Below are 57671 nucleotides of genomic sequence, written 5' to 3'. Positions count from 1 at the left end.
AGGTCGGCGCGCTGAGCACCGACTCGATCGTCGCCCTGAGCTCCGCCCAGGTCGCCACGCTGAACAGCAAGCAGGTCGCCGGCCTGACCACCGACCAGATGGCCGCCATCGAGACGGGCGACCTGAAGGCGATGACGACCAACGCCCTGGCCTCGCTGACCTCGACGCAGCTGGACGCGCTGGGCACCGCCCAGATCCAGGCCCTGTCGACCCAGCAGGTCGCCGCCCTGACCACCGGTCAGGTCAGCAACCTGTCCAGCGACGACCTGAACGCGCTGACCAGCGGCCAGATCAAGGCGCTGTCGACCAACCAGGTCGCCGCGCTGACGACCGGCCAGGTCTCGACCCTGCAGTCCGACGACGTGCAGGCGCTGGCCACCAACCAGGTGGCGGCGCTGAGCTCGGCCCAGGTCGGCGCGCTGAGCACCGATTCGATCGTGGCCCTGACCTCGGCCCAGGTGGGCGCGCTGACGACCAAGCAGGTCGCCGGCCTGACCACCGACCAGATGGCCGCCATCGAGACGGGCGACCTGAAGGCCCTGTCGACCACGGCCGTCCGCGCCCTGACCAGCGACCAGCTGCAGGCCCTGGGCTCCGACCAGATCGAAGCCCTGACCTCGCAGCAGCTGCAGGCCCTGTCGACCACGCAGATCAGCCAGTTCGCCACCGACGACTTCGCCGCGCTGACCACCGGCCAGCTGCGCGCGCTGACGACCGGCCAGGTCGCCTCGCTGACCTCCGCCGAGCTGGAAGCCCTGAACAGCGACCAGATCGCCGCGCTGACGACCCAGCAGGTCGCCGCGATGACCACCGCCCAGATCGCCAACCTGACCAGCGACGACCTGAACGCGCTGACCAGCGCGCAGATCAAGGCGCTGACGACCGGCCAGGTCGCCGCGCTGACCACGGCCCAGGTCTCGACGATGGAAACCGCCGACGTGCAGGCGCTGGCCACCAACCAGGTGGCGGCGCTGGGCTCGGCCCAGGTCGGCGCCCTGAGCACCGACGCGATCGTCGCGCTGACCTCCACCCAGGTCGCCGCGCTGACCAGCAAGCAGGTCGCGGGCCTGACCACCGACCAGATGGGCGCCATCGAGTCCGGTGACCTGAAGTCCCTGAACACGGCCGCCCTGCGCGCCCTGACCAGCGACCAGCTCAACGCCCTGCACACCGACCAGATCGGCGCGCTGACGACCCAGCAGGTCGCCAGCCTGACGACCGGCCAGGTGAGCAACCTGACCAGCGACGACCTGAACGCGCTGACCAGCGGCCAGATCAAGGCCCTGACCACGCAGCAGCTGCAATCGCTGACCACCGGCCAGATCGCCTCGATGGAGAGCCTGGACGTCGCCGCGCTGAACACCAACCAGGTGATCGCGCTCGGCTCGGCCCAGATCGGCGCCCTGAGCACCGACTCGATCGTCGCCCTGACCTCGAGCCAGGCGGCGGCGCTGACCTCCACCCAGGTGGCGGGTCTGACGACCGACCAGATGGCGGCGCTGGAAACCGGGGATCTGCGCTCGATGAGCACGGCCGCCCTGCGCGCCCTGACCTCCACGCAACTGGACGCCCTGGGGTCCGACCAGATCGCCGCGCTGACGACCACCCAGGTCGCCAGCCTGACGACCGGCCAGATCGCCAACCTGACCAGCGACGACTTCAACGCCCTGACCAGCGGCCAGATCCGCGCGCTGAGCAACAGCCAGCTGCAGGCCCTGACGACGGCGCAGATCTCGGCGATGGAGACGGCCGACGTGGCCGCGCTGAGCAGCACGCAGATGCTGGCCCTGAGCTCGACGCAGATCGGCGCCCTGAGCACCGACGCGATCGTGGCGCTGTCCACCGTCCAGGCGGCGGCCCTGACCTCGGTCCAGGTCGACGGCCTGACGACGGCCCAGATGGCGGCCTTCGAGACGGCCGACCTGCGCATGCTGGGCACGGCGGCCATCCGCTCGCTGGACAGCGCGCAGCTGGAAGCGCTGGGCTCCGACCAGATCGCGGCGCTGAGCACGCAGCAGGTCTCGGCCCTGAGCACGCTGCAGGTCAGCCAGATGGCGACCGACGACGTGCAGGCGCTGACCTCGCAGCAGATCGTGTCCATGACCTCGGCGCAGTTGCACGCCTTCACCACCGACCAGGTGATGGCGATCGACAGCGGCGACCTGGCGGCGATCAGCAGCACCAACCTGGTGGCCTTCGACTCCGGTGACTTCGCGGCCTTCACGTCGGACCAGATCCACGCGATGACCTCGGCGCAGTGGAGCGCGGTGAGCTCGGCCCAGATCGTGGGCATCGAGACGGCGGACATCGCGTCCATCTCGACCGACGGCATCGATGCGCTGAGCACCGCGGCGATCCACGCCTTCCACACGGATCAGATCGCGGCCCTGTCCAGCGACCAGGTCCATGAGTTCAGCACGGCGCAGATGCATGCGCTGGGCACCGACCAGATCGCGGCCCTGACGACGGACGACATCAACGCCTTCACCAGCCAGCACTTCGCGACGCTGACCTCGGCGCAGATGCACGCCTTCACGACGAGCCAGATCCTGGCGATGGACTCCTCGGACATCCACGCGCTGACCTCGATCCAGGTGCAGGGCCTGACCACGGACCAGATCGTGGCCATGACCTCCGACCAGTTCATCGGCTGGGACACGCAGGACCTGGCCTCCATGAACATGGAGCAGGTGCTGGCGATGACCTCCGAGCAGCGTGCCGGCTGGACCGACGAACAGCGCAACTCGGTGTTCCTGGCCACGCCGATCATGCTGGACCTGGACGGCACGGGCATCCACACCACCTCGGCGGCCAACGGCGTGAACTTCGACCTGAACGCCTCCGGCCACACCGACAAGTGGGGCTGGACCGCCGGCAACACCGGTCTGCTGGTGATGGACCGCAACGGCAACGGCCAGATCGACGACGGTTCCGAGCTCTTCGGCTCGGGCACCTCGGTGAACGGCCGCAAGGGGCTGGACGGCTTCGGCGCCCTGGGCTCGCTGGACGTCAACCATGACGGCCACATCAACGCCAAGGACGCGGACTTCAGCAAGCTGCAGGTCTGGGTGGACGCCAACCACGACGGCAAGGTCGAGGCGGGCGAGATGAAGTCCCTGACCGACCTGGGCATCGTCGACCTCGACCTGAACGCCACGAAGACCACGCACGTCGACAACGGCAACGTCGTGGGTCTGGTGTCGAGCTACACCAAGGCCGACGGCACGACGCACGAGATGTCCGACGTCTGGCTGGCCAAGGACGGCGCGACCCAGCATGCGACGACCGGCACCACGGCCACGACCGGCACGACGCCGCAACTGGGCGACCTGCTGGCGCAGCCCGAGGCCAACCTGCTGACCGGCGGCACGACGCACACCGCGACCGTGACCACGGCGGCGGCGACCGCGGCGGCCAGCACGGCGACGGATGCGACGGTCCACGCCGACGTCATGAGCGCGGCCTACAAGAAGCTGCATGAAGACGACCAGTCCGGTTCGGGCCCGCTGATCTAAGCACCGCACCGGAACCGGGGGCCTCGCGCCCCCGGTTTGCCGTTTGCGGCCGGCGGGCGCCTCGCCCCATGGCCGCAGACGACAGACCTCAGGTTTCCTCCCGGAAGTTCTCTCCGAAGTACTCGTTCCACAGATGGCCACCTTCGACGTCGGATCGCTCACCCCCGATCAGATCGCCGCGCTCACCACCGCCCAGCTCGCGACGCTGACGGGGGCGCAGTGGGCATTGCTGAGCGCCGATCAGGTGGTGGCGCTGACCACGCTGCAGGTGGCCTCGCTGAACGCGCGCCAGCTCAGCTTCATGGCCTCGGGCCATCTGTCGGCGATGGAGACGGCCGACATCCAGGCGCTGAACACCGCGGCGCTGCGCACCCTGACGACCAACGCGCTGGCGGTGCTGACCACCGACCAGATCCACGCGCTGAGCTCCGACCAGATGCCCGCGCTGACGGTGGATCGGCTGCGCCGCATGACCAGCGACCAGTTCAGCGCGCTGGACAGCCAGCAGGTCGCGGCCATGTCCTCGGTGCAGATCCGGGGCCTGGGCAGCCAGCAGATCCAGCTGCTGACCACCGACGAGGTGGGCGTGCTGAGCACCGCCTCGATGCAGGTGCTCAACACGATCCAGATCGGCGCGCTGAGCAGCGACCAGCTCAACGCGCTGAGCACCGACCAGATCGGCGCCCTGCGCGGCAACCAGACCCGCGGCCTGAACGGCGACCAGCTGAGTTCGCTGACCACCACCGCGCTGCAGGCGCTGACCACCGCCGCCGTGCGCGGCCTGAGCACCGAGGCGGTCTCGCACCTGTCCTCGGACGCGGTGCAGTCGCTGTCCAGCCAGCAGGTCGGCGCGATGACCAGCCAGCAGTTCCGCACGCTGGGCACCGACGCCCTGATCGCGCTGACGACGGACCAGTTCGCCGCCGTCGGCACGCTGCAGATCAAGTCGCTGAACACCACGCAGGTGGCCGCGCTGGAGGGCCAGGACCTGGCCGTCATCGGCACCAAGGGCATCCGCACCCTGGACTCGACCCAGCTGTCGGTATTGAGCTCGGACCAGCTGGACGCGCTGACGTCCACCCAGGTCGCCAGCCTGACCTCGACCCAGCTGATCGGCCTGAACTCGGGCCAGCTGCCGTCGTTCAGCACCGACGAGCTGCGCTCGCTGAGCAGCATGGCCCTGGCCGGCCTGAAGCCCGAGGTGCTGGCGGCCATGAGCCCCGACCAGCTCGGCGCGCTCAAGACCATCCAGGTCGCGGCCATCACCACGCGCCAGCTGGCCGCCTTCGGCACCGACGACCTGGCGGCCTTCTCGACCACCCAGATCGCGGCGTTGACCTCGGGCCAGCTCGCCTCGCTGAGCACGGCGCAGTTCCACTCGCTGAGCACCGACGACCTGGCCGCGCTGAGCAGCATCGCGCTCAAGGGCCTGACCGCGGCGCAGCTCGCGTCGCTGGATCCGGACCAGATGGCGGCCCTGTCCAGCACGCAGACCGGCGCCCTGGGCACGCTGCAGCTGAGCCACCTGACCGACGCCCAGCTCGCCGCGCTGACCCCGTCGGCCATCCAGGCGCTGTCCACCCGCGTGATCGCGACGCTGTCGCAGGCGCAGCTGGAGATGCTGACCTCGGACCAGCTCACCGCGCTGACCAGCAACCAGGTGCGCGCGCTGACCACCGGCCAGCTGTCGGCCCTGTCCTTCGACGAGCTGAACACCCTGACCACGGCGCAGTTCGCCGCGATGAGCTCGCAGCAGTTCCGCGGGCTGACCACCGACCAGGTCGCGCACCTGCAGGCCGAGGACTTCGGTGCCCTGTCGGCGACGGTGATCCGCTCGCTGAGCAGCCAGCAGGTGCAGGCGCTGGACGTCTCGCTGGTGGGCGCGATGACCTCGCAGCAGACCAGCGTGCTGAGCACGCTGCAGATCAGCGGCCTGACGGACAGCCAGCTGCAGTCGCTCAGCGCGGCCGCGCTGCAAGGCATCACGACGCTGGCCATCCGCGGCCTGTCGAGCACCCAGCTGGACGCGCTCGGCCCCACCGGCGTGGCGCAGATGCGCGACGCGCAGCTCGCGGCGCTGACCACGGCCCAGGTCCGCAGCCTGGACCACGACACGCTGAACGCGCTGGGCTCGCAGCACTTCGCGGCGTTGACCTCCTACCAGCTGGCGGCGATCTCCACCGACGAGATCGGCGCGCTGACCCCCGACCTGCTGGCCGCCGTCAAGCCGGGCTACCTGATCATGCTGAGCACGGCCCAGGTGCACGCGCTGAGCCGCGAGCAGGTGGGCGCCTTCGGCAGCAGCCAGACCTCGCTGCTGTCGACCGGCCAGGTGGCGGCGCTGACGCCGTCGCAGATCGACGCCATGTCCACCGACGGCGTGCGCGGCCTGACCGTGCAGGCGCTGCAGGCCCTGACCACGGACCAGCTCAACGGCCTGGTGCCGGAGCAGTTCGCGGCGCTGCGCACCAACCAGGTGGCCTCGCTGACCACGGCCCAGATGGCCGGGCTTCAGCAGGCCGACCTGAACGCGCTGGACTCCTCGCAGTTCGCCGTCTTCTCGTCGAAGCAGCTGGCGGCGCTGAGCACCGACCAGCTCGCCAACCTGGAGGTGGCCGACGTCGTCGGCCTGAACACCCGCGCGCTGCTGGGCCTGAGCTCGACCCAGCTGGGCGCCCTCACCGGCGACGCCGTCGCGGCGCTGAGCAACGCGCAGCTCGCGGCGCTGAGCTCCAGGCAGCTGCTGGGCCTGACCGCCGACCAGATCGACCACCTCAGCACCAGCCAGCTGGCCAGCCTGGGGACGGGCGCCATCATCGGCATGAGCAGCGACCAGTTCGGCGCGCTGGACCTGGCGCAGATCGCGGCGCTGTCGCCCAAGCAGATGGCGGCGCTGAACTCGCTGCAGCTGGAGGCGCTGTCCACCGACGCCATCGCGGCGCTGACCACGGCGCAGTTCGCGGCGCTGCGCTCGTCGCAGCTGGCGGCCTTCGACGCGGCCCACCTGAACGCGATCGAGACCCAGGACCTGGCGGTGCTGCACTCCACCGCGCTGCGGGCGTTGAGCTCCGACCAGATCGCGCTGCTGACGGTCGACCAGGTCGCCGCGCTGCGGGCCGATCAGGTCGGCAACCTGACCTACCAGCAGGCCGCGGCCATGACCACGGACCAGATCCAGGCGCTGACCACCGCGCAGATGCTGGGCGTGACCAATGTGCAGGTGCTGGCCTGGAGCACGGACCAGATCGCGGCGATCGAGTCGCAGGACTTCGCCCTGCTGCGCGGCAGCGCGATCCGGATCATGAGCGTGGGCGACTTCGCCGCCCTGACCACCGACCAGGTCCATGCGATGACCAGCACCCAGCTGGTCGAGATGACGACGACGCAGCTCTCGGGCTTCGGTTCCGAGGACTACATGGCGCTGAGCTCCGGCGCCTTCCACGTGCTGACCACGACGACGCTGAACGCGCTGTCCACGGACGTCTTCGCCAGCCTGGGCTCGGACCAGATCCACGGCCTGAGCACGCAGGTGCTGCACGGCCTGAACAACGCCTCGATCGCGGCGCTGAGCAGCGACGCCATCGCCGCGATGGACAGCCAACAGGTGATGGCGCTGACCACGGCGCAGCTGGCGGCGATCTCGTCCGAGGGCTTCTCCACCATGTCCAGCGACGAGCTGGCCGCGCTCAGCCGCGACCAGGCCAAGGCGCTGACGCTGGACCAGATCCACGCGATCACCAGCGACGCGGTGGTGGGCTTCGAGACCCGCGACCTGGCGGCGCTGAACATGGACCAGGTGCTGTCCTTCTCGACGGACGCGCTGCACGCGATGTCGGGCAAGCAGCTGGACGCGCTGTTCTTGGCCACGCCCATCATGCTGAACCTGGACGGCCACGGGCTGGGCACGGTGTCGGCGGAGCACGGGGTCAGCTTCGACATGAACAACACCGGCCAGGCCCAGCAATGGGGCTGGATGGCGGGCGGCAACGGGCTGCTGGCGCGGGACATCAACGGCAACGGCCAGATCGACTCGGGCGCGGAGCTCTTCGGCACCGGCACCGTCCTGGCCAACGGCAAGCACGCGGCCAACGGCTACGAGGCCATGGCCGCGATGGACACCAACGGCGACCACGCGCTCAATGCGCTGGACGCCAACTTCAGCCAGCTGCGGGTCTGGGTCGACGCCAACGGCGACGGCAAGACCGAGACGGGCGAGCTCAAGACCCTGGCCGAGCTGGGCATCGTCGAGCTGGACCTGAACGCCAAGGCCAGCTCGACGATCGACCACGGCAACGTGATCGGCCTGATCTCCGGCTACAAGACGGCCGACGGCGTCACCCACCAGATGGGCGACGTCTGGTTCTCGAAGTCGACCGGCGACGGCGCGACGGCCAGCGGCACCGCCAGCGCGACCGAGGCCAAGGCGCACATCGCCGCCTCCGACGTGCTGGCGGCGCCGACCGCGTCGGTGCTGGCGGACGCGTCCCACGCGTCGACCGCCTCGGGCAGCACCGCCGCGGCCGCGGCCTCGGGCACGGCCGCCTCGGACGACGGCACCCACGTCCACCACGCCGCGCTCGCGGCGATCCACGCGACGATGCGCAAGCTCGGCGAGGACGACGGCGCCGCGGCGCTGATCTGAGCCCCCGGGCGGGCCCTCGCCCCCTGACGGCCCCCCCGCCCGGCCCGGAGTTGGCCGGGCCTGTCCCCCTTATCCGAAGATGGTCGGCCCGCCGGCCGCGACACAATCGGCCGGACATCGATGGGATGGCCGCCCCGGCTCCGGGCGCGCGGCCGGAGCGTCAAAAGGGGATTCCGCGTTGAAAACACTGTGCATCGAGGGCTGGCGGGGGGTGAACCACTCCATCGCGATGGTCAACCAGAACCAGATCCTGGAGATGGCGAAGGACCCGCGCTTCCAGCTGTTCCACCGCGACGCGCCCTTCTTCCTGCCCCACTGGGACAAGAACAAGCTGGATTCCGGCTTCGCCCCCGAGGAGCGCGCCGTCATCGACGCCCTGCCCGATCCCGGCGACCAGGTCGTGGACGTGCGCCTGCGCATCGCCTCCCCGGTCCGACTGGGCGACATGGCCGCGGCGCGGCGCAACGCGACCTTCGTGGTCACCGAGTTCGGCCTGTCCGGCAAGAGCTTCGATCCGCCCGAGATGCCGCCCGCCGCGCTGACCCAGGGCGATGACTTCGTCGTCACGCCGACGCGCTGGTCCAAGGCCCGGCTGGTGGACCACGGCTTCGACGCGGACAAGGTCCACGTGGTCCCGCACGGCTACAAGACCGACACCTTCTTCCCGATGACGGCCGAGCAGCGCCAGGCCGCCCGCGCCGCGCTGGGCCTGCAGCCGCACGAGACCGTCTTCACCAACGTCGGCGTCGCCACCTGGAACAAGGGCATCGACCTGATCCTGCTGGCCTTCGCCGAGCTGCGCCTGCAGGGCCTGCCGGTGCGGCTGATCCTCAAGGACCACCAGGGCCTGTATGGGATCGGCGTGGATCGCGTCTTCGCCGAGATGGCCACCCGCGCGCCGCAGCTCAACACGCCGCAGGTGCGGGACGGGATCTCGGTGCTGTCGACCAGCCTGAACCTGCCGCAGCTGCGCTCGCTCTACGCGCTGTCCGACGCCTACCTCTCCCCCTACCGCGCCGAGGGCTTCAACCTGCCGGTGCTCGAGGCCATGGGCTGCGGCACGCACGTGATCGTCAGCGGCGGCGGCGCCACCGACGATTTCACCCCGCCCGAGCTCTGCCATCGCCTGCACAGCCGCCCCGGCACCGACGCCGACGCGCCGCAGCCGGTAGGCGCCTTCGTCGTGCCGGATCTGGAGGATCTGCGCGAGGCCATGCTGCAGGTGGTCGAGCACCGCCTGCCGCCGGCCGGCCGCCGCGAGGCCGCGCGCCAGCGCCTGGCGCAGCGCTTCTCCTGGGCGACGGTCACGAAGCAGCTGCTGGACCTGATGTGATGGCCGCCAAGCCCAGCCTGGCCGTCGCCATCGTCGACACCGACCTGCATGTGCTGGCGCGCCAGGCGCTGCTGCACAGCATGCGGCTGATGGAGGCGCAGGGGCTGCCCTTCAGCCAAGTGCTGATCTATTCCGACCGGCCCGAGCTCTGGCCCGGCCTGCCGGTGATCCCGGTGCCGACGCTGCGCTCGATCACCGAGTACAACCTGCTGATCACGCGCGAGCTCGCCGGGCACCTGAGCGCCGATCACGTGCTGGTGATCCAGTACGACGGCTTCGTGCTCAACGCCGACCAGTTCTCGCCGCACTTCCTGCACTACGACTACATCGGCGCGCCCTGGCCCAACTACCCCGACAACGAGGTGGGCAACGGCGGCTTCTCGTGGCGCTCCAGGCGCCTGGTCCACGCGGTCGCGCAACTGGACTACCCGGACCCGACCGAGGCCGAGGACCTCTTCATCTGCCGCACGATGCGGCCGGTGCTGGAGCAGGCCGGCTGCCGCTTCGCGCCCAAGGCGATCGCGCAGCACTTCTCGGTCGAGTTCCCCGCCGTGCCCTTCCCCACCTTCGGCTTCCACGGGATCTTCCACCTGCCCAGCGTCTACCGCGAGGCGCCGGACTTCCTGCTGGACCACCTCTCCGACCGCATCGTCAGGAGCCGCAGCGGCTACCTGCTGCCCGGCCTGGACGCCGTCGCCCCGGCCGCCGCGCAGCGCCTGCGCGAGCGCCTGGCCCGGCTGACCGCCGCCGACGGCGCATCCCCCCCGATCTCGCCGGCCGCCGCGCCGGCCTCCTCCCCCGAAAGCCCGCGATGAACGCCAAGAAGCAGATCGTCATCCTGATTCCCCACGGCGTGCAGACCGGCGGCCCGGAGGCGCTGCACCAGCTGTCCGACTCGCTGATCCGCCAGGGCCACGACGCCCGCGTCTGGTACGTGCTGCCGACGGACCTGCCGGCGGTGGACGACCTGTTCCGCCGCAACGGCCTGACCGCGGGCACCGCGCTGAAGCTGCAGCCGCGGCCCAACACGGTGGCCGACTACGCCAAGTACCAGGTCCGGCTGGCCGAGGAGATCGCCATGACGCCGGACACCTGCGTGGTGCTGGCGGAGACCTATGTGCACTGGCTGCGCTACTTCCAGCCCTGCACGCCCCTGGTCTGGTGGCTGAGCATCGACAACGCCTTCGAGTACCTGTCGGTCAACAAGATCAACATGAACCTGCTGCGCAGCGAGCGGGTGCTGCACACCTACCAGTCGAGCTATGCGCACGACGTGATCCGCGCGCTGGGGTGCCTGCGCACCCTGCCGCTGTCGGACTACACGCCGGGCAAGCCGGTGCCGGTCGAGGGCGAACCGGTCTTCGAGCGCTCGGCCAAGACGGACATCGCGCTCAACGCCAATCACAAGGTGGTCTACGACGTGGGCGCCATCGCGGCGCGGCTGGAGCGCGAGATCGAGGGCTGCAAGGTGCACCTGATCCGCGGCCTGACGCGGGCGCAGGTCTACGAGGCGCTGGGCCGCAGCAAGCTCTTCATCGACCTGGGCAACTTCCCCGGCAAGGACCGCCTGGCGCGCGAGGCGCTGATGCGCGACTGCTGCGTCTTCGCGCTGGACGTGGGTGCGGCGCGCGACTACGCGCTGCCCGAGGAGTGCTACTTCAAGCCCGACCAGGTGGACCAGGTCTTCGCCGGCGCGACCGAGCTCATGCGCCAGTACGAGCTCTATCTGGACCTGTCCCTCCCGGCCCGTCAGGCGGTGCAGCGCGAACGCATGATCTTCGAGCGCGAGGTGGCCGGCGTGGCCCATGCCTTCGGGGCCTGAGGGCCCTCGGGGCGGCTCCCGCGACGCCCGGTGAGGCGGCCGCGCCACGCGCCGCGCCCGCTTCATCCTCAATCTTGTGGACGCCCGGTTTGAACCGGGCATCGCCGATTCCGGCGTCCGTCGTGGCGGGGTCGCGACTGCCAGCCGGGGCTCGCTGAGAGGGAGAACCGTCCACCGTACGGTACGCCGGGGCCGGTTTGTAGGCGAAATCCGCACACCGGGTTCAGCGCACGCGCACGGCGGGCCAAGCCCGTCCGGCATTGAGAACTTCGTCGCGGTCGCCCAATATCTGGTCACCGCGACGGAAGGCCCGTCCGCGGGGCGTGAGAACGGCAAGCAGGGGGAACGACATGAACTTCTCGACCTTCAAGGTGAAGACCAAGCTGTGGCTGGGTTTCGGCGTCATGGCGGTGATCGTGGCGGCCGTCTCCGGCGCCGCGCTGCACTGGCTGGACCAGTCCAACACCCGTTTCGAGAGCTACCTCAACGGCGTCGCCAAGCGCGAGCGCCTGGTGATCGCGCTGGAATCGGCGGCCAAGTCGCGGGCCATCGCGGCGCGCAACCTGGTGCTGGTCACCACCGAGTCCGACCGCAAGATGGAGTACGACGCCGTCATGGCCTCGCACAAGCAGGTCAAGGACTCCCTGTCCAAGCTCAAGACCGACCTGACCGGCGGTCTGGACACCACCGCGCAGGACCGCACGCTCTACGAGAAGCTCGACGGCATCGAGCAGAAGTACGGCGCCGTCGCCGAGGCCATCGTCGGTCTGGCGATGGACAACAAGCGCGAGGAAGCCGTCACGAAGATGAACAACGAGTGCCGCCCGCTGCTGGCGCAGCTGCTGACGGCCACCGGCGAGTTCATCCGCTACGAGGATGACCGCTCCGCCACCGAGACCCGCGAGGCGACCGAGCTGTTCACGACCGACCGGTCGCTGCTGATCGCCGCGGCCCTGGCCGCCGCCGCGATGGCCGGCGTGCTGGGCTGGCTGATCAGCGGCGCCGTGACCCGTCCGCTGAACCGCGCGATCAAGCTGGCCAAGTCGGTCGCCGACGGCGACCTGCGCGAGGACATCGACGTGGCCGGGCGCGACGAGCTGAGCCAGCTGCTGGGCGCGCTCAAGTCCATGAGCGGCAACCTGTCGACCATGGTGACCAGCGTGCGGCAGGCCGCCGACGGCATCGCCACGGCGTCCACCCAGATCGCCAGCGGCAACCACGACCTGTCCAACCGCACCGAGACCCAGGCCAGCGCGCTGCAGGAGACCGCGTCCTCGATGGCGCAGATGACCGCCACGGTGCAGGTCAACACGGAATCGTCCCGCAAGGCCACCGGCCTGGCCAACCAGGCGGCGCAGGTCGCGGGCCAGGGCGGTGACGTGGTGAACCGCGTGATCACGACGATGGAGGAGATCAACGGCTCCAGCAAGCGCATCCACGACATCATCGGCGTCATCGACGGCATCGCCTTCCAGACCAACATCCTCGCGCTGAACGCGGCGGTGGAAGCCGCCCGCGCCGGCGAGCAGGGCCGCGGCTTCGCGGTCGTGGCCGGCGAGGTGCGCGCGCTGGCGCAGCGCTCGGCGCAGGCGGCCAAGGAGATCAAGACCCTGATCTCGGACAGCGTGGAGAAGGTCGACGCCGGCGGCGCGCTGGTGGCCGAGGCCGGCCGCACGATGGGCGAGATCATGAGCCAGGTGCGCAAGGTCACCGATCTGATGGGCGAGATCAGCGCCTCCACCGAGCAGCAGAGCAGCGGCATCGTGCAGGTCAACGAGGCGGTGGCCTCGATCGACCGCGGCACCCAGCAGAACGCCGCGCTGGTCGAGGAAAGCGCCGCGGCGGCCGAGAGCCTGCGTCAGCAGGCCCAGGCGCTGACCGAGGTCATCGCCAAGTTCAAGGTCCGCGACGGCCTGCTGGCCGCCTGAGGCCCGCCTGAACGACGGCACGCCTTCCCCTCGACGCGGGGCCCTTCGGGGCCCCGTCGTCGTTCCGGGCTTGGTCCCGTCCAGGCGCGCCAGCGCGGCCGCGCGTCAGTCCCCGAGCTCGGGATGCAGGCCGGCGCGGCGCAGCAGCTGCTTGCAGCGCGGGGACAGATGCACCACGTGCAGGTGCTTGCCGGCCTTGGCGTAGCGCTCGCGCAGCGTGCGCAGGGCCTCGATGGCGGAGTAGTCGACGAAGCTCAGGTGCTGGCAGTCCAGCGTGACCCGGGTCGGGTCGCCGGCCGCGTCGAAGCGCTGCAGGAAGGGCTTCACCGAGGCGAAGAACAGCGTCCCGCGCACCCGGTAGCGCTTGCCGCCGTCGGCGTCGAGGTCGTGATCGGCCTCGAGCTCGCGCGCGTGCTGCCAGGCGAAGTTCAGGGCGGCGATGACGATGCCGCACATCACCGCGACGGCGAGGTCGGTCAGCACCGTGATCACGGTGACCGCGACGATCACGAGGACGTCGTTCCGGGGCACCTTGCCCACCACCTTGAGCGAGCCCCAGGCGAAGGTCTCGATCGCGACCACGAACATGACGCCCACCAGCGCCGCCAGCGGGATGCGCTCGATCCAGGGCGAGAGGAAGAGCACGAACATCAGGATCAGCACGCCAGCGACGACGCCGGAGAGCCGGCCGCGGCCGCCCGAGTTCAGGTTGATCATGGTCTGGCCGATCATGGCGCAGCCGCCCATGCCGCCGGCCAGGCCCGAGGCCACATTGGCCACGCCCAGCGCGACGCACTCGCGGTTGGTGCGGCCGCGGGTCTGGGTGATCTCGTCGGTCAGGTTGAGCGTGAGCAGCGTCTCGAGCAGGCCCACCATCGCCATCAGCACCGCATAGGGCGCGACGATGCGCAGCGTCTCCAGCGTCCAGGGGATGTCGGGCAGCGCGAGGCTGGGCAGGCCGCCCGCGATGTGGGCCATGTCGCCCAGCGTGCGCGTGGGCAGGCCCAGCGCGTTGCTCAGCACGCCCACGCCCAGGATGGCCACCAGCGCCGGCGGCACCGCGCGGGTCAGCCGGGGCAGCAGGAAGACGACCGCCATGGTCAGCGCGACCAGTCCCGCCATCAGCCACAGCGCCGGACCACCGAGCCAGTGGTGGTCGCGCTTGAAGTGCTCCAGCTGCGCCATCGCGATGACGATGGCCAGCCCGTTGACGAAGCCCAGCATCACCGGATGCGGGACCATGCGCACCAGCTTGCCCAGCCGCAGCAGGCCGAAGAGCACCATGATCAGACCACTCAGCAGCACGGTGGCGAGCAGGTAGCCGACCCCGTGCTGGACGACGAGCGCCACGATGACCACGGCCATCGAACCCGCCGCGCCCGACATCATCCCCGGCCGGCCGCCGAAGAGGGCCGTGATCGTGCAGATGAAGAAGGCGCCGTAGAGCCCCATCAGCGGATTGAGGTGGGCGACCAGAGCGAAGGCGATGCACTCGGGCACGAGCGCGAAGGAGGTCGTCAGTCCGGCCAGGACGTCGGCGCGGAGGCGGGTGGCGTTCATGGAAAGCGGCAGCAGGGTCGGAAGCGGGAACGGCAGCGGGGACGGAAGCCGGGGCCAGGACGGTCATGCCGGGCCTCGGCGCCGAGGTGGCCGTGCCAGGGGGACACGGGCGGGCACTTCGGCGATCGGGAGGCCGTGATTGTTCTACGGATCCGCGACAGGCACGCCGCGCCAGGGCGGCTGGTGGTGCGCGTGCCCCTCAGGGCGTCGCGCCGCTCGCGGCGAGCCCCGCCCGCAGGCGGGCCTGCATCTCGGCGATGCGCCGCCGCTTCTCCTCGCCCTTGGCGAGTTGCTCGGGCGACAGTCCCATGGCGCGGCCGCGCGCGATCTGCTGGTCGAGCTCCGGCAGCGCCTGCTCCGCGGCGGCCACGAAGGCGCGCTGGGCCGCCTGATGCCGGTCCTGCTCGCGCCGCGCATAGGCCTGGTGGTCGTCGAGCTGCCAGGCCGGCGTCGCCGGCTCCGCCTCGGAACGGCGGAGGGGCGGCGTCCTGTCATCGCCCGCGACGCGCGCATCGGCCAGGCTCCACGCGGCCGGCACGTCGCCCCCGGGCGACGACGACGCCGGCATCGATGCGCCCTCCTGCGCCGCTGACGCGACGGCGGTCACGCCCTCGAGCGTCGGAACGCGTTGCTCCGCCGCGTCGACGCCAGGCCCGGCCACGTTCGCGCTCGGCGCGGGGCCATCGACCGGCGAGCCCGATGCGGCGGCAGCCATGACCATGGCCCCCTCCCCTCGGTCATCGCCATCGCCAAGGGCAAGCCATCCGGCCAGCGCGATCGCGAGCCCCCCCGCCGCCACGGCCCCGCCGACACGCGGATCAATGCGCATGGGCATGGCCCTCGTCGCTCTTGATCGGCAGCGCCGGTTCGAACGGGCTCGCCGGCGGCGTGACGCCCGGCGCCCAGACCAGGCCGGCGGACATCAGCAGCTTGCGCTGCCGCTGCTGCCAGGCGCGCTCGAGCTTGTCCAGCGCCAGCGCCTGACGCGCCTCGTGGCGCACGGTCTCGCTGTCCACCGGATGAAGGCCCCGCTTGACCGACAAGGTCTGCACGCGCTCCCAGCCCGCCCCGTCCGGATGCCGGATCGGCGGAGACGCCGGACCGACCGGCCACGCGCGCAGCAGATCGAGCGACCAGGCGTCGAGCTCCGACGCCGGCGCCGGATCGCCCACCCGCCAGGCCACGGATCGGGCATCGGCCTCTCCTCGAAGGTCGCCCGCGGCGCCACCGACCTGCGACCCCTCGCCGCAGGCCGCGCTCGGGCACCGCAGTCGCAGGCCATCGACGGCTTCGATCCGCTCGAAGCGCTCCGGATGCGCGCGGTAGTGGGCAGCGATCTCCTCCGTCGTCACCGAGGCGGCGAGCGCATCGCGTTCGGGCGCGTCGCCGTGCGGATCGGCCGTCAGCCCTTGCCATCGCTCCCACGCGAGCTTGCGTTGCCGGGCCTCGATGGCGCGGCGCACGAAGTCCAGTTCGGCGGTGCTCCAGCCGCTCTCGCGGCGCAGCCAGCGCTCGACGAAGCGCTCATGCAGCAGCTGGCGCGCCTGGGCCTGCGCGAACTCGATCCCGCCCATGCGCAGCAGCCGCCGGCCCTGCACGTTCTGCAGCGGCCAGATGTCAGCCAGCGTGATCGCGCCCGCCGCGGTGTCCTCGTAGGCGCGGTGACGCAGCAGCACCAGGCGCCCGGCCTCGGCCCGCTGCGCCTCGTCGAGGTCCTCGTCCATGCGCAGGCCGGTGGACGTCGGTGTCGACCACCACGCCGCCCAGGCCTTCGCGTCGAGGCTCGTCGGCACTTCGGGCGAGGCCGCCCGCCAGGCGCGGTCGATGCGGTCGGGCCAGACCTGCTGCAAGGTCGCGAGCCATTGGCGGCGCCATTCGACCTCGGGCGCGAACCCGACCCGCCGGCTCGAGAAGAGCTGCTCGTCGCCGACCTCCTGCCGCGCGGCCTCGCCCAGCAGCAGATCCAGCGCGAGCCGCCGTGTCAGCTCGGGCAGCGTGATGTCGGGTTGCTCGCGTCGGGCGAGCATCAGCAAGGCCTCGGCGGGCCGGCGCGGGATGAGGTCCTCGCCCATGCGTGCGACCCAGGCCGATGAGGCCTTCGCGTCGACAGCCGTCTTGGCGGCGGTCGTGGACGCGCCCTTCTCCGTCGCGCCCAGCACGGGCGATGGCAGGACGAGCGCCGCCAGGAGGCTCGCCACGCCCAGCCCGATCCCGAACTGGCCAGCCGCGGCCATGACCCGCGCGCGAGCTCGGGTCGGGATTGCGGCCGAGGTTGAGGCCGGAGCCCGGGCGGACGCCCTGGCCGCCAAGGCGGACAAGGGCGACGACAGCGCCCCGCTTCGCGTCCGCCTCACAGCCGCTCGGCCGCGCGATTGAGCAGGTGCACGACCATCGCGATCGCGTGCGGCACGACGACGCGGCCCACCTCGCGGCGCACGCCGTGGTCGGTCGAGGACAAGACCTGCCCCCCGCGGCTGTACGAGATCTGCCCGCCCTGTCGCAGCAGCGGCCGGATGTCGGTCGCCGTCGGCGCCAGCGGCGTGTAGCTCCCCAGCGCCGCGGTGACGCGAGCGTCGTCGTTCAGCGCCTCGCTGTCGTAGTAATCCTTGACCCAGCTCTCCCACCCCGAGTGGTTCAGCGCCGACGTGGTCCAGGTGTGATGTGGCTGCAGCAGGTCCGTCGTGTGCATCACGAAGCCCAGGCTCTGCACCGTCGGCCGCGCCAGGAACTGCGACCACCAGTACTGGCCGAGGTTGTCGACCGGCTGGAAGGGCATGGTCTCGAAGTCCGCGTACATGGACGGCGTCGAGGTGCTGCCCTGGCGGTAGTTGGCCTCGGTCAGGCCGTAGGTGTTGTACTTGCTGCCGTCGCCGAACCAGCCCTTCATGCCGCCCTTGCCGTCGTCCAGGTGGTCGCCGACCAGCCAGGAGGCGGCCAGGTCGTCGATGTCGCCCTTGACCGTGAGCTTGGCGTAGTTGTAGCCGCCGAAAGGGTTGCCGTGCGCGTCCGGTCCCTGCGTGCGGTTCTGGAAGTGCCAGTACGAGGTGTAGTTGACGATGCCCGACCCGAGCCCCCACACCGGCGCCAGTTGGCAGTCGCCGGTGACCGCGCCGCAGAGGTAGGTGTCGGCGAAGTCGTCGACGTCGTAGGCGCCCTGGCCGAGCTGCTCGGCGAACTGGTCGATGGTGTAGCCCGCGCGCGTGACGCCGGCCAGCAGCTTGGCGTACTGGGTCGTGTCGGCGTGGCGCTGCATGTAGCGCACCGCGTCGATCGCGATGCGCTTGTGCGTTTCCTGGGCGAAGGCATCAGCCTCGCCGTGATGGGCAAGGCCCGCCGCGACGGCGGTCAGAAGCAGGATGGATCGCATCTCGGAGTCTCCCTGGTTGGCCTGAAGGTGCGCGCTGTGCGCGCGTCGTGTTCGGGCCCGGATGTTCCGAGGGACTCGTGACGATTCGGTTAAGCCGCGCCCGTCGCGGGCAGTCGGCTTGCATGTGGACACAGTTCGAGGAAAGCAAGGCGGCACGCCGTCCCCGACGCGCCCCGCCTTCGGTGTGCCGGCGAACGCTCAGCGGGACGCGGCCGCCCTCGCCTGATCCAGCCAGCCGTCGAACTCGGCCTGGTGCGCGCGGATCCAGCCGTCGGCGTGCTGCTCGATGTCGCGTTCCGAGTTCGCGCCCTCGCTCATGCGCAGGTTCTGCGCGTTGATGTCGGCGATGGGCAGCCGCATCAGCGTGAACAGCCTGGCCGCGGCCGGGTTCTTCTCCAGGAAGCCCCTGTTGGCGACGATCTCCTCCTGGTCAGCCTGGAAACCGTAGTTCTTCCCGTTGGCCTGGCGCGTGTCCGCCCCGTCCGTCGAGGCGGAGAACGGCACCTGCAGCCACACCACGTCGCGGCCCGGGCGCAGCACCGCGCTGACCCAGTACGGGGTCCAGGTGTAGTACAGCACCGGCTTGCCTTCCTTGAAGCGGGCGATGGTGTCGGCCATCAGCGCCGCGTAGCTGCCCTGGCGGTGCGTCACGCTGCCGCGCAGGCCGTAGGCCTCGAGGTGGTGCTCGATGGCGAGCTCGCAGCCCCAGCCCGGATTGCAGCCGGTCAGATCGGCCTTGCCGTCCCCGTCGGTGTCGAAGAGCTTGGCGATCGCCGGATCCTTGAGCTGGTCGATGCGGGTGATGCGGTACTGCTCGGCCGTCTTGCGGTCGATCAGGTAGCCCTGGACCGCCCCCTCGGCGTAGGCGCCCATGCGCGCCATCTTCGCGTCGCCGCCGCTGTTGGCGTAGAACTGGCCGTGCAGCAGCCGCCAGTGGCTGGCCATGAAGGTGGCATCGCCGTTGGCGATGGCCAGGTGCTCCGTGGCGGGCTCCAGGTCCTTCATCGGCTTGACCTGGTAGCCGAGCTGCTCCAGCGCCTTGGACACGATCAGCGTCTGGAAGGCCTCCTCGGCCAGCGAGCTCTTGAGCGGCTGCACCGTCACGCCGCGACCGGGCAGCGGGTTCACCGCGGCCTTGGGCGCGGCGGGCGCCTCGACCTCGGTCAGCGGCCGGGACGCGGTCTCCGCCGGCGAGGCGGCCGAGCCCTGTGGTTGCGATTGCGGTTGCGACTGGACCTGCGCCTGCGGCGGCAGGTCCACGTCGGCGGCGCGCGCCTGCGGGGCCAGGCCCAGCGCGACCAGCGCGGCGGTCAGCACGCGCGGGCCGACGCCCGAGAACGGCTTGAGCAGCAGCCCCACCGGACCGCGGCGGTACCAGCGCTCGCCACCGCGACGCGGCTTGGCGATGGCCTGGGTGAGCCGGTCCAGCGTCACCGCCAGCAGCACGATGCCGACGCCGCCGATGGTCGCCAGGCCCATGTCCAGACGGCCGATGCCGCGCAGCACCATCTGACCCAGACCGCCGACCGCGATCATCGAGGCGATCACCACCATCGACAGCGACAGCATCAGCGACTGGTTGATGCCGGCCATGATGGAAGGCATCGCCAGGGGCAGCTTCACCTTGACCAGCATCTGCCAGGGCGAGGCGCCGAAGGAGCGCGCCGCCTCGACCAGATCGCCGCGCACCTGGCGCAGGCCCAGGCTGGTGAGGCGCGCCAGCGGCGCCACCGCGAAGACGATGGTGACGATCACGCCCGGCACGTCGCCGATGCCGAACAGCATCACCACCGGCACCAGGTAGACGAAGGCCGGCGTGGTCTGCATCGCGTCGAGCACGGGCCGCACCAGGCGCTGCGCGCGCTCGCTGCTCGCGAGCAGCACGCCCAGCGGCAAGCCGATCAGCACGCAGAACACCAGCGAGGTCAGCACCAGCGACAGCGTCACCATGGTCTCGGGCCAGATGCCCAGCATCGCCACGATGAACAGCGACAGCGCGGTGCCGATCGCGATGCGCGCGCCGGCGAGCTGCCAGGCCAGCAGCGCCACGACGCCGATGGTCGGCAGTGCCGGCAGACCGGTCAGCAGGCTCTGCGCCCAGGCGAGCGTCGCGTCGATGGGCAGACGCGCCGACTGGAAGGCGGGACGCGCCTGTTCGACCACCCAGCCCAGGCCGTGATTGATCCAGGCGGCGATCGGCAGCGAGCCGTCGATCAGGCGGTGCAGGTCGACGCTGGCGGCCGCGTCGGCATGGCCGGCGGCCTGGGTCGCGGCATGCGCGGCGGACTGGACCGGCGCGTCCAGCCAGGCCGTCGAGGTCGAGGGATCCGGCGTGGCGGACATCGCCTCCCAGGGATCCAGGCCGGGCGGCTGCGCGGCCGGCGGGGTCAGTTGCATCGCCGAGGTGGCGGCGTCGGACGAGGCGAGCTCGACCGGTGGGATCAGGTCGTTCATCGGGGTCCTTTCAGTTCAGGTGGCGCAGCGGCGAGGCGGAGCGGTCGCCCGCGCTCAGGAAGCTGCGCACGAAATCGTCGGCCGGCGCGTCCAGGATCTCCTGGGGCGTGCCGACCTGGACCACGTGACCGTCCTTCATGATCGCGATCCGGTCCCCGATGCGCATGGCCTCGTCCAGGTCATGCGAGATGAACACGATGGTCCGGCGCCGCACCTGCTGCAGGCGCAGCAGCTCGGCCTGCATCTCGGCGCGGATGATGGGATCGAGCGCCGAGAAGGCCTCGTCCATCAGCAGGATGGCGGGATCGGAGGCCAGCGCCCGGGCCAGGCCCACGCGCTGCTGCATGCCGCCGGACAGCTCGTCCGGGTACTTGTCGCCCCAGCCGGCCAGGCCGACCTGCGCCAGCGCCTGGTCGGCTTGCGCCAGACGCTCGCGGCGGCCGACCCCGGCCAGCTCCAGGCCGAAGGCGGTGTTGTCCCGCACGGTCATGTGCGGCATCAGCGCGAAGGACTGGAACACCATCCCGAAGTCCTTGCGGCGCAGGGTACGCAGCTGGGCGTCGGAATAGGCGTTGATGTCGTCGCCGTCGATGACGATGCGACCGGCGGTCGGCTCGATGAGCCGATTGAGCAGCCGCACCAGGGTCGACTTGCCGGAGCCCGACAGGCCCATGATCACGAAGATCTCCCCGGCCTGGATCTCGAAGCTGGCGTCGAAGACGCCGATCGACTGGCCGGTGCGGGCCAGGATCTCCTGCTTGTCGAGACCCTCTCGGACCAGCGCCAGCGCTTGCGCCGGCTTCTCGCCGAAGACCTTGAAGACGTGGTCGATGTGAATTCCCTTGGCCATGTGCCGTGACTCCATTCGTGCAGGGGTGGACGGGTCGCCGGTCTGCGCGCGGACGTCGGGAGGACGCGGGCGCGCGCGAACGCGGCGGCGGTCACGCCATCAGCCGTCGGGAGGGAACCGGGAGGGGCACGCGGCGGCCCCGGCGGGCCTCAAGGGCTGCCAGCGGGCACGGCGAAAGCGAAGCAAGGGCCAGTGCCCGCTGGAGGACTCGGAGCGCGGACGGCGGGCCTGGTCGAGGGGCGCCGCCCGGCGAGCCTGGCGTGGCAATGGGGCCGGAAGACCGGCCGGAGAAGCCGGGACGGGCCCGGCGGCGAACCTGCACCGCGACGGGATTCAGAGATCCGCGAGTAGTGCGAGGGCAGTCAACATATCAATTTGACTGACATTTAAGGACAAATGATAACCGAAAGATATGAACCAAGTCAAGGCGCCCGATGACGCCAGGGCGGATGACGCCGATCGGCCGCCGGCGCGGCGGTCCGGCCCGCGCCCGACCCGCCGCGTCGCGGACGGCCAGGACCCGGCCTGACGGGTCCGGGCGGCGGGTCAGAACTGCTTGCCCCGACCGCCGGTGCGGACGCGGTTGGCCAGGAAGACTTCGCCGATGTCCACCGAGCTCTCGTGACCGACCTTGGCCGAACAGGTCTGGAGCCACTTCTCGCCCGCGAGGCGCCCCAGCCCGAACAGGGTGGTCAGCAGACCGGGATCGGTGTTGAGCTTGCTCGACGCCCCGAACGGGGCCAGGCCGTCCTCGTCGGCCACGCGGTGCAGCCGCATCTGCTTGTAGCGGGTCGGATCGACGCGCCGATCACGCAGCAGCCGCTGCACGAAGGCGATCGCGCGCAGCTCCGCCACCAGGCTGGCGTTGAAGGTGATCTCGTTGATGCGATCGTCGATCTCGGCGGCGGTGCGCGGGATGCCGGCGTGCTCGCGCGGGTTGATCTGCACCAGCAGCACGTCGTCGGACTGGGTCCCGTACACCAGCGGCCACAGCGCCGGATTGCCCGAGTAGCCGCCGTCCCAGAAGGGCTCGTCGTCGATGACCACCGTCTGCGCGCCGTGCGGCAGGCAGGCCGAGGCCATCAGCGCCTCGATGCCCAGGTCCTCGCCGCTGAACACGCGCGGCTGACCGGTGCGCACCGAGGTCGCGGTGACGAAGACCTGGATCGGGCCCTCGCGCAGCGCGTCGACGTCGACATGGCGGCGCACGATGTCCCGCAGCGGATCGAGGTTGAAGGGGTTCAGCTGGTAGGGGCTCCACAGGCGCAGCCAGGCGTCCCAGGCGGCGTAGCCGGGCCAGGCGCTGCGGTTGTAGACCCAGGCGGGCATCTCCACCGGCGCCGGTCCGGGGATGCCGGCGGACGCGCCCGGGTGGTCGCCCTTCCCCGCCTCGCCCATCGCGCCCACGACGCCGAAGCAGGCCGGCACGCCGGACACGTCCTGCCAGAAGCGCGACAGCGCCTGGCGCGCGCCCAGTGCCCCGCCCTTGGCGAAACCGCTGGCCATGACGGCGGCGTTCATCGCGCCGGCGCTGGTGCCGGAGACCCCGTCGATGCGCAGCCGGCCGTCCTCGAGCAGCGCGTCCAGCACGCCCCAGGTGAAGGCCCCGTGCGAGCCGCCGCCCTGCAGCGCGAGGTCGATGGACCGCGGCGCTTCCGCGGGATGGGCGGCGGGCTGGGCGGCGGCGCCCGGCGAACCGGCGTTCGTTGCCTCGGAAGCGAGGGGGCCAGGGAGGGCGGGTCGGCGGCGCGGTCGCGGAGTCGGCATGGCGGTCCAGGCGCGGGAGCTCAGGGCCCGCGGCCCCCGGAGCCTACCGCGAGGCCGTGTCGGTCGGGAACCAGCGCTTGTGCAGCGCCGCGAAGCTGCCGTCGCGCTTGAGCTCGGCGAGCTGCGCCTGCCAGGCCGCGACGGTGGACGCCGGCGTGCTCCTGGAAAAGGCGATGTAGCCGTCGCTGCTGGCGAAGCTGAAGAGCGCCTTCACCGCCTTGGGCGACAGCCCGGCCTGGGCCAGGGTCTGCGGCATGGTGATCCTCTCGGCGGCGAACACCGGCGCGCGGCCCGCCTGCAGCATGCGCACGCCCTGCACCGGATCGCTGATCTGCTGCAGGTTGTGGAAGCCCGCGCTCTGCAGCTGGACCAGCGTGTACCAGTCCCGCACGACCAGCACCTTCTGCAGGCGCCGCGCCTCCTCCAGGGAGCGCAGCCGCAGCCGGCTGTCGGCGCGCGCGTAGAAGGTGCTCTGGAACTGGACGATGGGCCCGACCCATTGGAAGAGCGCCTCCCGCTCCGGGATGCGGGCGGTGGCGAAGAGCGCGGTGGGCTGGTTGTCCTGCGCCTCGCGGAAGGCACGGGCCCAGGGCATGAACTCGATGGGGAGCGATTGCCCCAGGCGCTGCTGGATGGCCTGGACGATGTCGACCGCCAGCCCTCGCGGATGGCCGCCCTCGCTGAAGTTCACCGGCGGGAACTCCTCGCTGAGCAGGCGCAGCGACGCAGGCACCTGTGCCGGCCCGGCGGACGGGGCCATGCCCGGCGCCACCGGCGGCAGTGCCGTGATCAGGCTGGCCGGCGTGGCGCGCCCGGCGGCGCTGGCGCCGCTCATCCACGCCAGACCCGCCAGGGTCAGATGTCGTCGATGCATTCGTGATCCCACACAAGCCGCTGGACATCGGCGCCCGGTCATCGACCGGCCGCCGCCAAGGATCCCGAAGGACAAATCAGTCGCCCCGGCAAGTCCCCGAACCACGAATCGGTCAAGAAACCCGCATCAGCAGGCGCTTTTGATGATAGGCGGCGGTAACCAGTCGTGTCTTAACTCGATCGCGGGATGCGGCGTCCGCGCCGCGAATTCGTACGCAAACGCGGGCGGGGAAAACACCGAGGCGGCGTGTCATGACGCCGACGCTCGGGCGAAGCAGCCGGGCCTGACACCTGGGCGGGCGGCCGGACGGCCACCCGGATCGCGGTCACTTCCCGCCGCGCAGCTTGGTCAGCTGGGACTGGGTCTCGGTCCACAGGTCCATGCCGACCTGCGTCGCGATGCCCGCGTTCACCTTGGTCAGCTTGTCGCGCATGCGGCCGGCCTCGGCGGGGCTGAGCTCGTTGACCACCATGCCCTTGGCCTTGAGCTCGGCCAAGGCCTTGGCCGCCTCGTCACGGGTGTCCTTGCGCTCGAAGTCGCGGCTCTTGATCGCGGCCTGCTGCAGCACGTTCTGCTCGTCCTTGGACAGGCCGTCCCAGAACTTCCTCGACACCGTGACGATCCACGGGCTGTAGACGTGGTTCGTGACCGTCAGGTACTTCTGCACCTCGTAGAACTTGGCCGACAGGATGGTGTTGTACGGGTTCTCCTGGCCGTCGACCGCATTGGTCTCCAGCGCGGTGAAGAGCTCCGAGTACGGCAGCGGCACCGCGTTGGCGCCCAGCTGCTTGAAGCTGTCCAGGAACACGTTGTTCTGCATCACGCGCAGCTTGATGCCATTCAGGTCCTCCAGCTTCGTGACCGCGTGCTTGCTGTTGGTCAGGTTGCGGAAGCCGTTCTCCCAGTAGGCCAGGCCCACCATGCCCTTCTCGGCCAGCTTGCCGCGCACCTTGTCGCCGACCGGACCGTCGAGCAGCGCATCGGCCTCGCGCACGTTGTTGACCAGGAAGGGCGTGTCCCACAGCGCCATCTCCTTGGCGATGCCCACCAGCGTGGCGGTCGAGCCCACCATCATCTCCTGCGCCCCGCCGATCAGCGCCTGCTGCATCTGCGTGTCCGGGCCCAGCGCGGCGCCGCCGATGGCGCGCACCTTCATCTTGCCGCCGGAGAGCTTGAGCACCTCGTCCGCGAAGACCTTCACCGCGCGGCCCTGGTTGCTGTTCTCCGCCAGGCCGTAGCCGAAGCGGATCAGGCGCGGCTTGATGTCGGCGGCCTGCGCGGGCAGCACGGCGGCCAGGGCCAGCATCGTGCCGGCGGCCAGCGCCAGGCGGCGCATGCGGGGGAAGCGGGAGAGTGCGGTCGTCATGGGGGTCTCCGGGTCGTGGTTCTTCGAGGGGTTGCGGGGAAGGTCGTCGGCCGGGCGCGTCAGCGCAGCCACTTCATCGGCGCGATGACGAGCTCGGGGAAGGCGGTGAACAGCACCAGGATGAGCACGTAGGTCGCCAGGAAGGGATTCACGCCCTTGATGACCTGGTGCATCGTGAGCCGGCCCACGCCGGCCACCACGTTCAGCACGGTGCCCACCGGCGGCGTGATCAGGCCGATGGCGCCGTTGAGCACGAACATCAGGCCGAAGTACACCGGGTCGATGCCGGCCTTGACGGCGATGGGCAGCATCACCGGGGCGAAGATCAGGATGGTGGGCGTCAGGTCCAGCGCGGTGCCGATCAGCACCAGCAGCAGCATCATGAGCGCCATCAGCAGCCGGGGCGACTCGATCAGCCCGCCCAGCCAGGCCGACAGCACGCCCGGCAGGTCGGCCAGCGTGATCATGTAGCTGGCCACCTGCGCGCCGGCGCACAGGAACATCACGATGGCGGTGGTCTTGGCCGCGCGCACCAGCACGCCGTGCAGGTCCTTCAGCGTCATCTCGCGGTGGACCAGGAAGCTCACCACCAGCGCGTAGAACGCGGCGACGACGGCGGCCTCGGTGGGCGTGAACACGCCGGTCTTCATGCCGCCGATGATGATCAGCGGCATCAGCAGCGCGAAGAAGGCGCGGGCCGTGGCCATCAGGCGTTCCGACATCGGCAGCGCCCGGCCCGGCGGCAGGTCGATCTTGCGCAGCTGCAGCTTCCACGCGACCAGCAGGCCGATGCCCATGATCAGGCCCGGCACGATGCCTGACAGGAACAGCGCCGAGATCGAGGTGTTGGTCGTCACGCCGTAGATCACGAAGGGCATGGAGGGCGGAATGATGGGCGCGATGATGCCGCCCGCGGCGATCAGGCCGGCGGAGGTCGCCATCGGATAGCCGTGGTTGCGCATCATCGGCAGCAGGATGGTGGCCAGCGCCGCGGTGTCGGCCAGCGCCGAGCCGCTCATGCTGGCCATCAGCACCGCCGCGCCGATCGCCACGAAGCCCAGCCCGCCGGGGATGTGCCCCACCCAGGCCTGCGCCATCTGGATGATGCGCCGGCTGATGCCGCCGGCGTTCATCAGCTCGCCCGCGAGGATGAAGAACGGGACGGCCAGCAGCGGGAAGCTGTCGATGCCCGCGACCAGGTTCTGCGCCAGCAGCTGGGTGTCCCAGAACTCCAGCGCCCAGGCCATGCCGGCGCCGGTCAGCACCAGCGCGAAGGCCATCGGGATGCCGATGCCCATCAGCAGCAGCATGCCGCCGGAGAAGACGATGAAGGACAGTGCCTCGTTGCTCATGATCGATGTCCCCTGCCCTTACTCGACGTCCGACTCGTGCTCGAGATCGAGCGGCTTGTTGCGCACCAGCTCCCACAGCGCCATCAGCGCGATGGCCCCGCAGGACAGCAGCGCCGGCAGCGGCAGCAACGCATTCGAGTAGCCCAGCACCACCGAGCGGCTGTCCATGCCCACCACCACCTGCTGCCACGCGCCCCAGGCGACCAGCACCGCAGCCACGATGACGGCGACGCGGATCAGCGCGGTGACCGCGCGCAGCGCCGCGGGCTTGCGCCTGAGCGGCAGCAGCAGGCTGGTGAAGGCCATGTGCTCGCCCAGCGGATAGGCCGCCGTCGCGCCGATGAAGACCATCCAGACGAAGAGCAGGCGCGAGAGTTCCTCGCTGGCCGCGACACCGCTGCCGAAGCCATAGCGCAGCACGACGTTGACGAAGACCGCCAGCGCCATCACGCCCAGGCACAACGCCATCGCGGCTTCGGCGGCGATCTGCCAGCGGGACTTGGGCGGGACGGCCGGGGCCGGCACCGCGTCGGAAGGCTTGTGCTCGTTCATGCGGAGGTCTCCTCGTCGGCGGGGCCGGAGCGGCCCGCGCGCTGGGGCGATGCCTCGCCCGGGTCGTGTGCATCGGCGGCCAGCCAGGCGCGCGCCTGCCGGACCTGCTCGTCCAGCGGCAGCGCGGCCGGCAGCGTCAGCACGCCGGGCTCGCCATCGGGCGATTCCAGGGTGGCGAACTGGCTGTCCACCAGGCTGGCGGAAAAGAAATGGCGCTGGGCCCGCGCCGCCACGCGCTCGAGCGCCAGCGGCTTGTCGATCGCCAGGAAGACGAAGCGCAGGCCCGGGCTCGCGGCCCGCAGCCGCTCGCGGTAGGCGCCCTTGAGCGCGGAGCAGCTCAGCACCACCGGCGCCTGCGCCGCGAGCATCTCGCCGAGGCGGTCCAGCCAGCCCCAGCGGTCGGCGTCGTCCAGCGGCTGGCCGGCCTGCATCTTGGCGATCGAGGCAGGCGCGTGGTGCGCGTCGCCCTCGATGAAGCCCCAGCCCAGCGCGCGCGCCAGCGCCTCGCCGACGCTGGTCTTGCCGCAGCCGGCCACCCCCATGACGACGAGGGCGCGGGCGCACCGCGCGCTCGCGGCAGGCGCGGGTGGAGCGGTCGATCCAGGGGGTGAGGACGCGTGAGAAGCCATGGTCGTGAACTGCCGGACAGGCCTTCCAAACGATTTTGGGATAGCGCTGTCCAAATGGGATAGCGCTATCTTAGGCAGCGATTCGTCGCACCACGATAGGGATTACACGCAGGTACGGCGCCCGGAAACGGGGCGACGGGAGGAGGCGTCGGGCGACGCGCCGGCGGGGCGATCCACGGGTCCGCCCCGGCTGCGTTCCCAGGGAGACAGCGCTATCCTCCCTTCCCGATGACGACAGCTTCCGCCCCCAAACGACGCCGCGCCACGGGCCGGGTCACGCTCCAGGATGTGGCATTGGCCGCGGGCGTCAGCCCGATCACGGCCTCGCGCGCGCTGCGCGGCGAGCGCAGCGTGGCCGCCGACCTGGTCGAGCGCGTCACCACGGCCGTCGCCCAGTTGGGCTACGTGCCGGATCCGGCCGCGCGGGCATTGGCCTCGGCGCGCAGCAACCAGGTCGTGGTGCTGATCCCGCTGCTGTCCAACACGCTGTTCGTGGACCTGCTCGACGCCGCCCAGCGGACGCTGCTGGCTGCCGGCTACCAGAGCCTGATCGGCGTCACCCACTACCGCGCCGACGAGGAGGAGGCGCTGCTGCGCACCTACCTGATGAACCGGCCCGCGGGTCTGCTGGTGACCGGCTTCGACCATACGGAGGCCGCGCACGCCCTGATCCACGGCAGCGGCGTTCCCTGCGTGCATGTGATGGAGAACCGGGGAGCGGCGCCTGGCGCGGCCGACGCCGAGGACGGCGGGGAGCCCTACTCCGTGGGCTTCTCGCAGCAGGCGGCCGGTCACGCGATGACGGCGGAGCTGCTGCGCCGCGGGTACCGGCGCATCGCCTTCGCGGCGGCGCAGCTGGATCCCCGGACGCTGCAGCGCGCCCAGGGCTACCGGGCGGCGCTCGGCGCGGCGCACGATCCGCGGCTGGAGTTCATGGACGCGGCGCCCTCCTCGTTCGCGCTCGGTGCCAAGCTGCTGGAGCGGGTGATGCGCGAGGCGCCCGATGTGGACGCGATCTTCTTCAACAACGACGACCTCGCGCAGGGCGCGTTGCTGCAGGCGTTGCGCCTGGGGCTGCGGGTGCCCGAGCGCATCGCCGTCGTCGGCTTCAACGACCTGACGGGCGGCGACCAGATGCTGCCGCCGCTGAGCACGGTCCGCACGCCACGCGGCGAGATCGGCCTGCATGCGGCCCGGATGCTGGTCGCGCTGATGCGCGGCGAGGACGTGCCCGAGCGCCGCGTGGATCTGGGCTTCGAGCTGGTGATGCGGTCGAGCTGCTGAGTCGGACCGTTCCAGGTCCCGGGGCCGCGCCCGCTTGGCCGGGACCGGTGGCGTGCCTGCGACGCCTCATTCGTCGCCCGGCCAATCGGCCAGCAGCGCCAGGCAGCGTCGCTGATGCGCGTGGCCGAGTCCCGGCGGCACCACCACCGAACCCAGTCGAAGGCCATAGGGGTGGCCGGCGTACTCGGCCTGCAACACCCAGGCGCTGAGGCGCGAGACCGTTCGCTCCACGTCGGCGTCGCCAGCGCCCTCATCGCCGCGCACGCCGATCTCGCGCCGACGGGCCAGCATGGGATCCAGCACGACAGCGCCCGCCCCCGCGCCGCCTCGACCGCGCCGCAGCGCGGGCAATCGCGGCGGGCGCCACTCGGGACGGGCGAACACCTGCATCGCGCCCGCGGGCGTCCATCGCCGTCCCACCCGCGCGAAGCCGAAGGGATGCCGGGTCTCGATCCACAGCGTCGGCAAGGGCCGTCGGCCGCGCTCTCGCGCCGCCACGGGGACCAGGGCCAGGCCGTAGGCATGCGGCGGGACGTCGATCCAGCCCGCGGGGCTCGGACATCCGGGGAAGTCGGCGGCCTCCAGACCGATGCCGATGTCCCAGCGGAAGCGCGGCCCCGGGTTGTCCACGCGCACCTCCAGCATGACGGCGTCGCCCGCGAAGCCGGGGGATGGCGGCAACACGCGCAGACGCAGCCCGAGCAAGGTGGCGATGCAGAGCCCCAGGCTCCCGATCGCGACGGCCGCGAGCAGGATGGCGAGCGCGATCGCCAACACCGACTCCAGGGACACGCCGACCACCAGCAGCGGCGCCACCGGCGCCAGCAACGCGAAGAACGACGGCGTCAGCTCGATGGAGAGCGTGCGGAACGTCAGCACGAGCGGCTGGTCTTCCCGGTCGCCGTCCCGGGCCCCGTTCATCGCGTTCGGTGGGTCCTCCGGAGGGCCACACCCGTCGTCGAGGCTTGCGGTGCCGGCGGACGCCGCCGCGTCACGGGGCGGCGGACGTCGCGGAGAACGATCGGGATTTGGCGCGGGGGCGGGAAATGGCAGCGGGGCAGGCATCTCGGTCGGCTCGTGGGAAGAGCCGCCGAATCTGCCTGCCCCGCGATCGAGGCGCCATGACCGGAATGCGTCAAGTCACGGCGTGGGACCCACCTCTTGTTGCCGTCAGTCCGCGGCTCCAGGCTGGGGAGCGATGCCCGGCAGCAGGGGCGCGACCGGGGCCTCGGCACCATGGCTCGATGCCATCGGCGCCGCGCCCGAGGCGTCCGCCGCGCCGAAGGTCTTGCGACCCTTCACCAGGTAGGAATAGATCACCGGCACCACCACCAGGGTGAGCAGCGTCGAGGTGATCACGCCGCCGATGATGGCGCGGCCCATCGGGGCCTGCATCTCGCCGCCCTCGTTCAGCGCGATCGCCATCGGCAGCATGCCGAACACCATGGCCGCGGTGGTCATGATGATGGGGCGCATCCGGATCAGGCCCGCCTGCAGCAGCGCCTCGGGGATGGAGACGCCCTGGTCGCGGCGCGCGTGATTGGCGAAGTCCACCAGCAGGATCGCGTTCTTCGTCACCAGGCCCATCAGCATCACCAGGCCGATCATCGAGAACACGTTCAGCGTCGTCTTCCACAGCAGCAGCGCCACCATCACCCCGATCAGCGCGAGCGGCAGCGAGGCCATGATCGCGATCGGCTGCACGAAGCTGCCGAACTGGCTGGCCAGCACGATGTAGATGAAGATCAGCGCCAGGCCCATCGCGATCAGCAGACCGTTGAAGGCTTCCGCCTGCTGCTTGCCGTCGCCGTCGACCATGAAGCTGATGCCCGGGGGCAACTGCGTCTCCTTGATCAGCTTCTGCACGTCGGCGTTGACGTCGCCGCCCGGGCGCCCCTGCACGCCGGCGTACACCGCCTCGCGGCGTTGCAGGTTCTGGCGGCGGATCACCTCGGGGTTGAACACCGGCTCGATGGTGGCGACCTGCTCCAGGGAGATCGGCGAGCCATCCTTGGCGAAGGCCACCGGCAGGTTGCGCATCTGCTCGATGCTCTGGCGCTGCGCCTTGGGCAGGCGCAGCAGCACCTCGACCTGGTTGCCGTCCGGCGTGGTCCAGTAGGTGGCGATGTCGCCGTTGACATAGGCGCGCAGCGACGAGGCCACCTGCGGCGCGCTCAGGCCCAGCTCCCGCACGGCGGAATCCTTGAGCCGCACCGCGTAGGCCGGCAGGCCGGGCTTGACGGTGGTGTCGACGTCGACGGCGCCCTTGATCTTCTTGAGCTTCTCGGCGAAGTCCTTGGCCACCTGCGTGAGCACCTCGGGATCGGAGCCCAGGATGGTCACCCACACCGGGCGGTTGAAGCCGACGCTGACCTCGACGCCGGGGATGCGGGCGATCTCGGCGCGGATCGCGTCCTCGACCTGGGTCTGGGTGCGCTTGCGCTCCTTGCGATCGACCAGCGCGATGTCCAGGTTGGCCTGGTTGCGGCCGGTGGCCATGCCCTCGCCGCTGCTGCCCACCACGGTGGACACGGTCTTGATCTCGGGGAACTTGGCCAGGATCTCCTCGACCTGGCGCACCTTCGCGTCACCGCGGTCCAGGCTGGTCGCCACCGGCATGCGCAGCGTCAGATGGGTGAAGCCCTGGTCGACCTGGGGCTGGAACTCGCTGCCCACCGCGGGCACCAGCATCAGCGCCGCGACGAAGCTGCCGATGCCCGACATCGTCACGATGCCGCGCGGCGTGATGGTGGCCGAGCGCAGCCGGCGAGGCGCCGACTTGTCGCGCTCGCCGTCGGCATCGAAGGGCCGGCCATAGGACGGCAGCACCCACAGCCGGTAGCGGCGCGGCGAGAACACCCAGCGCAGCGTCTTCTCGTAGAAATCGTGCAGCACGTCCATGCCGGCGTCGGTCGCGCGGATCAGGTGACCGATGACCGGCACCTTCTTGATGTAGGTGCTGGGCGGATCCGGCCACACCGAGGACAGCATCGGGTCCAGCGTGAAGCTCACGAACAGCGACACCAGCACCGCGACCGCGACGGTGATGCCGAAGGGATAGAAGAACTTGCCGACGATGCCGCCCATGAAGGCGACGGGCACGAACACCGCGCAGATCGCGAAGGTCGTGGCCATCACGGCCAGACCGATCTCGTTGGTCCCATCCTCGGCGGCCTGGTGGTGGCCCTTGCCCATCGCGACGTGGCGCACGATGTTCTCGCGCACGACGATGGCGTCGTCGATCAGCAGGCCGATGCACAGGCTCAGCGCCATCATCGTCATGAAGTTCAGCGTGAAGCCGAAGGCGTACACCGCGATGAAGCTGGAGATCACCGAGATCGGCAGCGTCAGGCCGGTGATGATGGTCGAGCGCCAGCTGTGCAGGAACAGGAAGACGATGGCGATGGTCAGCAGCGCGCCCTCGATCAGCGTATGGCGCAACCCGTCCAGCGAGTGCTTCACGAAGTCGCTGTTGACGTAGATCATGCGCAGCTCCATGTCCTTGGGGAGCGTCTTGCGCAGTTCCTCGACGGCGGCCTTCACCGCCTCGCCGGTCTGGACGATGTTGGCGTCCTGCTGCTTGAAGATGTTGAAGGTGACGGCCGTCTGGCCGTTGATGCGGGCGATGCTGTCGAGCTCGCGTTCGCGCTCGCTCAGCGTGCCCAGGTCGCCCAGCGTCAGCACCAGATCGCCGCGGTGCGCGACCACGACATTGGCGAAGTCCTTGGGATCCTTGACCTTGCCCTCGACGCGCAGCATCGCGTCGGCGAAGCGGTCGGACAGCAGGCCCACCGGCGCGTCGGTGTTGGCGGCGTTCAGCGCCGTGGAGATCTGCGCCGGCGTGATGCTGTAGGCGCGCAGGCGCTGCGGATCGAGGTCGATGCGCACCTCGCGCAGCGCCAGCCCGCCGACATCGACCTTGGCGACGCCCTCGGCGCGGCCCAGCCGCTTGGACACGACCAGGTCGGCCATCATCGAGATTTCCCGGGCGCTGCGGTTGGGGCTCAGCAGCGCGGCCACGATGATGGGCTGCGCGTTCTCGCCCTGGAAGCGCAGCACCATCGGCGGCTTCACGTCCTTGGGGAACTGCGCCTGCACCATGGCCACGCGATCGCGGATCTCCTGCATGCCGCGGTTCATGTCGGCGTTGAGCGAGAACTCCACCGTGGTCTGGGCGCGGCCCTCGAAGCTGCGCGACTGGATGCGCTCGACGCCGGCGATGGTGTTGAGCGCTTCCTCCAGCGGCTTGGCCACTTCGCGCTCGACGGCCTCGGGCGAGGCGCCCGGGTACTGGATGTCGACTTGGGCGCCGGGGAAGGAGATGTCGGGCGACTGTTCGACGCCCAGCTTGGAATAGGCGACCAGGCCCAGCACGCACAGCGCGACCATGACCATGGTGGCGAAGACGGGGTTCCTGATCGAGACGCGGGTCATCCACATGGTGCGGGTCCCTTCCTGTGATCGTGTTCGGGCGGCACGGCGCGACGCCCGGCTCGTGGCCGAGGACGTCCGTGCCTCATGGAGGCGGGCCCTCGCGGGCCGGGCGGCTTACTGGGCGACCGAGTCGCTCGCCGAGGCGCTGGCGACGCTGGCCTTGGGCGCGCGGATCTCGGCCCGCTCGCCTTCCTTCAGGTTGTCGAAGCGCGCGCCCAGCACCTGGGATTGCGCGGTCAGGCCGGCGAGGATCTCGACGCGGCCTTCGCGCGGATCGCGCCGGCCGGTCGTGACGATGCGGCGCACGAGCGCGCCCTTCTCGATCACCCACACGTGCTCCTGGCCGGAGACGCTGCCCAGCGCCGCCATCGGCACCGTCATGCGCTGCTTGTCGTCGGCCAGCTCCACGCGGGCGACGGCGTACTGGCCGGCGCGGAAGCGCTCGCCGGGGTTGTCCAGGCTCAGCGTCACGCCGATGGAACGGGTGCCGGGCTCGGCGGCCGGGGCGATGCGGGCGATGCGCGCGGTGACCGGCTCGTCGACGCCCTCGACCTTGATCTGCACTTCCATGCCGGGCTGCAGCTTGCCGACCTCGTGGGTGCCGACCAGACCGGCCAGTTCCAGCTTGGACAGGTCGACGATGGTCAGCACCTGCTGCTCCGCCGCGACCTTCTCGCCGGGGAGCGCATGGCGCTTGTAGACGATGCCGTTGATCGGCGAGATCAGCGCCGCCTGCTTGAGCAGGACCTCGCTCGTGCCCAGCTGGGCCTGCGCCGAGGACATCTGGCCGCGGGCCGCTTCCATCGCGGCGCGGGAATTGTCGAGCGCCGTCGGCGCGATGAAGTTGGCTTCCGCCAGGCCCTGGTTGGCCTTGTACTGGCGCTGGGTCTGCTCGTACGTGGCGCGGGCGGATTCGACACCGGCGCTGCGCTCGGCGACGCGGTGGCGCAGCTCCTCCAGGTCCAGCTGGCCGAGGGATTCGCCGGCGCGGACGCGGCTGCCCTCGCCCACCGCCAGGCTGACCAGGCTGCCCGAGGCCTTGGCCCGGACGATCACCGTGTTCGGCGCGACCAGCGGGCCGGAGAACTCGATCACGCCGGGCATCCGGGCCTGGGTGGGCTTGACCACCTCGTTGGCCTGGAATTCCAGGGCGGGCTTCTCGTCCTTCTTCTGCGCCGGAGGTTCGCTCCGGCTGGTGGCGTAAACACCGGCGCCACCCGCCAGGACGGCTACCACGACACCACCCATCCACCATTGCTTGCGCATGATCTCCCCCATCCTTGAGACGGGATCACCGGGGCCCGATGATCCTTGAATGCGGCGCAGTGTAGGAATCCCCAATTCGACCCGTGCGCCAACTGCGACGAATTGCAGATTGCGCGTCATGGCCTGCTTTTCTCCGGGCCCGAAATCAGCGCCCGGGCGGACGAAATGCAGCAGGGACGGATGGGCGGAGAGACGGCGCCCCTCCGGGCGCGGGCTCCGGGGTCGCGCCGCTCAGGGAGGCGCGGAGGGCCGGCGCGTGAAGCCGGCGTGAGGAATCCGGTGGGGGGCCGGGCGCGCTCAGAAGCGCGAGGCGGCGATCGGCGGGAGGGGCAGCTCGACGTCGCCACACTGGGCGCGGTCCATCAGGACGTGGTCCATGACGACCAGCGCCAGCATGGCCTCGGCGATCGGGGTGGCGCGGATGCCCACGCAGGGATCATGGCGACCGAAGGTCTCGACCGAGGTCGGCTCGCCGGCCCGGTTGATCGAGGCCTTGGCGGTGCGGATGGAGCTGGTCGGCTTGATCGCGATCGAGACCCGCAGATCCTGGCCGCTCGAGATGCCGCCCAGCACGCCGCCCGCGTTGTTGCTGGCGAAGCCGTCCGGCCACAGCTCGTCGCCATGCTGGCTGCCGCGCTGGCGCACGCTCTCGAAACCGGCGCCGATCTCCACGCCCTTGACCGCGTTGATGCCCATCATCGCGTAGGCGATGTCGGCATCGAGCTTGTCGAACAGCGGCTGGCCCAGGCCCGCGGGCATGCCGGTCGCCTCGACCATCAGCTTCGCGCCGACGGAATCACCGTCCTTGCGCAGCGCGTCCATATACGCCTCCAGCGCCTCGATCTGCGAGGCGTTGGCGGCGAAGAAGGGATTGTTGGGGACGTGGTCCCAGCCCTCGAAGGCCAGGTCGATCTCGCCCAGCGCCGTCATGCAGCCGCGGAACTGGACGCCGAGCTCGTCGCGCAGCCACTTCCGGGCGACCGCGCCCGCGGCCACCATCGGCGCCGTCAGCCGCGCCGAGGAACGGCCACCACCGCGCGGATCGCGCAGGCCGTACTTGCGCCAATAGGTGTAGTCCGCGTGTCCGGGGCGGAAGGTGTCCAGGATGTTCCCGTAATCCTTGCTGCGCTGGTCCACGTTGCGGATCAGCAGGCAGATGGGGGTGCCCGTCGTCAGGCCCTCGTAGACGCCCGACAGGATCTCCACCTGGTCCGGTTCCTGACGCTGCGTCACGTGCCGCGAGGTGCCCGGGCGTCGGCGATCCAGCTCGGGCTGGATGTCCTCCACCGACAACGGGAGCCCCGGGGGGCAGCCGTCGATCACGCATCCGATGGCCGGACCATGGCTCTCGCCGAAGTTGGTGACACGGAAGAGAGAGCCGAAGGTGCTGCCGGACATGGCGGAATTCCAGAGAGGGTCGCGGGAGCCGCCGAGTGTATCGCCCTGGTTCCTGGGCACCCTTCGTTGGCGGGCGATGGACGCTGCGTGCCGAGGCCGCGGCCCGCTCGCGAGGCGCGCGGACGACCCCGCAATGCAAAGGCGCACCCGAGGGTGCGCCTGTCTGGTGTCCGGGGGTGTCCGGGGGTGTCGGGGCCCGGGCGGTCTGCCCGCCCTGGAACGCCGCGTCGTCGCTCAGGACGCGTTGGCGGCGCCGTCCTCGGCCGGCCAATCGCGGATGTAGGCCTTGAGCATGCGGTTCTCGAAGTCCTGCGCGTCGACGACGGTCTTGGCGACGTCGTAGAACGAGATCACGCCCATCAGCTGCTTGCCGTTGAGCACCGGCATGTAGCGGGCGTGACGGCCCAGCATCATGCGGCGGACCTCGTCGATCTCGGTCTCGGGCGTGCAGGTCAGCGGGGCGTCGTCCATCACGCTGCGGACCAGCGACGTGCCGACCGTGTTGCCGTTGCGCACGACGGCCTGGATGACCTCGCGGAAGGTCAGCATGCCGATCAGGTCGCCGAACTCCATGACGACGAGCGAGCCGATGTCGCGCTCGGCCATGGTCTCGACGGCGTGGGCCAGCGGTTGGTCCGGGGAGACGGTGAAGAGCGTGTTGCCCTTGACGCGCAGGATGTCGGAGACTTTCATGATCTCGGGGAAAAGCCTGTTGGGATCGGGGGACGGCGTCGCGCGCGGGACAGTCGGGAGACGGTGAACGCCGGTGGCGCGCGAGGGGGTGGGTGGGCATCCGCACGAGGCGGAAAGGTGGCGCCCAACATAGCACACAATGCGCCGCACACAACAGCACAACACGCAGGAGACATGCATGTCTGGTCCCTCAGACCCGGGCTTTGACACCTTGGCGCTACACGCCGGGGCCGCGCCCGATCCCACGACCGGCGCCCGCGCCGTGCCGCTGCACCTGACGACCTCGTTCGTGTTCGAGAGCGCCGAGCACGCCGCCGGCCTGTTCAACATGGAGCGCAGCGGTCATGTGTACTCGCGGCTGTCCAATCCCACCACGGCGGTGCTGGAGGAACGCATCGCCGCGCTGGAGGGCGGCGTGGGCGGCCTCGCGACGGCGAGCGGTCAGGCCGCGTTGCACCTGGCGATCGCGACCATCGCCGCGGCCGGCGACCACATCGTGGCCTCGAGCGCGCTGTACGGCGGCTCGCACAACCTGCTGCACTACACGCTCAAGCGCTTCGGCATCACGACGACCTTCGTCCGCCCGGGCGACCTGGACGGCTGGCGCGCCGCCATCCGCCCCGAGACCAAGCTGCTGCTGGGCGAGTCGCTCGGCAACCCCGGCCTGGACGTGCTGGACATCCCGTCGGTGGCGCAGATCGCGCACGAGGCGGGCGTGCCGCTGCTGGTGGACGCGACCTTCACCACGCCCTGGCTGCAGCAGCCGGCGGCGCTGGGCGCGGACCTGGTGCACCACTCCGCGACCAAGTTCCTGTGCGGGCACGGGACCGTGGTCGGCGGCCTGCTGGTGGACAGCGGCCGCTTCGATTGGGACCGGGCGCATGCGGCCAGCGGCCGCCAGCGCTTCGCCGAACTGTGCGAGCCGTACGACGGGTTCCACGGCATGGTGTTCACCGAGGAGAGCACAGTGGGCGCCTTCCTGCTGCGCGCGCGCCGCGAGGGCCTGCGCGACTTCGGCGCCTGCATGAGCCCGCACACGGCCTGGCTGATCCTGCAGGGCATCGAGACGCTGCCGCTGCGCATGGCGCGCCACGTGAGCAATGCGCAGCGGGTCGCCGAGTTCCTCGAATCGCAGGACATCGTCGCGCGGGTCAACTACCCGGGGCTGGCCTCGCACCGCGATCACGCGCTGGCGCGGAAGCTGCTGCCCAAGGGCTGCGGCGCGGTGTTCAGCTTCGACCTGAAGGGCGGCCGCGAGCAGGGCAAGCGCTTCATCGAATCGCTGCGGCTGTTCTCGCATCTGGCCAACGTGGGCGACGCGCGCTCGCTCGTCATCCATCCGGCGACGACGACGCACTTCCGCATGGACGACGCGGCGCTCGCGGCGTCGGGCATCACGGCGGGCACGATCCGTCTCTCGATCGGTCTGGAGGATCCCGACGACCTGATCGCCGATCTGAAGTCCGCGCTGAAGGTGGCCGCCAAATGAGCTCGATCAAGCTGAAGGTCCAGGGCCACGAGGCCTACGCGTACACCGGTGGCAAGCGCTTCGACGCCTCGCTGCCGGCGGTCGTCTTCATCCACGGCGCGCTCAACGACCACAGCGTGTGGACGCTGCTGGCGCGCTACTTCGCCCATCACGGCCGGGCGGTGCTCGCTGTCGATCTGCCCGGCCACGGCCGCAGCGCGGGGCCGGCCCTGGCCGACGTGCAGGCGCTGGGCGGCTGGATCAACGCGCTGCTCGACGCGGCCGGCGTGCCGGCCGGCGCGGGCGCGGACGGCGCGCCCGGGGTGGCGCTGGTCGGTCATTCGATGGGCTCGCTCATCGCCCTGGAGGCGGCGGCGCAGCGGCCGGCGCGCGTGTCGCGGCTGGCGCTGGTCGGCACGGCCTGGCCGATGAAGGTGTCGGACGCCCTGCTGTCGACCTCGCGCGAACGTCCGCGCGCGGCGATGGCCATGGTGAACGCCTTCGCGCACTCGACGACGGCGGCCAAGCCCTCCTATCCGGGCCCGGGCGGCTGGCTGCATGGCGGCGGCATGGCGCTGATGGAGCGCCTGCAGGACGGCTACGCGGAGACGGGCAATCTCTTCGAGCACGACTTCCAGGTCTGCGATCGCTACCAGGGCGCGCCCGAGGCTGTCGCGAAGGTGACGGCCGACGGTCATGTGCGATCGCACCTGATCCTGGGCACGAAGGACGCGATGACGCCGCCGAAAGCCGCGAAGCAACTGGCGGACCTGCTCGGCGCGCGGGTGCAGACCTTGCCGGCCGGGCATTCACTGATGACCGAGGCGCCGGAAGGGATGTTGAATGCGCTGAAGGCGGCGCTGGCCTGAGCGTCGCAGAGTCCGAGCACAGAGCCCGGGAAGGGCCGCGCCAAGGAGACGAGCGATGAGCACCAGCCCCCTGCCCCACGCGCCGCGCGAGGCCGATTCCACCGCGAATCGGGTCAAGGCGATGCGCAGCTTCGCTGAGTTCTACCCCTTCTATCTGGGGGAGCACCGCAACACCACCTGCCGCCGCTTGCACTTCGTCGGCTCGACCCTGGGGCTGGCGTGTCTGGCCTATGCGCTGGTGACGCAGACCTGGGGCTTCCTGCTGATCGGCCTGCTGTGCGGCTACGCCTTCGCGTGGATCGGCCACTTCGGCTTCGAGAAGAACAAGCCCGCCTCGTTCAAGCGCCCGCTCTACAGCTTCATGGGCGACTGGGTCATGTACAAGGACATCTGGACGGGGAAGATCCCGTTCTGATGGCCGGGGCGGGCCCAGGGGCCGCGCGACCCGGGGACTTCGTGACCGGCAGTGCTCATCTCAGATCCAGCCCCCAGTCCCGCTGAGCCCCCTCCTGCACGTCCTTCAGCATGGCATCGAGCTTGATCAACTTCTCGTCAGCCAGGATCTGCGCATCCTCGCCTTCCGCCTGGGTGGACTCCCTCTGCAAATGCTGCTCGTAGAGTCTCAGCGCCTCCCAGAGCAGGTTGTACTCGCTGACGATGAACCTAACAGGCATCTGAATCTCCTTCCTCGATGAGTTGAACCCGGCTCCGATCCATGCCGAGTTCCTCCAGCGCGCCCAGGTACTTCTTCAGCGGCATCATCCGCGCCGGCGCGATCATGTAGTGCCCGCGATGATTCGGCCGCAAATCCTTCACCACGACCAACTCGGCTGGAATCTCCGCGCCCTTCATGATGCGCCAGACCTTTCTGCCTCGCAGACACATGGCCGGGGTGATCTTGTCGAATGCGGAGAATCCGTTCCCTTCGGCCATGACCACCTCCACGCCGTTCTGCACGACGATCGGTACATCGGTCCTGGCCCGCCCCTCCGTGAAGAGCGGCCAGGTGCCGTTCCCCATCCGATAGAAGTCCTTGGAGAACTCGGTGACGTCGAGGATGTAGAGATCCTCGGGCGACACCATGGACTGAGATCCGACAACACCGAATGACATGAGCAGCACCTCCAGGAAGGAAGACTGCGACTCTGTCGAGACCCGAGGCCAATGTCATTGACCCATCGATGTCGACGATTGAAGGACGCTGACAGCGGATGGTCAGGGGCTGCCCGATTCAAGCAGCAAGCCCTTCGCCGCCTCGATCCTCAGCGCCATCGGCACGGTGGCGTCGTTCATCACCTGCATCAGGAAGGCTCGGGGGTCGGTGAAGGTCGTCGCGGATGCGAATGTCGGCGCCGCGGGTTGAGCCGCCGCCGGGGCTCCCGTCGAGGGGGCCGGGTCTTGCGGCTCCGGGGTCAGTTGCGCCAGGGCCGCCGCCCATTCCGGGGGACTGATGCTCTTGAGCGCCTTGAGCAGGTCGGCCTGCCCTTCCCCGCCCGGCGGGATGTCCAGCCAGGTCGCCTCGACGAAGACGGGCGCCAGGTCCGGCGCGACGAAGGCGGACCACTGGTCCTCCTGGACCTGAGCGGGCACCACTGGCGCCGTGGTCAGGGCACGGATGCGTGGCGCGGCGACGTCGCTCAGGTAGCGGGCGCGCAGGCCGTCGAAGAAGCGCATCGCCTCGTCCGTCGAGCAACCCCGCTGCAACGAGAACCACAGCTGATAGCTGTTCTCGCCCGCGATGGCGATGCCTGGCGCGGGCAGCCCGAGGTCGAGCTGCGCGCCGCGCCACACCGTGGCGAGCAAGTCCCAGTCGGACGGACGCCCGACGTCGAGCACGAGCGAGCGCGTGGCGCCGTCGGGGCCGGCGGCGTAGAGGCGTTGGAATTCGGTGGCGAGTCGGGACACGGCGCGTTCAAGGTCGGGCTGGAAGACAGCCTCGAACTCTACGTCCAGAAGCGCCCCGCGCGCGACCGCGGGCGATGCGGCGCCCCACGGCGCCCGACCTTCAGGCCTTCGCCGTCGCCGCGAACTGCGTCTTCAGCGACGCCAGCATGTCGTCGACCATCGCGTCCAGGTCGTAACCCAGCTTCCAGCCCCAGTCGCGCTGCGCGACCGTGTCGTCGATGGACTGCGGCCAGCTGGCCGCGATGTTCTGGCGGAAATCCGGCGCGTAGTCGATGGCGAAGCCCTCGATCCGGCGGCGGATCGACGCGGCGATCTGTTCCGGCGTGAAGCTCACGCCGGCCAGGTTGTAGCTGCCCCACTCGGTGATGCGATCGGCCGGCGCCTCCATCAGCTCCAGCGTCGCGCGCAGCGCGTCCGGCATGTACATCATGGGCAGCGCCTGGTCGTCCTTCAGGAAGCAGGTGTAGCGGCCGTGCTTGAGCGCCTCGTGGAAGATCTCGACGGCGTAGTCGGTCGTGCCGCCGCCCGGGGGCGTCTTCCAGCTGATCAGGCCTGGATAGCGCAGGCTGCGCACGTCCACGCCGTGGTTCGCGTGGTACCAGCGGCACCAGCCCTCGCCGGCCAGCTTGGAGATGCCGTAGATCGTCGTGGGATCCATCACCGTGGTCTGGGGCGTGCCCTGCTTGGGCGTCTGGGGACCGAAGGCGGCGATCGAGCTCGGCCAGAACACGCGCTCCAGCTTCACCGTGCGCGCCAGCTCCAGCACGTTGAGCAGACCCTTCATGTTCAGGTCCCAGGCCCACATCGGATGCTTCTCGCCGGTGGCCGACAGCGCGGCCGCGAGGTGATAGATCTGCGTGATGCCGTGGCGCTTGACGACCGCCGCCAGCGCCGCCGCGTCGGTCACGTCCAGCATCTCGTGCGTCAGCTGCGGCACGCGGCCTTGCGGCGCGACGTCGCTGGTGATGACGTTGGCGTTGCCGTGCCGCTTGGCCAGCTCCACCGCCAGTTCGGAACCGATCTGGCCGTTCGCGCCGATCAACAGGATCTTGGTCATGGGGTCTTCTTCTCTTGCGTACTGCCAGGGCGTTCCCGCCGCTTACTTCACCAGGCCCAGCTCGCGGCCCGCCTGCGCGAAGGCGGCCACCGCCTTCTCCAGATGCTCGCGCTCGTGCACGGCGGAGATCTGCACCCGCACGCGGGCCTGCTCCTTGGGCACGACCGGATAGAAGAAGCCGACGGCATACACGCCCAGCTCCAGCAGGCGCGCGCTCAGCTGCTGCGCCTTGACGGCGTCGAACAGCATGACCGGCACGATCGGGTGGGTGCCCGGCTTGATCTGGAAGCCCGCCTGCTGGATGGCCTCGCGGAAGTAGGTGGTGTTGGCCTCGAGCTTGTCGCGCAGCGCGGTGCTGCCCTCCAGCAGGTCCAGCACGGCGATGGACGCGCCGACGATGCTGGGCGCCACGGTGTTGGAAAAGAGATAGGGACGCGAGCGCTGGCGCAGCAGCTCGATCACTTCCTTGCGGCCGGTGGTGAAGCCGCCGGACGCGCCGCCCAGCGCCTTGCCCAGCGTGCCGGTGATGATGTCCACCTTGCCGAAGACGTTCCGGTACTCGTGCGTGCCGCGGCCGGTCTTGCCCATGAAGCCGCTGGCATGGCACTCGTCGATGCCCAGCAGCGCGCCGTGGCGATCGGTGATCTCGCGGATCTTGTCCAGCTGCGCGATCGTGCCGTCCATGGAGAACACGCCGTCGGTGAACACCATCAAATGACGGGCGCCGGCGTTGCGGGCCTCGATCAGCTGGCGCTCCAGGTCGGCCATGTCGTTGTGCTTGTAGCGGTAGCGCTTGGCCTTGCACAGCCGGATGCCGTCGATGATGGACGCGTGGTTCAGCTCGTCGCTGATGATGGCGTCCTGCTCGCCCAGCAGGGGCTCGAACAGACCGCCGTTGGCATCGAAGGCCGCGGCGTAGAGGATGGTGTCCTCGGTGCCCAGGAAGCGCGCCAGGCGCTGCTCCAGTTCCTTGTGGATGTCCTGCGTGCCGCAGATGAAGCGCACCGAGGACAGCCCGTAGCCATGCGTGCGCAGCGCCTCGTGGGCGGCTTCCAGCACCTGCGGATGGGCGGACAGGCCCAGGTAGTTGTTGGCGCACAGGTTGATCACCTCGCGGCCGTCCTTCGTCTTGACGATCGCGCCCTGCGGGCTGGTGATGATGCGTTCGTTCTTGAAGAGGCCGGCATCGCGGATCCCTTGCAGCTCGTTCTGCAGGTGGCGATAGAAGTCGTCGGTGGACGGGGTGGCGATGTTGGTCATGCGGTGCTCCTGCGGCACAATCCGTTAAATCGAACGCGTTCGCTATATCGAACAGCCGTGCAGTATCACGAAACTGCGCGAGCCGGTCAAGGCGGCGCGTCCCGGATCCCAGCCCCTCCGCCCGAGCCGAGATGTCCGCCATTCCTTCCGAAAAGCTAGAACCTCCGCGCGTGGGCGCGACCCTGCAGGCGCTGCGGCAATCGCAGGGCCTGTCGCTGGACGAGCTGTCGCGGCGGGCGGGCGTGTCGAAGTCGATGCTCTCGCAGATCGAACGGAATCAGGCCAATCCCACGGTGGCGGTGGTGTGGCGGCTTGCCAATGCGCTGCGGGTGGAGTTGTCGGAGCTGCTGGGAGGCGAGCGCCCCGCCGCGCCGCCCATCGAGGTGGTGGCGTCGCACGCGACCCCGGGGCTGTCGAGCCCGGACGGTCTGTGCCGCCTGCGGATACTCGGCCCGATCGAGCTGGCCGGCAACTTCGAGTGGTACGAGCTGACCGTGCAGCCCGGTGGCGCGCTGGAATCGGCGGCCCACGAGCCGGGCTCGCGCGAGCACCTGAGCGTGCTCAGCGGCGAACTGGAGGTCACCGCCGGCGGCAGCCGGCAGATGGTCAAGCCAGGCGAGACCGCCCGCTACGCGGTCGACGGCGCGCACGCGATCCGCAACCTGTCGAAGAAGGCGGCGACGGCGCTGCTGGTGGTGCTGCACGCGTAGACATCCGATGACGACGGAGATGTCGTCGCACGGGATCACACCCACTGTTACTTGACCGCCCAGCCTCGATCGTCACAATCGCCCGATCGCGGAGGCGAGGGAGCGTTCCCGGCAGTCAAGGCAGTACACCCATGCAGCAACGCTCGTTGAATACACAGCACAAGTCCCACCACATCCCCACACCGACGCAGCCCGCCACGATCGACAGCGAGACCCAGGCCAAGCAACTGCAACTGCTCGAAGGCACCGCGCGCCTGCGCGCCGCCGAGCAGCGCGCGCGCGACCACCGGTCCACCCCGCTGATCGACAAGAGCGCCCTGCCCATCGGCAGCCCGCCCAAGTACGGCATGAAGCCCACCGGCAGCACGCGGCCCAAGCCCCCGTTCCGGCGCACGCTCTATTCGGTCCTCGCGCTGGTGGTGGTCGCCGGCGGCGCGGCGCTCACCTACCTGAGGTAGGCGCGGACACCGGCACGGCGTTCGCGATCAGCGCGCCCACCGTCGTCTGCTGCCAGCCGGCCTTCTCCCACAGGGTCGACAGGCCCTCCTGCCGCTCGGCCAGCAGCGCGCGGATCAGCGGCTCGGCCATCGTCGAGGTGGGATCGCACAGCAGCACCAGGCGCTGCGCGCCGTCCTCCTCCAGCCGGCCGATCCAGTCCAGTGTCTGCAGTTGCTGCAGCACGGGCTCGATCTGCAGCGGATCCACGCACAGGCGCTTGGACAGCGCCTGAGAGGTCAGCCCCGCCTGACCCGCCACCCGCGCGGCGTCGAGTTCCCGCAGCACATCCAGCGCCAGGGCCATCTGCATGCCCGGCCGGTTGCGCCGCACGCTGACACCGCCCGCCAGCGCGGGCGCGTTGGCGGACAGGATCGCCCCCAGCAGCACGATGGACCAGCCGACGTAGATCCAGATCAGGAAGATCGGGACCGCCGCGAAGGCGCCATAGAGGGTCGAGTAGGTCGGGACCTGCTTCACATACCAGGCCAGCCCCTGCTTGGCCAGGTTGAACGCGATGGCCACGAAACCCGAGCCCATCAGCGCATGGCGCCAGCGCACGTCCGTGTTGGGCACGTAGTGGAACAGCGCCGCGATCGCGCCCCAGAGCACCAGCACGTCCACGCTGTTGAGCAGCAGCACGACGCTGCGCGGCAGGTTGTCGACGTAGTCGCGACTCGCGGAGATCAGGAAGCTCGTCACCGTCAGGCTGCCGCCCAGCAGCAACGGGCCCAGCGTGAGCGCGGCCCAGTACACCAGCACGCGCTGCGCGATCGGCCGCGGCCGCTGCACGCGCCAGATCTGGTTCAGCGTGCGGTCGATGGTGAGCATCAGCGACAAGGCCGTCACCGCCAGCACCACCAGACCCACGGCGCCCAGCCGATTGGCCTTGGCCGCGAACTGCGTCAGCGACATCAGCACGGGCCGCGCGATGTTGTCGGGGATCAGCGACTTGAGGAAGTACTTCTCCAGCGCCGACTGGAAGCTGGAGAACATGGGGAAGGCGGTGAACAGCGCCAGCGCGACGGTCAGCAGCGGCACCAGCGAGATCAGCGTGGTGAAGGTCAGGCTGCCCGCGGTCATGCCCAGGCGCTCCTCGCGGAAGCGCTGCACGAAGATGCGCAAGGTCCGCAGCCACGGCCACTTCAGCAAGCCCTGCCCCACCTCCCGAAGTGCCACGCGCCAGCCTCGCCGCGCCACCCGCTGTCTGATATTCATGCTGGCTATGATGCCAGCCATGTCAAGCCTGCCCGCCTCCCGCGGCGCGTCCGCCGGCCCCGCGCCGACCCCGCGCACCGAGCCCACCGCGCGCGAGCGCGCCAGCCGCAACGCCGCCTTCGCCGCCACGCTGGCGCTGGCGCTGGTCTGCCTGGCCTGGGAGCTCTGGCTGGCCCCGACCGGCCGCGGCACGCTGGCGATCAAGGCCCTGCCACTGCTGCCGCCGCTGATCGGCCTGTGGCGCTACCGCCTGTACACCTACCGCGCGCTGAGCATCTTCATCTGGCTCTACACCACCGAGGGCCTGGTGCGCGCCACCTCCGAGCGCGGCGTCGGCATGGCGCTGGCGTGGATCGAGGTCGCGCTGTCGGTGCTGATCTTCGTCGCCTGCGCCGCGCAGATCCGGCACCGCCTGGCCGAAGCCAAGGCCTCGCCCGACGCGGAGCCCGCGCGATGAGTTCGAGCACCACGCCGATGTCGGCGGACGCCGCGGCCACCCCGCCCTCCTCCGCCTTCCTGACCTCGCTGCGCGCGCTGCTCGGCGAGGCGCACGTCCTGACCCCCGACGGCCACGACCTCTCCGCCTACGAGCGCGACTGGCGCAAGCGCTACGTCGGCCGCGCGCTGGCCGTGGCCCGCCCGGCCGACACCGCGCAGGTGGCCGCGGTCGTCGCCCTCGCGCGCGAGCACGGCGTGGCCGTGGTCCCGCAGGGCGGCAACACCGGCCTGGTCGGCGGCGGCGTGCCGGACGGCTCGGGCGCGCAGTTGCTGCTGAGCCTGCAGCGCCTGAACCGCGTGCGCCACGTCGACACCGCCAACCTCACCATGACCGTCGAGGCCGGCTGCGTGCTGCAGAACGTCCAGCAGGCCGCGCGCGACGCGGGCCTGCTCTTCCCGCTGAGCCTGGCCGCGGAGGGCAGCTGCACCATCGGCGGCAACCTCGCGACGAACGCCGGTGGCACGCAGGTGCTGCGTTACGGCAACGCGCGCGAGCTCTGCCTGGGCCTGGAGGTCGTCACCGCCGACGGCCAGGTCTGGGACGGCCTGTCGGGCCTGCGCAAGGACAACACCGGCTACGACCTGCGCGACCTGTTCATCGGGTCCGAGGGCACGCTGGGCGTGATCACGGCCGCGACGCTGAAGCTGCACCCGCAGCCGCGCGCGCGCATGACGGCACTGGCCGCCTGCGACACGCTGCGCGACGCCGTCCGCCTGCTGGGCCTGGCGCAGGCGCGCTGCGGCGCGGCGCTGACCGGCTTCGAGGTGATGAACGCGCTGTCGCTGGCGCTGGTGGCGAAGCATTTCCCGCAGCTGGCGCAGCCGCTGGGCCCGCGGCCGTGGACCGTGTTGCTGGAGCTGTCCGACAGCGAGGGCGAGGACCATGCCCGCGCGCAGTTCGAGTCGCTGCTCGAGCAGGCGCTGGAGCAAGGCGCCATCGACGACGCCGCGGTCGCCGAGAGCCTCGCGCAGAGCCAGGCCATGTGGCACCTGCGCGAGTCCATCCCGCTCGCGCAGAGCGAGGAAGGCCTGAACATCAAGCACGACATCGCGCTGCCGGTGTCGCGCATCCCGGACTTCGTCGCGCGCTGCGACGCGCTGCTGGCCGAACGCTTCCCGGGCGCCCGCCTGGTCGACTTCGGCCATCTGGGCGACGGCAACCTGCACTACAACGTGCAGGCGCCGGAAGGCGTGGCCGCCGCCGACTTCCTGCGCGAGCGGGAGCACGCGGTCAACGCCGTCGTCTACGACCAGGTGATGGCCCATGGGGGCTCCATCTCCGCCGAGCACGGCATCGGCCAGCTCAAGCGCGAGGAACTCGCGCAGCGCAAGAGCCCGGTGGCCCTGCAGCTGATGCGCCAGATCAAGCAGGCGCTGGATCCCCAGGGGCTGCTGAATCCGAATCGTGTGATCTGACGGATCGCCGGATCACCGTCCGGCCCACGCGTTCCGGCAAGCCGGACCCAGGGGGGCCGCGAAGCCTCCAGGTTCCGATGCCCAGGGGAATCGCGGTTTACATCGGCTTGCACGATTCGTGCATGCGTGCCGGGCACAATCCGCCCGCTTCCGCCGTCTCGTTCCCGCCGCAGTTCCCCACGATGACATCTCCGACGCCCACGCGCCGCGCCGAAGGCATGCGCTCGCGCTCCCTTCGACTCCACGCCGTCTGCCTCGCCGCGCTCTTGGGCGCCGCGGCGCTCCTGCCCGCGCGCGTCCAGGCGCAGGCGACGACGCCGTCGGTGCAGCCGCTCGCGCATCTGCAGCACAGCAGCTGGACGCTCAAGGACGGCATGCCCGGCCCGGTGATGGCGATCGCGCAGACCACCGACGGCTACCTGTGGCTGGGCACCGGCACGGGGCTGTACCGCTTCGACGGGGTGCGCTTCGAGCGTTTCGAGACCCTGGCCGGCGAGCGTCTGCCCAGCCGCCAGGTCATGTCCCTGCACGCGACCCGGGACAACCGGCTGTGGGTCGGTCTGCTCGAGGGCGGTGTCGCGCTCGTGAACCAGGGCCATGTCGACCACCTCGACCCGAGAAGCCCGCCCGGCGGGCCCTTCTCGGTTTCCACCCGGAGCATCGCCGAGACCCGCGACGGCACGATCTGGCTGGCCACCGGGCGCGCCCTGCTGCGACGCGAGGGAGACCGCTGGGTCAGGATAGGCCCGGAGTCGGGCTACGGCACCGGGTCGCAGCCGCCGCCCACCATCAACCTCCAGATCGACGGCAGCGACAACATCTGGGTCTCCACCGACCAGACGCTGTATGTGCGCCCGGCCGGCAGCACCCGCTTCGTCGAGGCGCTGGGGGACCTCGGCCTGGGCATGCGGCAGCTCGCGATCGACCATGAGGGCCGCGCCTGGGCCGGCGGCGCCTCCGGCAGCGATCGGCGCTTCGAGCGGCTCACCGTTCCCGGCCAGGCCGAGGACCGCCTGAGCGTGCGCACGCCGATGAGCCTGTTCATGCCCGCCTTCGACCGCGAGGGCAAGCTCTGGTTCGGGGGCAACCGCGGGCTGTTGCGCACTCGCGCGGCAGGCGACGCCAGTCCCTCGCGGAACCCGCCCATTGACGGCGACTGGGACCTGCTGCTGCAGGACAGGGGCCTGACCGGCGACCTGGTGATGCGGGTGTTCCAGGATCGCGACGGGGCGATCTGGGTGGGCACCAACGGCGGCCTCGACCGCTTCCGCGGCGCGGCGGTGGAGCGGGTCGCGCTGCCGGACCTCGACACCGGCGTGACCATGGCCAGCAGTGCGACAGGCGAGCTCTGGGTCGCGGCGCGCAACATCGTCTATCGCCGTCCCGCCGAGGGTGGCCCGCTCAAGCCCGTCCCGGTGCGCGGCCAGATGGAGACCTTCACGGCGGTCTTCATCGACAGCCAGCAGCGACGCTGGATGGCCGGGCGCAACGGCCCCTGGCGGCAGGAGGGAGACCAGTTCGTCCAACTCCCGTCGCCCGACGGCGTGCCCTGGCATGCCGCGGCCTTCGAGTTCACCGAGGCCGCCGACGGTGCGATCTGGTTCAACGCTCATCGCTATGGGCTCCTGCGCTACGCCGACGGCAAGACCGAATGGATGTCGGGCCGCAAGGGCTTTCCGCAGGGCGGCGCCGACGCCATCGGCACCGACGCGCGCAGGCGGTTGTGGTTCGGCTACGGCGACGGCTCGCTGCGCCGCCTGGAGGGCGACAAGCTCTCGGTGATCACGGCGGCCGACGGTCTCCAGGTCGGCGGCATCAAGGTCATCGCCGGACAGGGGGAGCACCTCTGGATCGGCGGCGAGAACGGCGTGCAACTGGTCAGCGAGGCCGGTATGCCCGTGCTGCGCCTGAGCGACCCGGACGCGCTCGAGGGCGTCTCGGGCCTGGTCGAGACGCCGGAGGGGGATCTCTGGCTCAACGGCGCCAAGGGCATCACGCATCTGACGGCCGACGAGGTCCGGCGCGCGCTGGCTGATCCCGCGTACCGCCCCCGCGGCCACCGCATCGACCTGCTGGATGGCCTGACCGGTCGCGCCGAGCAGTCCTGGCCGCTGCGCACCGCGCTGCGGACGCCGGACGGGATGCTGTGGTTCTCGCTGAACAACGGCCTGGTGACGATCGATCCGACCAAGCTGGTCAGGGACGAGATCGCGCCGCCCCCGGTCGACATCCAGCGCGTGATCGTCAAGGGCGTGCCGACGGCGCTCGACGCGGCGTTGCCGGCGTCGCTGGCTGCCGGCACGCGCGACCTCGAGATCGAGTACACGGCGATGAGCCTGGGCCTGCCCGAGCGCACGCGCTTCCGCTATCGGCTGGTGGGCCAGGACGCGGACTGGATCGACGCCGGCGCGCGGCGCCGTGCCTTCTATACCAACCTGGGCCCGGGCCGCTACGAGTTCCGCGTCGAGGCCGCCATTGACGGCGGCCCGTGGAGCCCCACCGCCGCCACGCGCGCCTTCGAGATCGCGCCGACGCTGATGCAGTCCCCCGGTTTCCGCATCGCCGCCGGAGGGGCCGCCGTGCTGGCGCTGATCGGCCTGGTGCTGCTGCGCGCGCGTCAGATCGCGCAACGCGACCGCGACCGCCTCGCCGCCCGCGTGCAGGAGCGCGAGCGCATCGCCCGCGACCTGCACGACACGCTGCTGCAGGGCGTCTACGGCCTGATCCTGCGCTTCGAGGCCGTCGCGCGCCGGCTGCCCCTGCCGGAACGCGGCGCGATGGAACGGGTGCTCGTCGACGCGGACGCGCTGCTGGTCGAGGGCCGCGACCGCGTCGCCGATCTGCGCCTGCCGCCGCCCGACATGGGGCGGCTGGAGCAGACCCTGGACGCGCTGGGCCAGCAGCTCGCGCAGACGCACGGCGCGGCCTTCGCGCTGAACGTCGAGGGCGCGCCGCGCGCGCTGGCGCCGGCGCTGTCGGCCTCGCTGTGCCTCATCGCCCGCGAGGCGATCTTCAATGCCTTCCAGCACGCCCAGGCCGATCACATCGAGGTCACGGTCAAGTACGGCCCCGACGCCTTCAGCCTCATCGTCCATGACGACGGTGTCGGGGTGGCCGACGAGGTGCAGGAGCGCGGCGGCCGTCCCGGACACTGGGGACTCTCCGGCATGCGCGAGCGGGCCGAGCTGGCCGGCGCGACCTACCGCCTGAGCTCGCGCGCCGGGATGGGCACGCAGGTGGAGCTGTGGGTCCCGGCCGCCCGCGCCTACGAGCGCGACGCCCCTCTCCCGGGCCGTGAGCGCTGGCGCTTCCCGCGCCCCTGGCGCTCGGCGCGCAAGGTCTGACGGGCCCCGAGGACGACGTCGCCGCCCGGCCGGCACGAGGGACCCTGGGGCCCGCCGCAATACCAGCGCAACACGTGCCGGGCTACCCTCGCCTCCTCACCACGCTGAGGAGCATCAGATGAAGCGAGTCACCGGCATCGGCGGCATCTTCTTCAACGCCAGGGATCCCGCCACGCTGCACGCGTGGTACCGGACGCACCTGGGCGTGGACGTCCAGCCCTGGGGCGGCGCCGCCTTCGACTGGACCGACGATCAGGGGCGCCCGGTCGGCGGCACCACCGCCTGGTCCATCAACAAGGACGACGGCGAAGGCTACGGACCGGCCAAGGCGCCCTTCATGATCAATTACCGCGTCGCCGACCTCGCGGCCCTGCTGCAGGCCTTGCGCGCCGAGGGCTGCCAGGTGCTCGACAAGACCGACGAGTCCGAGTACGGGAAGTTCGGCTGGGTCATCGACCCGGAGGGCAACAAGGTCGAGCTCTGGGAGCCGCCGGCCGGCGGTTGATCGCCGGCACCGCCCTTCGGGTCCGCCCCGCCCTCGCCCCAATGAAGAAGGGCCTCGTCGTCGACGGGGCCCTTTTCGCTCTCGCGGGGATCGGAGGCGCCGCGGCCTCACGCCGCGGCCGCGATCAATCGGCGCCGTGCGGCTGCGCCTGGCCCGCCCCCCGACGGCCCTTGCCGGTGATCAGGCGCCAGCCCGACACCAGCGAACGGTAGACGAAGCGCACCAGCGTCAGGAACAGCACGATTTCGACCAGGCCCATGAGCACCGCGCCCGCCGTGGTCCAGCGCGCCTCGCGGGCGTGGAACTTGGCCAGGAACGAATCGCGCTTGATCTCGATGCTGTCGTAGAAGCTGGGCACCATCAGCAGCGTCAGGAAGGTCGACGTGATCGTGCCGCCGATGATGGCCACCGCCATCGGACGGTAGAACTCGCCGCCCTCGCCGATGCCGATCGCCACCGGCAACATGCCGGCGATCAGCGCGAAGGTCGTCATCAGGATCGGACGGAAGCGCTTGCGGCCCGCGTGCATCAGCGCCTCCTCGCGCGGCACGCCGTCGGCCTCCTCCTGGCGCGCCGCGTCCAGCAGCAGGATGGCGTTCTTCGCCACCAGGCCGGCCAGCATGATGATGCCGATGAAGCTCATCAGGTTCAGCGTGCCCTTGGTCAGCAGCAGCGCCACCACCACGCCGATCAGCGACAGCGGCAGGGACAGCATCACGCCCAGCGGCGCGGTGAAGCTGCCGAACTGCATCACCAGGATCAGGTACATCAGGCCGATACCGGACACCAGCGCGATGCCCATCGCGCTGAAGACCTCCTGCTGGTCCTTGGCCGCGCCCGCCAGCTCGATGCCGTAGCCCGGCGGGAAGTTGATGGACTTGGCCAGCTTCAGCGCGTCGGCGGTGACCTCGCCCGGCGAGCGACCGTGCGCGTTGGCCGACACCGCGATCATCCGCTTGCCGTCCGCGTGCTGGATCTTGGCCGGGCCCTTGCCCATGGTCACCGTGGCGATCTGCTCCAGCGGCACCATCACGCCGGCACCGGTCACCGAGATCGGCAGCCGTTCGATGTTGCTCGCGTCGACGCGGTCCTGCGGCGCCAGGCGCACCGCCACGTCGCGGGTCTCGCCGCTGGGATCCACCCAGTCGCCGACTTCCACGCCGGCGAAGGCCACCCGCAGCGCGTTGGCCGCGTCGCCCACCGAGATGCCCAGCGAATTGGCCAGACCACGGTTCATCTCGATCTGCAGCTCGTTCTGCGGATCCTGCTCCGACAGGCCGACGTCCACCGCGCCCTTGACCTTGCGCAGCTGCGCCATGTAGTCGGTGGTGATCTCCATCAGCTTGCGCGAGTCCGCGCCCGAGAAGCGGATCTGCACCGGCTTCTGCGCGCCGTTGTTCAGGTCGTCCAGCACGACGTACTCGGCGCCGACCAGGCGCGCCACCCGCGTGCGCAGGTCGGCGGCGATCTCGGCGGCGCTGCGCTTGCGCTTCGTGCTCTTGCCCAGGTCCACGTAGACGCGGCCGCCGCTGGCGTTCACGTTCTCGTTGGTCGCCACGACCTCGGGGATCTCGCGCGCCAGCTTGGACGCGGCGCCCATCTTCAGGCGGGCGTACTCCAGGCTGGACGAGGCCGGGGTACGGACCTCGATGGCGATGGTCCCGGAGTCCGAGGCCGGCAGGAAGCTGGTGCCGCCGAAGGTCGATTGCAGCGCGATCGCGCCGACGAAGCTCATGATCGCGAAGGCCGCCATCCACTTGCGGTGATGCAGCGCCCAGGCGATGACGTTGCCGTAGCGATCGGCCTGACGGTCGAACCATTCATTGAAGCCCTGCAGCTTCTTGGAGATGCCGGTCTTGGGCGCCTCGTGATGTCCGGGCGGGTCGCCCCAGAAGGCCGACAGCATCGGGTCCAGCGTGAAGGAGATGAACAGCGAGACCAGCACCGAGGCCACCACCGTCAGGCCGAAGGGCCGGAACCACTCGCCCGACACGCCCGGCATGAAGGCCACGGGGATGAACACCGCGACGATCGAGAAGGTCGTCGCCGCCACCGCCAGGCCGATCTCGGCCGTGCCCTTGAGCGCCGCCGTGCGGCGGTCCGCGCCGCGCTCCATGTGGCGCACGATGTTCTCGCGCACCACGATGGCGTCGTCGATCAGCACCCCGATGGCCAGCGAAAGGCCCAGCAGGCTCATGAAGTTCAGCGTGAAGCCGCACAGCCAGACCGCGATGAAGGCCGCCACCACCGAGGTCGGCAGCGACAGCGCGGTGATCATGGTCGAGCGCCACGAGTTCAGGAACACGTAGACCACGAAGATGGTCAGCCCCGCGCCGAAGACCAGCGCGTGGATCACGTTGTTCAGGCTGTCCTGCGCGTCCTGCCCGCCGTCCTGCACGACCTCCAGCCGGGTCCCGGCCGGCAGCGTCTTGCCGATCTCGTCGACCAGGTGGCGCACTTCCTTGGCCACGCTCACCGTGGACGCGTCACGCGAGCGCGTCACCGCGATGCCCACGTTGGGATGGCCGTTGCGCACCGACAGGCCGGTCTGCTCGGCGAAGCCGTCCTGCACCGTCGCGACCTGGCCCAGGCGGATCAGCTCGCTGCCCGCGCGCTTGACCACGATCTGGTTGAAGTCGGCCGGCGACTCGATGCGGCCCAGCAGACGGATGCTCTGGTCCTCGAGCTGGCCGCGCACCTTGCCCACCGGCGCCGTCGTGTTCTGCATGCGCAGCGCGTTGACGACCTCGGTCACCGAGACATTGAACTCACGCAGCTTCTGTGCGTTGAGCAGCACCGACAGCTCGCGCTTGAGCGAGCCGGTGACCGTCACCGTGGCCGTGCCCGGGATCGCGCGGAAGCGATCGGCGAGCTGGTCCTCGGCCAGGCGCGAGATCTCCGCGTGCGACTGGCTGCTGGACGACAGCGCCAGCTGCATGATCGGCTGCGCCGAGGGGTCGACGCGCTGGAGCACGGGCTCGCGCATCTCGGTCGGCAGCTTGTGCCGGACCGCGGCGATCGCGTTGCGGACCTCGTCGGCCGCCTCGATCATGTTCTTGTCGAAGTTGAAGAACAGCAGCAGCTGGGCGGAGCCCTCGCCCGAGGTCGAGCGGACCTCGTTCACGCCGGAGATGCTCTGCAGCGATTTCTCGATGCGGTTGACGATCTCGCGCTCGGAGGTCTCGGGCGACGCGCCCGGGTAGCTGATGCTGACGACCAGCAGCGGCAGGTCCACGTCCGGCCGCTCGTTGACGCGCAGCTTGGACAGGGCCAGCAGGCCCAGGGACATCAAGCCGATGATGATCACGATCATCGCGATCGGCTTCTTGACCGAGAAGTTGGACAGGAACATGGCTCAAGCTCCTTCGCGCGTCACTGGGCCGAGGCGGCCGACGCCATCGGCAGCGCCGGGACGGCGGCATTGCCGGTGGTGGCGGCCGCGGCCGGCGCGCCCTTGGTCGCGCCCAGGCCGGTGCTCGCGCCCTTGCCCAGCTCCACGCGCTGACCATTGATCAGCGTGCTGGTCGGGTTGCGCAGGATGCGGTCACCCTGCTTCAGGCCGCCGGTCACGACATACAGCCCCTGGCGGTCGTCGCGCGCGCCCAGCTGCACCGGCGTCTTGACGATCTTGCCGCCGTCGATGCGCCACACGAAGACCTTGTCGCCCTCGCGCACCAGCGCGCCGTCCGACGCCATCAGCGCCGAGACGCTGGTCGTCTGCACGCGGCCCTCGGCATACAGGCCGGCGACGCCGGGCTGCTGCTGGCCGGCGAAGTCCACCAGCACCTCCACCTGACGCGTGTTGGCGTTGGCGGCCTGGGCGATGCGGCGCACCTTGCCCTGGAAGTCGATCTGCGGATACCCGTTGACGCGGAAGAAGACGGTCTGGCCGAGCTTGAGCTCGGACATGCGGTCGGCCGAGACCAGCCCCTCGAAGCGCATCGAGCCCGGGTCCATGACCTTGATCAGCTCCTTGCCCAACTGGGCCGAGTCGCCGGGCGAGACCTTGCGGTCGCTGACCACGCCGTCGAAGGGCGCGCGGACCTCGGTGCGCTGCTGCTGCTGGCGCGCGGTGGCGACGCGTGCGCGGGCGCCGACCAAGTCGCTCTGCGCGTTGTTGCGGCGGATCTCGGCGTCCTCCATGGCCTGGATGGAGCTCATGCCTTGCGCCTGCAGCGTCTTCAGGCGCTGGTACTGGCGCTCGGCCTGCTCGAAGCTCTGGCCCGCCGCGCGGGCGGCCTCGTCGGCGGACTGGACCGAGTCGCGGATGGCGGTGTCGTCCAGGCGGACCAGCAGGTCGCCACGCTTCACGCGCTCGCCGTTCTCCTTGTAGACCTGCAGCACGATGGCCTGCAACTCGGCGCGCAGGTCGGCGCGGCGCTCGGGCTGGATGGAGCCGGTGATGACCGGACCGCTGGCGTACTCGGAGATGCCCAGGGTCTGGACGTCCTCGCTGGAGACCAGCAGGCTGGGCGCGCTGGCGGCGGCATCGGCCGGGGTTGCCGCCTGCTGGTCCCCTCCTCCGGGTTTGCCGCAACCGGCAAGCAGGGACGCGGTGACGAGGGCGATCAGCGAGAGACGCAACATGTAGCGGGCTCCAGGGGACGTGGCGGGAAGCGGGCCTCTTTCAGAAGAGGCTTCGAATGCGGTAAAGATGTGTGCCGCGTGCGCAAAGCGCAAAAAGGCGCGCTAGCTTAACGTCATCCCCGACAGGTGAAGGTGGTCATGAGCGCGGTTCATCCCCGGGATTCAGCGTTCCGTCGCACATCCCCCCGGAAGGGCGGCGGGTACGGCGCGGGTACATCGGGCAAGGGGTCGCCCTCACGCCGCGTCCGCATCCTCGTGACGGGCGGACGACACGCCAGCAACGGCGCGCGAACGGGTCCGGAACGGGGCTGAACGCGTCCCTGAAACCACCCTCACACCCCCTTCACGACAGGGCTCACAACCGGAAACCAGCCCGGGTCGCCGGCGTCAACGAGGGCCGGCGGCAGGCGTTGGGCGGAGACATCCTGCTCATCAAAGGACAACCATGACTCCGCGCCCCTTCCCGCGACCACTCACGCCGTCCGCCGCGCGTCTTCCGCGACGCCTGACCGCGGTGGCCGCCGTCGCCACCGTCACGGCCCTGGCGGCGCTGAGCGGCTGCGTCGCGCCGGCCCATACCCGCGTCAGCGCCGACATGCGCGTCGGTGTCCCCGCCTGGACTCCGCCGCCCCCGCCCGTCAGCGTCTACGTCGAGCCGCCGCTGGTGCAACCCGACCCCGTCTTCATCGACACGGCCCCGCCGCCGATGCTGGTGGAAGTGCCACCGCCCCCGCCCTTCGCCGGCGCGGTCTGGACCGGAGGCTACTGGGGCTGGCAGAGCCGCTGGGTCTGGTGCGCGGGCCGCTGGTCGGCGCCGCCGCGGCCGGACTACGTCTGGGTCCAGCCCTATTACGAGCACCGCGACGGCGCGGTGGTCTTCGTCTCCGGCTACTGGGGGGCGCGCGACGTCGCCTTCGTGCCGCCGCCGCCCAGCCTGCACCTGGCCATCGAGGTCGCCATCGGCGGCGGCTCGCGGCCGGTGGGGCCGATGGGGGTGTTCGTGCCGCCGCCGCCGGGCTCGCGGCCCGGCCTGATCGTGCCGGCACCGATCGGCACCGCGCCGGCCGTGGTGGTCAGCGCGCCGCCGGTGGTCAACGTCGGCATGCGCATCCAGCACAACGTCACCAACAACATCAACAACAGCGTCAACACGACCAACAACACCTACAACACGACGAACAACGTCACCAACGTCCGTAACGTCACCAACATCACGAACGTGACCATCGTGGCGCCGGCTGGCGCCACCGCCA

General features: G+C 70.5%; 41 protein-coding genes and 2 pseudogenes (1 of these 43 running past the window's edge). 17 read left to right on the top strand and 26 right to left on the bottom strand.

Annotated elements, in window-relative coordinates:
* From MCHT01_RS26815 to MCHT01_RS18565, 6 genes are all read left to right on the top strand, one after another.
* Positions 1 to 3515: the end of an SPM autocatalytic domain-containing protein gene (locus MCHT01_RS26815; protein WP_218017913.1), read on the top strand. Its footprint begins 3589 nt before the window's first position; the window shows 3515 of its 7104 coding nt (coding positions 3590–7104); the start codon falls outside the window, past its left edge; its stop codon occupies positions 3513 to 3515.
* Positions 3516 to 3648: 133 nt separating this feature from the next.
* Positions 3649 to 8157 (top strand): SPM autocatalytic domain-containing protein, encoded by a 4509-nt coding sequence (locus tag MCHT01_RS18585; RefSeq protein ID WP_067067241.1) that lies wholly within the window; start codon positions 3649 to 3651, stop codon positions 8155 to 8157.
* 211 nt (positions 8158 to 8368) lie between these two features.
* Entirely contained in the window at positions 8369 to 9490 is a 1122-nt protein-coding gene (locus tag MCHT01_RS18580) for a glycosyltransferase (RefSeq protein WP_067067239.1), read from the top strand.
* A complete protein-coding gene (locus tag MCHT01_RS18575; protein WP_067067237.1) occupies positions 9490 to 10305 on the top strand; it encodes a DUF5672 family protein in 816 nt (271 codons plus the stop codon). The genes MCHT01_RS18580 and MCHT01_RS18575 overlap by 1 nt, the downstream gene beginning before the upstream one ends.
* Positions 10302 to 11312: a hypothetical protein gene (locus MCHT01_RS18570; RefSeq protein ID WP_067067235.1), complete on the top strand. Its 1011-nt coding sequence runs from the start codon at positions 10302 to 10304 to the stop codon at positions 11310 to 11312. The genes MCHT01_RS18575 and MCHT01_RS18570 overlap by 4 nt, the downstream gene beginning before the upstream one ends.
* A 350-nt stretch (positions 11313 to 11662) precedes the next feature.
* Entirely contained in the window at positions 11663 to 13240 is a 1578-nt protein-coding gene (locus MCHT01_RS18565) for a methyl-accepting chemotaxis protein (protein WP_067067233.1), read from the top strand.
* 105 nt (positions 13241 to 13345) lie between these two features.
* On the opposite strand, the gene MCHT01_RS18560 is transcribed toward MCHT01_RS18565, so the two are convergent.
* The 13 genes and pseudogenes from MCHT01_RS18560 to MCHT01_RS18500 all read right to left on the bottom strand — a co-directional run bounded on the left by MCHT01_RS18560 (position 13346) and on the right by MCHT01_RS18500 (position 27924).
* Positions 13346 to 14800 (bottom strand): SulP family inorganic anion transporter, encoded by a 1455-nt coding sequence (locus MCHT01_RS18560; protein ID WP_067067231.1) that lies wholly within the window; start codon positions 14798 to 14800, stop codon positions 13346 to 13348.
* 199 nt (positions 14801 to 14999) lie between these two features.
* The gene (locus MCHT01_RS18555; protein WP_148661606.1) at positions 15000 to 15629 is read right to left on the bottom strand and encodes a hypothetical protein; all 630 of its coding nucleotides are present in this window, start codon (positions 15627 to 15629) and stop codon (positions 15000 to 15002) included.
* Complete coding sequence (locus MCHT01_RS18550; protein WP_067067228.1) at positions 15619 to 17034, bottom strand: hypothetical protein; 1416 nt, start codon at positions 17032 to 17034, stop codon at positions 15619 to 15621. The genes MCHT01_RS18555 and MCHT01_RS18550 overlap by 11 nt, the downstream gene beginning before the upstream one ends.
* 116 nt (positions 17035 to 17150) lie before the next feature.
* Positions 17151 to 18167 carry a phospholipase C/P1 nuclease family protein gene (locus MCHT01_RS18545; protein WP_067067226.1) on the bottom strand — a complete coding sequence of 339 codons (1017 nt, stop codon included), beginning with the start codon at positions 18165 to 18167 and terminating at the stop codon, positions 17151 to 17153.
* Positions 18168 to 18365: 198 nt separating this feature from the next.
* A complete protein-coding gene (proX, locus tag MCHT01_RS18540) occupies positions 18366 to 19334 on the bottom strand; it encodes a glycine betaine/L-proline ABC transporter substrate-binding protein ProX (RefSeq protein WP_067067256.1) in 969 nt (322 codons plus the stop codon).
* 174 nt (positions 19335 to 19508) lie between these two features.
* Positions 19509 to 20621: pseudogene (proW, locus tag MCHT01_RS18535) on the bottom strand (glycine betaine/L-proline ABC transporter permease ProW); the annotation flags it as partial.
* Positions 20622 to 20655: 34 nt separating this feature from the next.
* A pseudogene (locus tag MCHT01_RS18530) lies at positions 20656 to 21471 on the bottom strand (quaternary amine ABC transporter ATP-binding protein); the annotation flags it as partial.
* Between the two features lie 546 nt (positions 21472 to 22017).
* Positions 22018 to 23238 carry a patatin-like phospholipase family protein gene (locus MCHT01_RS18525; RefSeq protein ID WP_084452942.1) on the bottom strand — a complete coding sequence of 407 codons (1221 nt, stop codon included), beginning with the start codon at positions 23236 to 23238 and terminating at the stop codon, positions 22018 to 22020.
* Positions 23239 to 23281: 43 nt separating this feature from the next.
* Positions 23282 to 24112, bottom strand: a complete 831-nt coding sequence (locus MCHT01_RS18520; protein WP_067067224.1) for a substrate-binding periplasmic protein — start codon at positions 24110 to 24112, stop codon at positions 23282 to 23284.
* Between the two features lie 325 nt (positions 24113 to 24437).
* Positions 24438 to 25448 (bottom strand): TRAP transporter substrate-binding protein, encoded by a 1011-nt coding sequence (locus MCHT01_RS18515; RefSeq protein ID WP_067067252.1) that lies wholly within the window; start codon positions 25446 to 25448, stop codon positions 24438 to 24440.
* An 89-nt stretch (positions 25449 to 25537) separates the two neighbouring features.
* Positions 25538 to 26830, bottom strand: a complete 1293-nt coding sequence (locus MCHT01_RS18510; RefSeq protein WP_067067222.1) for a TRAP transporter large permease — start codon at positions 26828 to 26830, stop codon at positions 25538 to 25540.
* A gap of 18 nt (positions 26831 to 26848) precedes the next feature.
* A complete protein-coding gene (locus MCHT01_RS18505; RefSeq protein ID WP_067067220.1) occupies positions 26849 to 27382 on the bottom strand; it encodes a TRAP transporter small permease in 534 nt (177 codons plus the stop codon).
* Complete coding sequence (locus tag MCHT01_RS18500) at positions 27379 to 27924, bottom strand: gluconokinase (protein ID WP_067067218.1); 546 nt, start codon at positions 27922 to 27924, stop codon at positions 27379 to 27381. Before MCHT01_RS18500 ends, MCHT01_RS18505 begins: the two co-directional genes overlap by 4 nt.
* 315 nt (positions 27925 to 28239) lie before the next feature.
* Here MCHT01_RS18500 and gntR point away from each other — a divergent pair, with 315 nt between their 5' ends.
* On the top strand, positions 28240 to 29295 hold the full coding sequence (gene gntR / locus MCHT01_RS18495; protein ID WP_067067216.1) for an HTH-type transcriptional regulator GntR: 1056 nt from the start codon (positions 28240 to 28242) through the stop codon (positions 29293 to 29295).
* Between the two features lie 66 nt (positions 29296 to 29361).
* Here the strand turns inward: gntR and MCHT01_RS18490 are convergent, their stop codons facing one another.
* The 5 genes from MCHT01_RS18490 to MCHT01_RS18470 form a co-directional block, all read right to left on the bottom strand.
* Entirely contained in the window at positions 29362 to 30174 is an 813-nt protein-coding gene (locus MCHT01_RS18490) for a hypothetical protein (RefSeq protein ID WP_169806158.1), read from the bottom strand.
* A 291-nt stretch (positions 30175 to 30465) separates the two neighbouring features.
* Positions 30466 to 33735 (bottom strand): efflux RND transporter permease subunit, encoded by a 3270-nt coding sequence (locus MCHT01_RS18485; RefSeq protein WP_084452938.1) that lies wholly within the window; start codon positions 33733 to 33735, stop codon positions 30466 to 30468.
* A gap of 108 nt (positions 33736 to 33843) precedes the next feature.
* Positions 33844 to 34995 (bottom strand): efflux RND transporter periplasmic adaptor subunit, encoded by a 1152-nt coding sequence (locus MCHT01_RS18480; protein ID WP_067067251.1) that lies wholly within the window; start codon positions 34993 to 34995, stop codon positions 33844 to 33846.
* Positions 34996 to 35292: 297 nt separating this feature from the next.
* Positions 35293 to 36393, bottom strand: a complete 1101-nt coding sequence (aroC, locus tag MCHT01_RS18475) for a chorismate synthase (RefSeq protein WP_067067212.1) — start codon at positions 36391 to 36393, stop codon at positions 35293 to 35295.
* A gap of 234 nt (positions 36394 to 36627) precedes the next feature.
* Complete coding sequence (locus MCHT01_RS18470; RefSeq protein WP_067067210.1) at positions 36628 to 37086, bottom strand: CBS domain-containing protein; 459 nt, start codon at positions 37084 to 37086, stop codon at positions 36628 to 36630.
* Between the two features lie 178 nt (positions 37087 to 37264).
* Between MCHT01_RS18470 and MCHT01_RS18465 the strand changes: the two genes are divergently transcribed.
* The 3 genes from MCHT01_RS18465 to MCHT01_RS18455 are packed head-to-tail and all read left to right on the top strand — an operon-like array spanning position 37265 to position 39838.
* Positions 37265 to 38575: an O-acetylhomoserine aminocarboxypropyltransferase gene (locus MCHT01_RS18465; protein ID WP_067067209.1), complete on the top strand. Its 1311-nt coding sequence runs from the start codon at positions 37265 to 37267 to the stop codon at positions 38573 to 38575.
* A gap of 5 nt (positions 38576 to 38580) precedes the next feature.
* Positions 38581 to 39423 (top strand): alpha/beta fold hydrolase, encoded by an 843-nt coding sequence (locus MCHT01_RS18460; RefSeq protein WP_067067249.1) that lies wholly within the window; start codon positions 38581 to 38583, stop codon positions 39421 to 39423.
* Between the two features lie 55 nt (positions 39424 to 39478).
* On the top strand, positions 39479 to 39838 hold the full coding sequence (locus MCHT01_RS18455; RefSeq protein ID WP_067067207.1) for an Mpo1-like protein: 360 nt from the start codon (positions 39479 to 39481) through the stop codon (positions 39836 to 39838).
* A 55-nt stretch (positions 39839 to 39893) separates the two neighbouring features.
* Here the strand turns inward: MCHT01_RS18455 and MCHT01_RS18450 are convergent, their stop codons facing one another.
* From MCHT01_RS18450 to kbl, 5 genes are all read right to left on the bottom strand, one after another.
* Positions 39894 to 40097 (bottom strand): hypothetical protein, encoded by a 204-nt coding sequence (locus MCHT01_RS18450; RefSeq protein WP_067067206.1) that lies wholly within the window; start codon positions 40095 to 40097, stop codon positions 39894 to 39896.
* Positions 40087 to 40506 carry a Tse2 family ADP-ribosyltransferase toxin gene (locus tag MCHT01_RS18445; protein ID WP_067067204.1) on the bottom strand — a complete coding sequence of 140 codons (420 nt, stop codon included), beginning with the start codon at positions 40504 to 40506 and terminating at the stop codon, positions 40087 to 40089. The genes MCHT01_RS18450 and MCHT01_RS18445 overlap by 11 nt, the downstream gene beginning before the upstream one ends.
* A 132-nt stretch (positions 40507 to 40638) precedes the next feature.
* A complete protein-coding gene (locus MCHT01_RS26350; RefSeq protein ID WP_067067202.1) occupies positions 40639 to 41328 on the bottom strand; it encodes a hypothetical protein in 690 nt (229 codons plus the stop codon).
* Between the two features lie 100 nt (positions 41329 to 41428).
* Entirely contained in the window at positions 41429 to 42385 is a 957-nt protein-coding gene (locus MCHT01_RS18435) for an NAD-dependent epimerase/dehydratase family protein (RefSeq protein ID WP_067067200.1), read from the bottom strand.
* Between the two features lie 42 nt (positions 42386 to 42427).
* Positions 42428 to 43645, bottom strand: coding sequence for a glycine C-acetyltransferase (gene kbl / locus MCHT01_RS18430; protein ID WP_067067198.1), 1218 nt, complete (start codon positions 43643 to 43645; stop codon positions 42428 to 42430).
* A gap of 131 nt (positions 43646 to 43776) precedes the next feature.
* On the opposite strand from kbl, the gene MCHT01_RS18425 reads away from it, so the two are divergent.
* Together MCHT01_RS18425 and MCHT01_RS18420 are read left to right on the top strand one after the other, a co-directional pair.
* The gene (locus MCHT01_RS18425) at positions 43777 to 44355 is read left to right on the top strand and encodes a helix-turn-helix domain-containing protein (RefSeq protein ID WP_067067196.1); all 579 of its coding nucleotides are present in this window, start codon (positions 43777 to 43779) and stop codon (positions 44353 to 44355) included.
* A gap of 131 nt (positions 44356 to 44486) precedes the next feature.
* A complete protein-coding gene (locus MCHT01_RS18420) occupies positions 44487 to 44813 on the top strand; it encodes a hypothetical protein (protein WP_067067194.1) in 327 nt (108 codons plus the stop codon).
* Here the strand turns inward: MCHT01_RS18420 and MCHT01_RS18415 are convergent.
* Positions 44797 to 46068, bottom strand: a complete 1272-nt coding sequence (locus MCHT01_RS18415; protein ID WP_067067192.1) for a YihY family inner membrane protein — start codon at positions 46066 to 46068, stop codon at positions 44797 to 44799. The two genes, MCHT01_RS18420 and MCHT01_RS18415, sit on opposite strands and share 17 nt — an antisense overlap.
* 19 nt (positions 46069 to 46087) lie before the next feature.
* On the opposite strand from MCHT01_RS18415, the gene MCHT01_RS18410 reads away from it, so the two are divergent.
* The 4 genes from MCHT01_RS18410 to MCHT01_RS18395 all read left to right on the top strand — a co-directional run bounded on the left by MCHT01_RS18410 (position 46088) and on the right by MCHT01_RS18395 (position 51831).
* Positions 46088 to 46525: a DUF2069 domain-containing protein gene (locus tag MCHT01_RS18410; protein ID WP_148661604.1), complete on the top strand. Its 438-nt coding sequence runs from the start codon at positions 46088 to 46090 to the stop codon at positions 46523 to 46525.
* Between the two features lie 17 nt (positions 46526 to 46542).
* On the top strand, positions 46543 to 47982 hold the full coding sequence (locus tag MCHT01_RS18405; RefSeq protein ID WP_067067245.1) for an FAD-binding oxidoreductase: 1440 nt from the start codon (positions 46543 to 46545) through the stop codon (positions 47980 to 47982).
* A gap of 182 nt (positions 47983 to 48164) precedes the next feature.
* Entirely contained in the window at positions 48165 to 51326 is a 3162-nt protein-coding gene (locus tag MCHT01_RS18400; protein WP_169806157.1) for a sensor histidine kinase, read from the top strand.
* 118 nt (positions 51327 to 51444) lie between these two features.
* Positions 51445 to 51831, top strand: a complete 387-nt coding sequence (locus MCHT01_RS18395; protein ID WP_067067189.1) for a VOC family protein — start codon at positions 51445 to 51447, stop codon at positions 51829 to 51831.
* Between the two features lie 124 nt (positions 51832 to 51955).
* On the opposite strand, the gene MCHT01_RS18390 is transcribed toward MCHT01_RS18395, so the two are convergent.
* Positions 51956 to 55183 (bottom strand): efflux RND transporter permease subunit, encoded by a 3228-nt coding sequence (locus MCHT01_RS18390; RefSeq protein WP_067067188.1) that lies wholly within the window; start codon positions 55181 to 55183, stop codon positions 51956 to 51958.
* Between the two features lie 20 nt (positions 55184 to 55203).
* The gene (locus MCHT01_RS18385; RefSeq protein WP_067067186.1) at positions 55204 to 56418 is read right to left on the bottom strand and encodes an efflux RND transporter periplasmic adaptor subunit; all 1215 of its coding nucleotides are present in this window, start codon (positions 56416 to 56418) and stop codon (positions 55204 to 55206) included.
* A gap of 445 nt (positions 56419 to 56863) precedes the next feature.
* On the opposite strand from MCHT01_RS18385, the gene MCHT01_RS18380 reads away from it, so the two are divergent.
* A partial coding sequence (locus MCHT01_RS18380; protein WP_067067184.1) for a hypothetical protein occupies positions 56864 to 57671 on the top strand: 808 nt, incomplete at its 3' end.

The sequence above is a fragment of the Mitsuaria chitosanitabida ATCC BAA-476 = NBRC 102408 genome (assembly GCF_001598255.1).
Taxonomy (GTDB): Bacteria; Pseudomonadota; Gammaproteobacteria; order Burkholderiales; family Burkholderiaceae_C; genus Roseateles; species Roseateles chitosanitabidus.
Note: the sequence above shows the minus strand (reverse complement) of the source record. Positions and strands in the feature narration are given on the sequence as shown.

Coding starts and splice junctions, on each gene's coding strand:
- MCHT01_RS18385 (WP_067067186.1), bottom strand. CDS start 56,418: ATGTTGCGTCTCTCGCTGATCGCCCTCGTCACCGCGTCCCTGCTTGCC.
- MCHT01_RS18420 (WP_067067194.1), top strand. CDS start 44,487: ATGCAGCAACGCTCGTTGAATACACAGCACAAGTCCCACCACATCCCC.
- MCHT01_RS18510 (WP_067067222.1), bottom strand. CDS start 26,830: ATGAGCAACGAGGCACTGTCCTTCATCGTCTTCTCCGGCGGCATGCTG.
- MCHT01_RS18390 (WP_067067188.1), bottom strand. CDS start 55,183: ATGTTCCTGTCCAACTTCTCGGTCAAGAAGCCGATCGCGATGATCGTG.
- aroC (WP_067067212.1), bottom strand. CDS start 36,393: ATGTCCGGCAGCACCTTCGGCTCTCTCTTCCGTGTCACCAACTTCGGC.
- MCHT01_RS18415 (WP_067067192.1), bottom strand. CDS start 46,068: ATGAATATCAGACAGCGGGTGGCGCGGCGAGGCTGGCGCGTGGCACTT.
- MCHT01_RS18425 (WP_067067196.1), top strand. CDS start 43,777: ATGTCCGCCATTCCTTCCGAAAAGCTAGAACCTCCGCGCGTGGGCGCG.
- MCHT01_RS18400 (WP_169806157.1), top strand. CDS start 48,165: ATGACATCTCCGACGCCCACGCGCCGCGCCGAAGGCATGCGCTCGCGC.
- MCHT01_RS18585 (WP_067067241.1), top strand. CDS start 3,649: ATGGCCACCTTCGACGTCGGATCGCTCACCCCCGATCAGATCGCCGCG.
- MCHT01_RS18450 (WP_067067206.1), bottom strand. CDS start 40,097: ATGCCTGTTAGGTTCATCGTCAGCGAGTACAACCTGCTCTGGGAGGCG.
- MCHT01_RS18470 (WP_067067210.1), bottom strand. CDS start 37,086: ATGAAAGTCTCCGACATCCTGCGCGTCAAGGGCAACACGCTCTTCACC.
- MCHT01_RS18520 (WP_067067224.1), bottom strand. CDS start 24,112: ATGCATCGACGACATCTGACCCTGGCGGGTCTGGCGTGGATGAGCGGC.
- MCHT01_RS18395 (WP_067067189.1), top strand. CDS start 51,445: ATGAAGCGAGTCACCGGCATCGGCGGCATCTTCTTCAACGCCAGGGAT.
- MCHT01_RS18500 (WP_067067218.1), bottom strand. CDS start 27,924: ATGGGGGTGGCCGGCTGCGGCAAGACCAGCGTCGGCGAGGCGCTGGCG.
- gntR (WP_067067216.1), top strand. CDS start 28,240: ATGACGACAGCTTCCGCCCCCAAACGACGCCGCGCCACGGGCCGGGTC.
- MCHT01_RS18525 (WP_084452942.1), bottom strand. CDS start 23,238: ATGCCGACTCCGCGACCGCGCCGCCGACCCGCCCTCCCTGGCCCCCTC.
- MCHT01_RS18405 (WP_067067245.1), top strand. CDS start 46,543: ATGTCGGCGGACGCCGCGGCCACCCCGCCCTCCTCCGCCTTCCTGACC.
- MCHT01_RS18555 (WP_148661606.1), bottom strand. CDS start 15,629: ATGCGCATTGATCCGCGTGTCGGCGGGGCCGTGGCGGCGGGGGGGCTC.
- MCHT01_RS18570 (WP_067067235.1), top strand. CDS start 10,302: ATGAACGCCAAGAAGCAGATCGTCATCCTGATTCCCCACGGCGTGCAG.
- MCHT01_RS18545 (WP_067067226.1), bottom strand. CDS start 18,167: ATGCGATCCATCCTGCTTCTGACCGCCGTCGCGGCGGGCCTTGCCCAT.
- MCHT01_RS18410 (WP_148661604.1), top strand. CDS start 46,088: ATGTCAAGCCTGCCCGCCTCCCGCGGCGCGTCCGCCGGCCCCGCGCCG.
- MCHT01_RS18480 (WP_067067251.1), bottom strand. CDS start 34,995: ATGCGCAAGCAATGGTGGATGGGTGGTGTCGTGGTAGCCGTCCTGGCG.
- MCHT01_RS18485 (WP_084452938.1), bottom strand. CDS start 33,735: ATGTGGATGACCCGCGTCTCGATCAGGAACCCCGTCTTCGCCACCATG.
- MCHT01_RS18515 (WP_067067252.1), bottom strand. CDS start 25,448: ATGCGCCGCCTGGCGCTGGCCGCCGGCACGATGCTGGCCCTGGCCGCC.
- MCHT01_RS18445 (WP_067067204.1), bottom strand. CDS start 40,506: ATGGTGTCGCCCGAGGATCTCTACATCCTCGACGTCACCGAGTTCTCC.
- kbl (WP_067067198.1), bottom strand. CDS start 43,645: ATGACCAACATCGCCACCCCGTCCACCGACGACTTCTATCGCCACCTG.
- MCHT01_RS18560 (WP_067067231.1), bottom strand. CDS start 14,800: ATGAACGCCACCCGCCTCCGCGCCGACGTCCTGGCCGGACTGACGACC.
- MCHT01_RS18550 (WP_067067228.1), bottom strand. CDS start 17,034: ATGGCCGCGGCTGGCCAGTTCGGGATCGGGCTGGGCGTGGCGAGCCTC.
- MCHT01_RS18455 (WP_067067207.1), top strand. CDS start 39,479: ATGAGCACCAGCCCCCTGCCCCACGCGCCGCGCGAGGCCGATTCCACC.
- MCHT01_RS18435 (WP_067067200.1), bottom strand. CDS start 42,385: ATGACCAAGATCCTGTTGATCGGCGCGAACGGCCAGATCGGTTCCGAA.
- MCHT01_RS18505 (WP_067067220.1), bottom strand. CDS start 27,382: ATGAACGAGCACAAGCCTTCCGACGCGGTGCCGGCCCCGGCCGTCCCG.
- MCHT01_RS18465 (WP_067067209.1), top strand. CDS start 37,265: ATGTCTGGTCCCTCAGACCCGGGCTTTGACACCTTGGCGCTACACGCC.
- MCHT01_RS18565 (WP_067067233.1), top strand. CDS start 11,663: ATGAACTTCTCGACCTTCAAGGTGAAGACCAAGCTGTGGCTGGGTTTC.
- MCHT01_RS18575 (WP_067067237.1), top strand. CDS start 9,490: ATGGCCGCCAAGCCCAGCCTGGCCGTCGCCATCGTCGACACCGACCTG.